At 69.4% G+C, this 57,671-nt stretch carries 48 protein-coding genes; 28 read left to right on the forward strand and 20 right to left on the reverse strand.

The window, feature by feature from the left end; translation table 11 throughout:
• The 3 genes from APZ21_RS35035 to APZ21_RS08070 form a co-directional block, all read right to left on the reverse strand.
• A partial coding sequence (locus tag APZ21_RS35035; protein WP_204249065.1) for a hypothetical protein occupies positions 1-405 on the reverse strand: 405 nt, incomplete at its 3' end.
• Positions 406-553: 148 nt separating this feature from the next.
• On the reverse strand, positions 554-1,027 hold the full coding sequence (locus APZ21_RS08065) for a DUF5994 family protein (protein WP_054812612.1): 474 nt from the start codon (positions 1,025-1,027) through the stop codon (positions 554-556).
• Positions 1,024-1,629, reverse strand: a complete 606-nt coding sequence (locus tag APZ21_RS08070; RefSeq protein WP_275426190.1) for a DUF5994 family protein — start codon at positions 1,627-1,629, stop codon at positions 1,024-1,026. The genes APZ21_RS08065 and APZ21_RS08070 overlap by 4 nt, the downstream gene beginning before the upstream one ends.
• A 450-nt stretch (positions 1,630-2,079) precedes the next feature.
• On the opposite strand from APZ21_RS08070, the gene APZ21_RS08075 reads away from it, so the two are divergent.
• Positions 2,080-2,985 (forward strand): phosphatidylinositol mannoside acyltransferase, encoded by a 906-nt coding sequence (locus tag APZ21_RS08075; protein WP_054812614.1) that lies wholly within the window; start codon positions 2,080-2,082, stop codon positions 2,983-2,985.
• A 498-nt stretch (positions 2,986-3,483) separates the two neighbouring features.
• On the opposite strand, the gene APZ21_RS08080 is transcribed toward APZ21_RS08075, so the two are convergent.
• The 5 genes from APZ21_RS08080 to APZ21_RS08100 form a co-directional block, all read right to left on the reverse strand.
• Positions 3,484-3,789, reverse strand: a complete 306-nt coding sequence (locus tag APZ21_RS08080) for a hypothetical protein (RefSeq protein ID WP_054812744.1) — start codon at positions 3,787-3,789, stop codon at positions 3,484-3,486.
• Positions 3,790-3,973: 184 nt separating this feature from the next.
• Positions 3,974-4,855 (reverse strand): alpha/beta fold hydrolase, encoded by an 882-nt coding sequence (locus APZ21_RS08085; RefSeq protein WP_054812615.1) that lies wholly within the window; start codon positions 4,853-4,855, stop codon positions 3,974-3,976.
• Between the two features lie 3 nt (positions 4,856-4,858).
• Positions 4,859-5,974 (reverse strand): PDR/VanB family oxidoreductase, encoded by a 1,116-nt coding sequence (locus tag APZ21_RS08090; protein WP_054812616.1) that lies wholly within the window; start codon positions 5,972-5,974, stop codon positions 4,859-4,861.
• Positions 5,971-6,879 (reverse strand): metal-dependent hydrolase, encoded by a 909-nt coding sequence (locus APZ21_RS08095; RefSeq protein WP_054812617.1) that lies wholly within the window; start codon positions 6,877-6,879, stop codon positions 5,971-5,973. The genes APZ21_RS08090 and APZ21_RS08095 overlap by 4 nt, the downstream gene beginning before the upstream one ends.
• On the reverse strand, positions 6,876-8,681 hold the full coding sequence (locus APZ21_RS08100; protein WP_054812618.1) for an N-acyl-D-amino-acid deacylase family protein: 1,806 nt from the start codon (positions 8,679-8,681) through the stop codon (positions 6,876-6,878). Before APZ21_RS08100 ends, APZ21_RS08095 begins: the two co-directional genes overlap by 4 nt.
• A 158-nt stretch (positions 8,682-8,839) precedes the next feature.
• Here APZ21_RS08100 and APZ21_RS08105 point away from each other — a divergent pair, with 158 nt between their 5' ends.
• From APZ21_RS08105 to polX, 3 genes are all read left to right on the forward strand, one after another.
• Positions 8,840-9,484: a TetR/AcrR family transcriptional regulator gene (locus APZ21_RS08105; RefSeq protein WP_054812619.1), complete on the forward strand. Its 645-nt coding sequence runs from the start codon at positions 8,840-8,842 to the stop codon at positions 9,482-9,484.
• Between the two features lie 136 nt (positions 9,485-9,620).
• Positions 9,621-10,217 carry a hypothetical protein gene (locus tag APZ21_RS08110; RefSeq protein WP_054812620.1) on the forward strand — a complete coding sequence of 199 codons (597 nt, stop codon included), beginning with the start codon at positions 9,621-9,623 and terminating at the stop codon, positions 10,215-10,217.
• Positions 10,218-10,853: 636 nt separating this feature from the next.
• On the forward strand, positions 10,854-12,623 hold the full coding sequence (gene polX, locus APZ21_RS08120) for a DNA polymerase/3'-5' exonuclease PolX (protein WP_054812622.1): 1,770 nt from the start codon (positions 10,854-10,856) through the stop codon (positions 12,621-12,623).
• Between the two features lie 44 nt (positions 12,624-12,667).
• On the opposite strand, the gene APZ21_RS08125 is transcribed toward polX, so the two are convergent.
• Together APZ21_RS08125 and APZ21_RS08130 are read right to left on the reverse strand one after the other, a co-directional pair.
• The gene (locus APZ21_RS08125) at positions 12,668-14,002 is read right to left on the reverse strand and encodes a phosphoribosyltransferase family protein (RefSeq protein ID WP_054812745.1); all 1,335 of its coding nucleotides are present in this window, start codon (positions 14,000-14,002) and stop codon (positions 12,668-12,670) included.
• A 29-nt stretch (positions 14,003-14,031) separates the two neighbouring features.
• On the reverse strand, positions 14,032-15,444 hold the full coding sequence (locus APZ21_RS08130) for a wax ester/triacylglycerol synthase family O-acyltransferase (RefSeq protein ID WP_082392931.1): 1,413 nt from the start codon (positions 15,442-15,444) through the stop codon (positions 14,032-14,034).
• A 452-nt stretch (positions 15,445-15,896) separates the two neighbouring features.
• Between APZ21_RS08130 and APZ21_RS08135 the strand changes: the two genes are divergently transcribed.
• The 11 genes from APZ21_RS08135 to APZ21_RS08185 all read left to right on the forward strand — a co-directional run bounded on the left by APZ21_RS08135 (position 15,897) and on the right by APZ21_RS08185 (position 32,087).
• A complete protein-coding gene (locus APZ21_RS08135) occupies positions 15,897-16,340 on the forward strand; it encodes a CBS domain-containing protein (RefSeq protein ID WP_054812623.1) in 444 nt (147 codons plus the stop codon).
• A gap of 142 nt (positions 16,341-16,482) precedes the next feature.
• On the forward strand, positions 16,483-17,151 hold the full coding sequence (locus APZ21_RS08140) for a DUF2267 domain-containing protein (protein ID WP_156370854.1): 669 nt from the start codon (positions 16,483-16,485) through the stop codon (positions 17,149-17,151).
• A gap of 85 nt (positions 17,152-17,236) precedes the next feature.
• The gene (locus tag APZ21_RS08145) at positions 17,237-19,273 is read left to right on the forward strand and encodes an erythromycin esterase family protein (protein ID WP_054812625.1); all 2,037 of its coding nucleotides are present in this window, start codon (positions 17,237-17,239) and stop codon (positions 19,271-19,273) included.
• A gap of 46 nt (positions 19,274-19,319) precedes the next feature.
• The gene (locus tag APZ21_RS08150) at positions 19,320-23,513 is read left to right on the forward strand and encodes a cation-translocating P-type ATPase (RefSeq protein WP_054812626.1); all 4,194 of its coding nucleotides are present in this window, start codon (positions 19,320-19,322) and stop codon (positions 23,511-23,513) included.
• A gap of 33 nt (positions 23,514-23,546) precedes the next feature.
• Entirely contained in the window at positions 23,547-25,844 is a 2,298-nt protein-coding gene (gene ppsA / locus APZ21_RS08155) for a phosphoenolpyruvate synthase (RefSeq protein WP_156370856.1), read from the forward strand.
• A gap of 102 nt (positions 25,845-25,946) precedes the next feature.
• Positions 25,947-27,776 (forward strand): AMP-dependent synthetase/ligase, encoded by a 1,830-nt coding sequence (locus tag APZ21_RS08160; RefSeq protein WP_054812627.1) that lies wholly within the window; start codon positions 25,947-25,949, stop codon positions 27,774-27,776.
• 195 nt (positions 27,777-27,971) lie between these two features.
• Positions 27,972-28,496 carry a flavodoxin family protein gene (locus APZ21_RS08165; RefSeq protein WP_054812747.1) on the forward strand — a complete coding sequence of 175 codons (525 nt, stop codon included), beginning with the start codon at positions 27,972-27,974 and terminating at the stop codon, positions 28,494-28,496.
• A 152-nt stretch (positions 28,497-28,648) separates the two neighbouring features.
• Positions 28,649-29,566 (forward strand): universal stress protein, encoded by a 918-nt coding sequence (locus APZ21_RS08170; protein WP_054812628.1) that lies wholly within the window; start codon positions 28,649-28,651, stop codon positions 29,564-29,566.
• 32 nt (positions 29,567-29,598) lie between these two features.
• Complete coding sequence (locus tag APZ21_RS08175; RefSeq protein WP_054812629.1) at positions 29,599-30,471, forward strand: universal stress protein; 873 nt, start codon at positions 29,599-29,601, stop codon at positions 30,469-30,471.
• Positions 30,472-30,680: 209 nt separating this feature from the next.
• On the forward strand, positions 30,681-31,619 hold the full coding sequence (locus APZ21_RS08180) for a 1-phosphofructokinase family hexose kinase (RefSeq protein ID WP_162240320.1): 939 nt from the start codon (positions 30,681-30,683) through the stop codon (positions 31,617-31,619).
• 27 nt (positions 31,620-31,646) lie between these two features.
• Positions 31,647-32,087: a GNAT family N-acetyltransferase gene (locus tag APZ21_RS08185; RefSeq protein WP_054812631.1), complete on the forward strand. Its 441-nt coding sequence runs from the start codon at positions 31,647-31,649 to the stop codon at positions 32,085-32,087.
• A 167-nt stretch (positions 32,088-32,254) separates the two neighbouring features.
• Here the strand turns inward: APZ21_RS08185 and APZ21_RS08190 are convergent, their stop codons facing one another.
• The 3 genes from APZ21_RS08190 to APZ21_RS08200 form a co-directional block, all read right to left on the reverse strand.
• Entirely contained in the window at positions 32,255-33,874 is a 1,620-nt protein-coding gene (locus APZ21_RS08190) for an ABC transporter permease (protein ID WP_054812632.1), read from the reverse strand.
• The gene (locus tag APZ21_RS08195) at positions 33,871-34,809 is read right to left on the reverse strand and encodes an ABC transporter ATP-binding protein (RefSeq protein WP_054812633.1); all 939 of its coding nucleotides are present in this window, start codon (positions 34,807-34,809) and stop codon (positions 33,871-33,873) included. Before APZ21_RS08195 ends, APZ21_RS08190 begins: the two co-directional genes overlap by 4 nt.
• Positions 34,810-34,886: 77 nt before the next feature.
• On the reverse strand, positions 34,887-37,586 hold the full coding sequence (locus tag APZ21_RS08200) for a cation-translocating P-type ATPase (protein ID WP_275426191.1): 2,700 nt from the start codon (positions 37,584-37,586) through the stop codon (positions 34,887-34,889).
• A 180-nt stretch (positions 37,587-37,766) separates the two neighbouring features.
• Here APZ21_RS08200 and APZ21_RS08205 point away from each other — a divergent pair, with 180 nt between their 5' ends.
• Together APZ21_RS08205 and APZ21_RS08210 are read left to right on the forward strand one after the other, a co-directional pair.
• Positions 37,767-38,771, forward strand: a complete 1,005-nt coding sequence (locus tag APZ21_RS08205; protein WP_054812635.1) for an Acg family FMN-binding oxidoreductase — start codon at positions 37,767-37,769, stop codon at positions 38,769-38,771.
• A gap of 83 nt (positions 38,772-38,854) precedes the next feature.
• The gene (locus tag APZ21_RS08210) at positions 38,855-39,412 is read left to right on the forward strand and encodes a flavodoxin domain-containing protein (protein ID WP_054812636.1); all 558 of its coding nucleotides are present in this window, start codon (positions 38,855-38,857) and stop codon (positions 39,410-39,412) included.
• A 115-nt stretch (positions 39,413-39,527) separates the two neighbouring features.
• Here APZ21_RS08210 and APZ21_RS08215 read toward each other — a convergent pair whose 3' ends face one another.
• Positions 39,528-40,499, reverse strand: a complete 972-nt coding sequence (locus tag APZ21_RS08215; RefSeq protein WP_054812637.1) for an Acg family FMN-binding oxidoreductase — start codon at positions 40,497-40,499, stop codon at positions 39,528-39,530.
• A complete protein-coding gene (locus APZ21_RS08220) occupies positions 40,496-41,398 on the reverse strand; it encodes a universal stress protein (protein ID WP_054812748.1) in 903 nt (300 codons plus the stop codon). The genes APZ21_RS08215 and APZ21_RS08220 overlap by 4 nt, the downstream gene beginning before the upstream one ends.
• Before the next feature lie 244 nt (positions 41,399-41,642).
• On the opposite strand from APZ21_RS08220, the gene APZ21_RS08225 reads away from it, so the two are divergent.
• Positions 41,643-42,512, forward strand: a complete 870-nt coding sequence (locus APZ21_RS08225) for a GyrI-like domain-containing protein (protein ID WP_054812638.1) — start codon at positions 41,643-41,645, stop codon at positions 42,510-42,512.
• Here APZ21_RS08225 and APZ21_RS08230 read toward each other — a convergent pair.
• On the reverse strand, positions 42,509-43,507 hold the full coding sequence (locus tag APZ21_RS08230) for an Acg family FMN-binding oxidoreductase (protein ID WP_054812639.1): 999 nt from the start codon (positions 43,505-43,507) through the stop codon (positions 42,509-42,511). The two genes, APZ21_RS08225 and APZ21_RS08230, sit on opposite strands and share 4 nt — an antisense overlap.
• A gap of 123 nt (positions 43,508-43,630) precedes the next feature.
• On the reverse strand, positions 43,631-44,227 hold the full coding sequence (locus tag APZ21_RS08235) for an Rv1733c family protein (protein ID WP_156370858.1): 597 nt from the start codon (positions 44,225-44,227) through the stop codon (positions 43,631-43,633).
• Between the two features lie 32 nt (positions 44,228-44,259).
• On the opposite strand from APZ21_RS08235, the gene APZ21_RS33845 reads away from it, so the two are divergent.
• From APZ21_RS33845 to APZ21_RS08255, 5 genes are all read left to right on the forward strand, one after another.
• Positions 44,260-44,406: a hypothetical protein gene (locus APZ21_RS33845; RefSeq protein ID WP_156370860.1), complete on the forward strand. Its 147-nt coding sequence runs from the start codon at positions 44,260-44,262 to the stop codon at positions 44,404-44,406.
• Positions 44,407-44,470: 64 nt separating this feature from the next.
• On the forward strand, positions 44,471-45,226 hold the full coding sequence (locus tag APZ21_RS08240) for an SDR family NAD(P)-dependent oxidoreductase (protein WP_054812749.1): 756 nt from the start codon (positions 44,471-44,473) through the stop codon (positions 45,224-45,226).
• Positions 45,227-45,287: 61 nt separating this feature from the next.
• Entirely contained in the window at positions 45,288-46,775 is a 1,488-nt protein-coding gene (locus APZ21_RS08245; protein ID WP_239476544.1) for a bifunctional aminoglycoside phosphotransferase/ATP-binding protein, read from the forward strand.
• Positions 46,772-47,419 carry a response regulator gene (locus APZ21_RS08250; RefSeq protein WP_054812642.1) on the forward strand — a complete coding sequence of 216 codons (648 nt, stop codon included), beginning with the start codon at positions 46,772-46,774 and terminating at the stop codon, positions 47,417-47,419. Before APZ21_RS08245 ends, APZ21_RS08250 begins: the two co-directional genes overlap by 4 nt.
• A gap of 46 nt (positions 47,420-47,465) precedes the next feature.
• Positions 47,466-49,220 (forward strand): sensor histidine kinase, encoded by a 1,755-nt coding sequence (locus tag APZ21_RS08255; RefSeq protein WP_054812643.1) that lies wholly within the window; start codon positions 47,466-47,468, stop codon positions 49,218-49,220.
• On the opposite strand, the gene APZ21_RS08260 is transcribed toward APZ21_RS08255, so the two are convergent.
• Positions 49,217-50,224, reverse strand: coding sequence for a CHAD domain-containing protein (locus tag APZ21_RS08260; RefSeq protein WP_054812644.1), 1,008 nt, complete (start codon positions 50,222-50,224; stop codon positions 49,217-49,219). The genes APZ21_RS08255 and APZ21_RS08260 overlap by 4 nt on opposite strands.
• A 148-nt stretch (positions 50,225-50,372) precedes the next feature.
• Here APZ21_RS08260 and APZ21_RS08265 point away from each other — a divergent pair, with 148 nt between their 5' ends.
• The 4 genes from APZ21_RS08265 to APZ21_RS08280 all read left to right on the forward strand — a co-directional run bounded on the left by APZ21_RS08265 (position 50,373) and on the right by APZ21_RS08280 (position 55,610).
• Positions 50,373-52,946: a glycoside hydrolase family 65 protein gene (locus APZ21_RS08265; protein WP_054812645.1), complete on the forward strand. Its 2,574-nt coding sequence runs from the start codon at positions 50,373-50,375 to the stop codon at positions 52,944-52,946.
• A gap of 114 nt (positions 52,947-53,060) precedes the next feature.
• The gene (locus tag APZ21_RS08270) at positions 53,061-53,975 is read left to right on the forward strand and encodes a universal stress protein (protein ID WP_054812646.1); all 915 of its coding nucleotides are present in this window, start codon (positions 53,061-53,063) and stop codon (positions 53,973-53,975) included.
• A 56-nt stretch (positions 53,976-54,031) separates the two neighbouring features.
• Positions 54,032-54,931, forward strand: coding sequence for an oxygenase MpaB family protein (locus tag APZ21_RS08275; RefSeq protein ID WP_156370862.1), 900 nt, complete (start codon positions 54,032-54,034; stop codon positions 54,929-54,931).
• A gap of 40 nt (positions 54,932-54,971) precedes the next feature.
• Positions 54,972-55,610, forward strand: coding sequence for a TetR/AcrR family transcriptional regulator (locus APZ21_RS08280; protein WP_162240321.1), 639 nt, complete (start codon positions 54,972-54,974; stop codon positions 55,608-55,610).
• A 27-nt stretch (positions 55,611-55,637) separates the two neighbouring features.
• Here APZ21_RS08280 and APZ21_RS08285 read toward each other — a convergent pair whose 3' ends face one another.
• Positions 55,638-56,543, reverse strand: coding sequence for an alpha/beta fold hydrolase (locus APZ21_RS08285; protein ID WP_239476545.1), 906 nt, complete (start codon positions 56,541-56,543; stop codon positions 55,638-55,640).
• A gap of 248 nt (positions 56,544-56,791) precedes the next feature.
• Between APZ21_RS08285 and APZ21_RS08290 the strand changes: the two genes are divergently transcribed.
• Complete coding sequence (locus tag APZ21_RS08290; RefSeq protein ID WP_054812649.1) at positions 56,792-56,989, forward strand: three-helix bundle dimerization domain-containing protein; 198 nt, start codon at positions 56,792-56,794, stop codon at positions 56,987-56,989.
• Between the two features lie 18 nt (positions 56,990-57,007).
• On the opposite strand, the gene APZ21_RS08295 is transcribed toward APZ21_RS08290, so the two are convergent.
• Entirely contained in the window at positions 57,008-57,631 is a 624-nt protein-coding gene (locus tag APZ21_RS08295; protein WP_156370864.1) for a hypothetical protein, read from the reverse strand.
• Between the last annotated feature and the right edge of the window lie 40 nt (positions 57,632-57,671).

Below are 57,671 nucleotides of genomic sequence, written 5' to 3' on the forward strand. Positions count from 1 at the left end.
ACCATCGAAACAGATGCAAGCGAAATACGTTGGCGACAGCGCTGATTCAGGTACGTAAGCTCCGCTGTTGTTTATCGCCGGCGGTGAGAGGGGATAGAGAATGCGGGTGGATCCGGTGCAGTTGCGGGCATTGGCCGATGCGGCGAGCGGTATCTGTACGGGAATCGACACGATCCGGGCGCAGGTCGACACTTCCGCGCTCTCCACGGCTTTGCCCGGTTCTGTCCTCGCCCGAGCCGGCTCCGACGCGGGGTCCGTCGCGGGAGATACATGGTCGCGGATGGCCGCGCGTTGCGCGGCTGACCAGCCGTCTCGGGCCCGCCGACCGTCATCGCTGACCAGCAACCACCCGAACTTCGTTGTTTCCTGCGCGATTACTACCGCGACCCCATAGCGCGAGGTCACTCGGATACGCGCGAGTCTCCACGCGCGCACAGAAAGACGACTCCCAGATCAACGCGCTCACCGCCGCGGGATGCGAGAATATCTGGGTCGACAAGGCATCAGTGAGATAACCACTGGTCAAGCGATTGTCGTTGTTTTCGCACGATTACTACCTGGACCCCGTGATGGGGCCCGCGGCTTTGCGCATCTGAGTGTGGGCGCGGTCTGCGGTGGTGGCGGGGTTGATCACCAGCAATCGAAGGTGCCGATCGTGGAGGCCGAAGACGTACATCACCTGGGGTGGCTGGTCCGGAAGCGGTCCGGTGACCTCGATCCCGTCGGGAGCGTCGATGCGGCGTTGGGATCGGCTCAGCGCATTCCAGTCGAAGCTGATCCGGGCGGTCGGGCCCAGTCGCGGGGTGAGGACGGTGGCCAGGTCGTGCAGTTCGCTGGTGAGGTTGTCGGTTCTGGGCCACCAGGCGCCGTCGACGCCGCCGGATTCCTCGTCATCCTCGCGAAGCAGTAGCCGCGGTGTGCGGGTCGGCGTGTCGAATGGTTGCCCACCGTCGGCGCCGGCTTGGAATCGGCCCAGGCCGCGGTCGGCGGCGGCACCGCTTCTGTCCTGCGGCGGGATCGGTGTCATAGCGGGCCTCCCGCACGGGCCGGGGATCCTGCGCAGGATGCGCTGCGGTCTGCCGGGTCTATCGGCGCGTTGTGACCGCCTTCGTCGTCCCAGCGGCGCACCGCGGCCTCGTTCTGGGTGTGATCGAGGCTGCTGCGCCGGGCGTCGGCGGCCACGAGTTCGTCGGCGGTGAATTCATTGCCCGGTCGAGATGCGGCCCACAGCAGCGCCTGGGCGGTGGCGGTCTGGGTGCCTGCGGGGATCACCAGCAGGACCAGACGGGTGCGGTCCAGTCCCAGAACACAGAGTGTATGGCCGGGCAGGTGCCGGTATCCGTCCAGGCGAACCGAACGCCCGCCGATCATCGTGCGCCTCGGGGCAGGCTGCCAGGCGTCCAGATTGAACATGATTCGGTCGATGCTGCCTGCCCGCCGACTCAGCAGCGCCTCCGGATCGGACAGTTCGGCGACCAAGTCGGTCGTGCGGGGCCACCAGGCCCCATCCACCGCACCTGGGCGGGGTGCTCGCGGTGTCGCTAACCGCCGTGACGACGGCGGCGAGCCGCTGCGGAGGGCAAAGCGTGAAGAGCGACCCAGCAGGATCGGCTCGTGTTGTAGCGTCATCACGACGCTCCTGACCGGGGCCGCGTGGCGGGCCCTGTTTCACTTGTCGGGCGGCGACCAGACCATGGGTGGTCTCGTACGAAAAGCCCCCGACACCATCCATCCTACCCGCGCCTGTGCGGCGGACACCGGCCGATAGCGTGCGTACGCACAAGCCGACGTTCGCGGCATCGCAGGAAAACCCTCCGCGGGGGTGTCGACCCGTCGGATCGGGTACGACTCACCTCGGTCTGCCCGATGTGGGCCCCGGACAGATGAACGCACCCCAGGGTGATGTCAGCGCACGGCGGCGGGAGACTGCTGCCGAGCAGCAGAAAGGATCGGTGGTTTCGGGCCTGTACACCGTGCATCAACCGGCGGAAACTGGAGCGGATACGCACTTTCCAGGCTTCTGGAGGCCGTCATGATCATCATTTTCGGGCTCGTGACGTCATCGGCCGGCGGTGACCAATGACCATGAAGGACCGAGCCTGGGATCTCGGGTACGCGGCCGGCTGGCGGCTGGTGCGGGCCCTGCCGCAGCGGTGGGCGATGCGATCGTTCGAGGTCGCGGCCGATCGCGCAGCCCGAGGAGGTGGACCGGTTCAGCTACGCCGAAATCTGGCCCGGGTGCTGTCCACCACCCCGGCGCAGGTGCCCGACGAACTCGTGCGCGCGAGCCTGCGCTCCTACGCACGCTACTGGTGCGAAGCGTTCCGGTTGCCGTCGATGGACCCGGTGCGGCTGGCCGAGCGCATCGAAACCGCGGCCACCGGGCTCGACCACATCCACGCCGCGGTCGGGCACGGGCGCGGGGCCGTGCTGGCGCTACCGCACAGCGGCAACTGGGACCTGGCGGGAGTGTGGCTGGTACAGCGGGTCGGCACACCAACCGTGGTCGCCGAGCGGCTGCAACCGGAATCATTGTTCCGGCGCTTCATCCGGTTCCGTGAGCGCCTGGGATTCGAGATCGTCCCGCTCACCGGCGGCGCCGCACCACCATTCGCGCAGCTGACCGCGCGGCTGCGGCAGGGACGGATCGTCGGGCTGCTCGGTGAACGCGACCTGACCGGTGCGGGTGTGCCGGTCACCTTTTTCGGCGAACCGGCCCGCATGCCGGCAGGCCCGGCCCGGCTGGCGATCGACACCGGTGCACCGCTCCTGCCGGTGCACTGCTGGTTCACCCCCGATGGCTGGGGATTTCAGGTGGGCGCTGCGATCGACACCGCTGGCGGCGCGCAGCCTACGACTCAGACCCTGGCCGACCGGTTCGCCGCCGGTATCGCCGCGCACCCCGCCGACTGGCACATGCTGCAACCGCTGTGGACCGCCGACCGACTCATCCGCGAGCGGGCGCGCAGTAATCCGCACCACTGATCCGACCCAACCCTCCATCAGCGCGCACCCATGGGCACCTCCGTCGGTCAGTGACCCCGCCGCCGACGCGCAGCCGGGTCGCTGTCGGCTTGACAACGCCGCAGCACCTCGTCGGACACCCTCGCAGCCTTACTGGTATCCGTCGGCGCGGACCGCGCGCGCAACCGCACAAGCGGATCGGCGACCAATCACTCCTGCTCCCGCCAATTACCCGCGCGCCGACCCCAGCGCGGTCAACCGGATGTCGAACGTCTTCGCCGACTGCCCATCCTCGCTGCTGTTCTCGAGTTGTCGGGTGTTGCGTCGCTTGCTACCGCCTATCGCAAGGAGTAGATGCATGAATGCGCATATCCAGGTATCAGAATATTAATTCTGAGAATTATTACTCCTTACAAAGATTTGGCGGGCAGAGTCACCCTGTCTCGATATCACCGTAGGCCCGAACCCACTCCCCCGAGTCGGCGTGCCCGTCCGCCGGACGGGCACGCACTCCCCCGCTCAGGTCCAGAGCACCGCCACCAGAACGTTGACGATCGCCAACCCTCCCGCCGCGTGCGTCATCCACGCGACATCCTTGCCCCGCTTGGCATCCGCCCGCCCCATCTCGGCGAACGCCGCGACCAGCACCGCGATCACCAACTTCACGGCGAGCTTGGCATTGTCCGGGTCCTTCCCCAACGAATCGATCGCCGAAGCCATCCCCGCCAGAATCAATCCCGTCAAGATCTGCGCCCGAGCCCCCCACACCATCAACTCCGAAACCTTGGGCTGCCCGGCCACATATCCGCCGACCACCGCCGCCATCCCGAGCAGATGCGTGACCACTACCACGTTGTAGACGAATTCGGACACGCTCACGTTGCATACTCCCTGCGGTTACGGTGACTGTCGGCAGTCTTCTCTGCCTTCGCCGACCGAGTATGCCAAGCCCCGAACCGAGCACCGGCACGGTTGCGGCGGATTTCACAGGAGGCAGCGGCGCCGAGCGTCACCAACTGGTGTGGTCGGCGTCCGTACGTGTTCCGGCGGCGTGCCGGGCGATGAGTTCGGCCAGCGGCCGCGGAGCTTCGTCGGGTATCCAATGGCTGGTTCCGGCGAGGGTCACCAGTTGCCAAGGCGCGGCGACGAACCGTCGGCTGAGCTCGTGTCCTTCACGTCCGACCGCGGTGTCGGCGTCACTCCAGATCTGCAAGGTCGGAACCCGGATGGGCCGACGCAGGTCGCCGATCAGTGACCACGCGTACGGGAACGCGCGGTACCAGTTCAACGCGGCGGTCGCGGACTTGCGCTGATTCAGGCGCACGATGTCGCGCGCCGCTTTTCCGGGCTGTTGTCCGGTGCGCACCAGCAGCCGGTGGAAGAGGCCGCCGTCGTTGCGCATCAACCTTTCCGGCAGCCACGGTAGCTGGAAGAACAGCATGTACCAGCTCCGTATCAGTTGCCTGCTGGTCAGCATCGAGGTCAGGAACGCGATCGGATGCGGCACCGAGACCGCCGTCAGCGAACGCACCAGGTCGGGGCGTATGGCCGCGACGGTCCACGCGACGGCCGCACCCCAATCGTGTCCGGCCAGATGGACCGGTCCGAGGCCGGCGCGTTCGATGAGCGTGACGATGTCGTCGGCGAGTTCGGCGAGACGGTAGTCGGATCTGCGTGGCGGCACGGCGCCCGGGGAGTATCCGCGCTGATCGGGTGCCAGTGTCCGGTGGCCCGACTCGTTCAGCGAGCGCGACACCTCCGCCCACGATTCGGCGGTCTGGGGAAATCCGTGCAGCAGCACGACCGGAATACCGTCCTCGGGCCCGGTGTCGCGCACCGAGAAGGTCAGTGTGTGCTTGCGAAAACTGGTGATCCTGGTCATCGGCGCCATTTCTCAGAGATCGAGCGTTATTCGGTCACCGGCGGCGCGGGACACACAGACGAGCATTCGCCCCTGTTGGTGTTCGACATCGGAGAGCAGTTTCTCCCGGTGGTCGACCTCACCGTCGAGTACGCGCTGTTCACAGGTTCCGCAGAAGCCTTGCCTGCACGAGTACGCGATATCGGGCAGGTGCCGTCGAATCGCCTCGAGGGCGCTTTCGCCTGCGGCGACGGTGATCGATCGGTTGCCGCGGGCGAGCACGAGTTCGAATGCGCGGCCATCCACGACGGGCGGCGGGGAGAACTGCTCGTAGTGGAGTTCGGTCGTCGAGCCCGCGGGCAGGCCGGTCCGCACGGCATCGATCATCGCTCGCGGGCCGCAGGCGTAGACGGCGGTGTGCTCGTCCACTCCCGCCAGCAGGTCCGCGGTTGTGGGCAGGCCGTGCCGGTCGTCGGTGCGCACGGTGACCCGGTCGCGGTGCACGGCGAGCTCGTCGAGGTATGGCAGGCAGCGGCGATGGCGGCCCAGATACAGCATGCTCCAGTCGAGTCCGTACTCGTCGGCCTGCCGGATCATCGGCAGGATCGGCGTGATGCCGATGCCGCCGACGAGGAACCGCAACCGACGGCGATCCGTCGCAGGCAGCGCGAGGGCGAAGGCGTTGCGGGGATTGCTGATTTCGATGCCGGTTCCGACGGTCAGCTCGTGCGCCTCGATCGATCCCCCGCCGCCCGCGGGGGATCGACGCACGGCGATGCGGTACCGCGTCGGGTCCCGCGGATCACCGCACAACGAGTACTGGCGTTTGCGCCCCGACGGCAGGTAGACATCGACATGCGCGCCCGGGTGCCAGCCGGGCAGCGAATCGCCCTCCGCCACGGCCAATGTCAGCTCCACGACGTCGTTGTCCTCGGCCACGATCCGCCGTTCTCGCACGACGACGGCGATCCGGTTCGGGATCAGCGGTAGTTGCCGTGGCCTGCGGTTGACGAACCGCTGCAACGAGTCGGTGTTGTCGAGTAGTGCCTCGCACATACTCGCGAGACCGCCGAACGCGCGAAGAAAAGGGTCCTGCCGGAAGCGGCCGCCGATGCTCGGTGGCGGCAGCCCGATGTCGGTTGTGCTCATGCGCTGTGCAGCCGGGCCGCGGGCGACTGCGCGAGGTAGGCGACGGCCTGCGCGGTGTCTCCGACGTGAGCCGGGGTGTATCGGCTGCTGAGCAGCACAGGGATCTGCTTGAAGACTCGGCCGAACTCGGGGAGCAGGCCCCGACGCGCCGCGGCCCGCCATTCGCGGATCGTACGGAAATATCCGATCCTCGGCAGCGAGGGGTCCTGGTTCACCAGCGTTCTGATCGCGTACGCGAGCAGCGGTTCGTAGGCGAGGCCGACGATGAGCGCGGCGATATTCTTGTGGCGCTTCTTGATTCGGAAGTACTCCGCGACGTGGAAGGCCACGAATCGGTGCTCGATCTCCTCGGCGGAGTGCCAGCAGAACAGGTCGAGAATGACCGGATCGGTGCCGGGACGGCGTAACTGGTCGGCGTTGAGCATCCAGTCCCCGAGGTACGCGGTGAGATGCTCGACGATCGCGATCATGCAGATCTGCGGTTTGAGCGCCATGAGCAGGAGATTGCCCGAGAGTCTGTCGAGCAGCGGGTAGAACCTGCGCTCGGCCCATTCGGTCAGTGCGATGAACCGGCGCGCGTAATCGATGTCGTGTTGGGCGAAATAGTCGTGCAGCACATGGTCGTGGCTCTTGGCGTGCATGGCCTCCTGCCCGATGAAGCCACGCATCTCCTCGCGGAGTCGCTCGTCGCGCACGAAGGGAAGCGCCCGCTCGTACACTGCGCAGAACCAGCGCTCACCGACCGGAAGCACGAAGTTGAACACGGAGATCCCGTGTGAGGCGATGGGTTCGCCCGGAATCCAGTGCAGCGGCGACTGCGAGATGTCGAACTCGACATTTCGCGGCCGGACCATGATGTCGTTCGGGGCGCTGGGAGGCGTCGGTGTCGGGGCCGTCGGCTTCATTTCGATTCCTCCAACAGGTGCGAGGCGGCGGCTGTCGAGGGTTCGGCCCCGTCGCCCGCCCGCAGGTAACGGCCGGTTTGCACGGTGCGGCCGTAGCCCTCGATGAACTCGCCCAGCCGAAATACCACCCGGCCGCCGATACCGGTCGCGACGACGGCCTGGTCGTTTCGGTTCACCATGCGCGAGAGCCCGCCGAAGAACGGCGCGGGCTCCTCGCGGTAGGCGTCGACGGATTCATCGAGGCCGCGCGGGTCGATGACGACGAAATCGGCTCGGTCGCCCTTGCGGAGGCGGCCCGCGGGCAGACCGAACCACTCGCCCAGTTCGCCGGTCAGCCGATGCACGGCATTGCCGAGTGACAGCACGGGTCTCCCATCGGCCTCGGCCGCCCGCATTCGCCGGAGGAAGCGCAGCGGGAAATTGTAGAAAGCCATGTTGCGCAGGTGCGCACCCGCGTCGGAGAAGCCCATGTGCACATTCGGGTCCCGTGCCATCTCGTCGAGTACGGCGGGCCGGTGGTTGCCGACCACTGTGGTCCAGCGCACGTTCTTCTCGCCGTTGTCGACCAGCACGTCGAGAAAGGCGTCGAGCGGGTGGATTCCGCGTTCGTCGGCGAGTTGCCCGAAACTCTTGCCGATGACCGTCTCATCGGGGCATTCGACAATGGTGGCGTCGTGAAAGTCCTTGTGCCACAGGCCCGGCAGATGCCGCTTGACGGCGAATTCCCGACGGAATCGGCGGCGGTACTCGCGATCGGCCAGCAGTGTGTTGCGTTCGATCTGATCTCGCAGATGCAGCGCGGCGGTTCCGGCGCCGAACTCCTCGAACACCGGCAGGTCGATACCGTCGGAGTACAGCGTGAACGGCACCGGCAGATGCTGGAACTTGACCTCGGATCCGAAAACGGCGTTGCCGACGGCCGCGGCGCCGCGCAGCAGCAAGTGGGCCGCGCGCATGGACTTGGAATCGGCGGCCACCAAGAGGCTGACGGGAACCGGATCGCGATGCAGGAAGCGGGTTCCCGAAGCCAGGAAGAACAGCACGGCCGTGAGGGGGTTGGCGACATTGGGCGCGCTCTGTAGGACTCGGCCCCGCGCGCGCAATACGTTGATCAGCCGCCACCGCTCGTGCCACCACGCGTAGGTCGAGGGCAGGGCGCGTGAGCGATACCGGTCTCCGTCGAGTTTGTCGATGGCCGCGTCCATGCCCGACATGCCGAGCATTCCCGCCGCCAGCGCCCGATCGAGCAGCTCGGCCATCGTATCGAGTTCCCGGCGGGTCGGAAGCACCCGGTGATCGGTCGCACGAGCCAGCCCGAGGACGGCCGTGCGCAGATCCGAATGCCCGAGAAACGACGCCACATTGGGACCGAGCGGAAGTGCGTCGAGAGCCTTGATGTAGCCCTCGGGATCCTCCCACGTCCCGAATTGCTCGAGGGCTTCGAGCACGTACCGGCGCGGGACGGCTTCCACCCTGCTGAACAGATCGGCCGCATCCTCGGGCCGGGCGTACACGGTCGACATCGAGCAGCAGCCGAGCACGATCGTGGTCACGCCGTGCCGGACCGATTCGCCGAGGCCCGGATTGAGCAGCACCTCCGCGTCGTAGTGGGTGTGGATGTCGATGAATCCCGGAAGCACCCACTTGCCGCTCGCGTCGATCACCTCGGGACAGTCGGTCTCGTCGAGCGCGCCGAACGCGACCTCGGCGACCCGGCCGTCCTTGATTCCCAGTGTCGCTCTGCGCGACTCGGAACCGGTGCCGTCGAACCAGAGACCATTGCGAATGATGAGGTCGAACATTGTACTGCCCTCGCTGATTGAGGCCCGACATCCCGCTCGGGAGATCCGGGCTCCGCCGAGTCGCCATATCCGGAATCCGATGATTCCCGATATGGACTGTAGACATCGCCGAGTCGCGCCGTCAAGCGATCTCGGCCGGGCGGTGCTCGGATGCGAAGATGGGCGACGTGTCCGACGGTCCGAAACGGGTTTATCGAGGTGCCACCGCGCAGGCGCGGCAGGGACGGCGCAGGGAGCTGCTGCTGGCCGCCGCGTTCGACCTCATCGGAACGCGGGGAGTCGCGGGCCTGACCGTGCGATCGGTGACCAAGCAGGCGGGGGTCGGCAGCCGGTACTTCTACGAATCCTTTACCGACGGTGAGGATCTGGTCCTCGCCGTCTACGACTGGCAGCTGTCGCACCTGCTGTCGCGATTCGCCGAGGTCGCCGCGGCCACACCCACCGACATCGGCGGCCGCATCCGAGCCAATGTCGAGGTCACCGCCGATTTCTTCACCGAGGATCATCGTCGCCGGGCCATGCTGCTCGAACTCGAGAGCACACCCGCCCTGCGCGAGCGCCGCAGGCAGATGATCCGCACGGTCGCCGAGACGATGGTGGCTCAGGCCGAGACACTGCTGGTCGGGAATTCGGTCCCCCGCGAACGCATGCTCCTGCGCGCCCACATCCTCGCCGCGGGCTGCACGGATCTCGCCATCGAATGGTTGCGCGGATCGATCGACCTGACCAGGCGGCAGTTCATCGATACCGTCTCGGCGATGATGCTCAGTTCGGTGCACGATCCGGTCCCCGAACCGCCGTAGCGCCCCAGGCGCGTGTCTGCCCCGGACTCCGACCGCTGTACTCGACACGGGCTGCCGCGCCGAAGGCACCATCGCCGCGGCCATAGGACCCTTTCACCGCCCTCGGCGGCAGGCACACCATGGACGGATGGACCGAATGTCGACCGCCGGAACCGGCGACGCCCCGCCCGGGCCATTGCCACCAGGCGCCGCGCTCGCCGCCCTCGCGTACTGTGCGATGCGCACGTTCGCGCTCTTGGCGCGGGGTCGCATCCACCTCCCCCGCACCAACCTCGGCACGAATCTGGAATTCGCCGACGGCACGAGAACCCGCGTCTTCCGCGAGACCCGCGTCGAGCGCGCCACGCCGCCCCGCGACCCCTGCGTGCTGGTGGTCCGCTTTCGGCTTCGCGGGGTCCGAGGCCGCGGGCACGCGCTGTTCCGGCGCGAAAGCCTCGTGAACACTGTGTTGTTCGCGGGGTTTCCGGGGTTGATATCCAAACTGTGGCTCGCACACGATCGGGACGGCTACTACCGCGGTCTCTACGAATGGGACGATCCGCGACTGGCCCGTGCCTACGTGCGGGCGCTGTGGTGGGCTCTGGCCCTCGTCAGCGTGCCCGGGTCGATCGACTACCACGTCATCCCCGGTGTACGCCGCGACGAACTACTCGCCTCCGGTGGCGCGGCGCCCGCGCGATGTGCGGGCCAGTGGTGGCAACCGGCGCGGGTCCAGCCGAGCCGCGTGAGGTGAGGGGAACGTAGTACGGCCCGCCGCCCGCCGCGGTCTACGGAGACTGCGCACGCGCGGACTCGATGGTCCGCTCCCCCTCCGCGATCGCCCGGCGCATCTGTGCCCGCGACAATGTCAACGGGCCGCATTCACAGCTCGCGGGGACCGAATCGTCATGCAGTTCACCTATCGCCAGCAGGTCGACATACGCCGATCCGTTCTGGTTCGGACCATGTCCGGTATCGACGAAGTCGCGGTGACCGTGGGCACGGCGCCCGACCACCGATCGGAACACCGGTCCCGAGGGTGTCTCCAGTACCACCGCGACATGGTGGTTCCGGGGACATCGCACCTCGAGCAGGGTCTTCGCGTTCGGGCCCGCCGAAGACAATGCCTGTTCGGCCGACCGCCGCCGTTGCGGAGCTGAGAGTCGTGTTGTTTCGGACATATCAGCACGATTCCTCGCCACGCCGGGTCGGGGGAACGGCCGAAAGGACCCGATCGCCCCGACGATCGCCCCTTGTCCCACCCGGCCGACCGGGCGACAACGTTCCCGGCCGCGGGGCCGAAGGTCATGTGTGTCGGTGACACCTTGCACTCTCGCCACGACGCGGGAAGGCGAATCGTGGGGGTGACCCGACAGCCGGAGCGTGCAATATGCGATCGAACGACGTCGCCGCCGAGGCGATGCAGGAGATGGCCGATCTCATCGCCATCTCCGGTGGCGACTCACACCGAGTGCGCGCCTACGAGAAGTCCGCCCGCGCGATCGCCGGCCATCACCTCGATATCGATGACCTCGACCGGACCGGGCTGATGGCGATTCCCGCGGTCGGCGGTCACACCGCGGACCGGCTGTTGGAATTGCGCACCACCGGTCATATCGCCGCGCTCGACGAGCTGCGCGCCCGGGTGCCGCCCGGATTGCGAGCGCTGCTCACCGTCGCCGGACTCGGGCCGCGCCGCGCGCGTCAACTCCACGAGGCACTCGGCATCTCGTCGGTGCCCGAACTGATGGCCGCGGTGGGTGACGAACGGCTGCGGCGATTGCGGGGGTGGGGCGAGATCAGCGAACACAATCTCATCCGCGCGCTGCGATCGCTGCGCGCGGACGGCGGGCGGATCCCGCTCGGAGTCGCGGTGTCGGTCGCCGACGACCTCGTCGGCGAGGTGAGCGGATTCCCCGGTGTCACTCGGGCGTGCTACGCCGGATCGCTGCGCCGGATGCGCGACACCGTCGGTGACATCGACATTCTCGCGGTCGCCGACGACGAGCACGCCACCGCCGTCGCCGACCGGTTCTGCGCCCTTCCGGTCGTCGACCGGGTGCTCGCGCGCGGATCCACCAAGTCGTCGATCGTCACCACCGCCGGCATCCAGATCGACTTGCGGGTCGTGCCCGCCGAATCGTGGGCCGCGGCGCTGCTGTACTTCACCGGCTCCAAGGCGCACAACATCGCCGTACGCAACCGGGCACTGCGCCGTGGCTTCAAATTGAGCGAATACGGGCTCTTCGCCACCGACGACGACCGGCCGATACCGGCGACCGACGAAGCCGACATCTATGGCGCGCTCGGCATGTCCTGGGTGCCGCCCACCATGCGGGAGGACCGCGGCGAGGTGGAGGCGGCCGCCGATGGGCGCCTGCCCCGAGTCGTCGAGATATCCGACCTGGCGGGCGACCTGCACCTGCACACCGAACTCACCGACGGAATCGCCGAGGCCGCGCGGATGGTCGACGAGGCGGCCCGCCGCGGCTACCGATACTGCGCGATCACCGACCACGCGCCCGGGTTGGCCATGCAGCGCATGACCCGCGAGAAGGCATTGAAACAACGCGACGAGCTGCGCGCGTTGGCGGCGGGCGCCGACATCACGGTGCTGCACGGGTCGGAGCTGAACATCGCCGCCGACGGCGGCTTGGATTGGGACGACGAATTCCTCGCGGGCTTCGATCTGCTCATCGCCTCGGTGCACTCGCATTTCGACCAGCCCGCCGAGGTCATGACCGCTCGGTTGATCAAGGCGATCGAGCACCCTTACGTCAATATCATCGGCCATCCCACCGGCCGGCTGCTCGGCAGCCGGGCGCCCGTGGACTTCGACGCCGACGCCGTCTTCGCGGCCGCCGCGCGCACCGGAACGGCGTTGGAGATCAACTCCTTCCCGGATCGGCTGGACCTGCGCGACGATCTCGTCCGGCGCGCAAGGGAATTCGGTGTCCTGTTCGCCATCGACACCGACGCCCACGCCGTCCCGCACTTCGACCACATCCGGTTCGGCGTCGCCACCGCGCAACGCGGATGGGTGGAACCCGCCGAGGTCGTCAATACCTGGCCGCTGGCGCGTCTGCGCCGATTTCTCGCCAAGGGCCGGGTTCCGCGGCCCGCGACCGGTAAGAAGTCGGTCTCTACCTCGGCGCGCTGAATTTCACGGCACGCTGGACCGCACGCCGGGAAGGTCGGTCCGCTTCAGGTGGCACGAGCGGTGCTCGCCGGGGCGCGCAGCCGAGTGGTGAACCAGTCGCGGGCGAGTTCGGCGGCCTCGCGCAAGGTGCCGGGCTCCTCGAACAGATGCGTCGCGCCGGGCACCTCGACCAGACCGACCTCACACGACATCGCCCGCGCCGCGGAGCGATTGAGTTCGAGCACGACATGGTCGCGTCCGCCGACGATCAGCAGGGTCGGCGCGCGCACGGCGGCCAACGCGGAACCGGCCAGATCGGGTCGGCCGCCCCGCGAGACCACCGCACCGACCCGCACACGCGGGTCGGCCGCGGCGCGCAGCGCGGCGCCCGCCCCGGTGCTGGCGCCGAAGTATCCGATCGGCAGCCCTGCGACATGCTCCTGTCCGGTCAGCCATTCGGTGACCTCGACGAGCCGCCGCGACAACAGGGCGATGTCGAAGACGTTGGCGCGGTCGAGTTCCTCCGCGGGGGTGAGCAGGTCGAACAGCAGGGTGCCGAGTCCGGCATCCTCGAGTATCTCGGCGACGAAGCGGTTGCGGGGGCTGTGGCGGCTGCTGCCGCTGCCGTGCGCGAAGATCACGACACCCGCGGGATGTTCGGGAATTGTGAGATGTCCGGCGAGTTCGACCTCGCCGGCGCGCACGCTCACCTCCTCGTCGCACAGCGGCGGATCGTCCACCGGGGTCGGTCGCGGCTGCGGCGTGCGCGCCGCCGCTCGGTTCAGCAGGTCGACGACCTCCTCGTCGGTGGTCTGGCCGAAGTGCCGATACCAGCGACCGACCGCGGTGAAGAACATCGGCGTTTGCAGGCAGATCACCTCGTCGGCCTGCCTGCGCAGCGGACGCAGCGCCTGCCGGGAAGCGACCGGCGCCGCGACGACGACGCGGGCCGCACCGTGTTCGCGGGCGAATCGACACGCCGCGCGCATGGTGGCCCCGGTGGCGATACCGTCATCGACGAGCACCGCGGTTCGCCCCGCCAGCGGCACGCGCCGACGTCCGGCGCGGAAACGGACCGCCCGCCGCTGCAACTCGGCACGTTCCCGGCGCTCGACCCGGGCGGTCTCGTCTTCGGCGAGTCCGGCGCGGGCGACGACCTCGTCATTGAGCACCTCGACGCCGTCCTCGGCGATCGCGCCGAACGCGAGCTCCGGTTGATACGGCACACCGAGCTTGCGGACCGGCACCACATCCAGCGGCGCGTCCAGCGACCGGGCGACCTCGAAGGCCACCGGAACCCCGCCGCGCGGTAATCCGAGTACGACGATATCGGCGTCTCGCAGGGACACGAGGCGTTCGGCCAGCAGGCGGCCCGCCTCGGCACGATCCTCGAACAACATGGGCACCTCCTCCATTGCGTCTGTCACTCTCACCGCCGGCCCGAGGGCGCGGGCAGATCGTGTTCTCGCCGAGCGGCGGCGCCTCGGTCGCGCGGGATCGGCGAGGGCTGCTCCCCGGTCTCGCGCACCCGCCGCAGCAGCCGCCCCACCGCGTCCTCGATCCCCCGCGCGAGCACGTCGACCTCGGGCGTGCCGTCGAAGTCCCCGGTGATGCCGAACCGCAGCTGATCGTCGTAGCTGAGAATGCCGATTCCGGTGCGCAGCCGCATCGCGATGGGAACGTAGGCCGACAGCTCCAGCACCTCGCGTTCCTGGAAGAACAACCGCTGCTTCGGGCCGCGCACATTGGTCGCCAGACCGGCGATGCTGTGCTGCGGGAAGCGGCAGGCGAGTTTGACGATGCGCGCGAGGGGCGCGAACGGCAGCAGACCGGCCAGGGTGAGGACGGTATTCGTCGCCTGGACCTCACCGCTGCTCTTGTGCTGGGAGGTCTCGGTGTGCACGGCGGCCAACTGTTCGACGGGATCGCCGAGGTGCACCGGCAACACCGGCAGCATGATCGAGACCTGATTGCCGAGCGTCGCGCGCGCGCCGCTCGGGCGGGTCGAGACGGGCGCGAGAATACGCACCTCCTCGGCCGCGGGGTCTTCCCCACGGCTCAGCAGCACCGTGCGGAACGCCTCGGTGAGCGCGGCCAACGCGACATCGTTGACCGTGGCGCCGAACGCCGCGCCGATCTCGCGCACATCGGACAACGAGGTGCGGGCCACCGCGTAACGCCGCTGGCGCCCGATGGGCCCGTTCAACGACGTGTCGGGTGCGGGACGAAGGATGTTCGTGACCAGCGGCACCGCCGAACGCAGCGTCCCGAATACGATGCGGGGCGCCGCGACGGGCAATCGCAGACCGGTGAGCACCGAGTCGCGCAGGCTCGCCATACGGCCTGCACGCCCGCGCGGCGGCGGTTCGACGTCGGAGCTGTCACAGAGGCGTTCGAACAGCGCGATGCCCGACATCCCGTCGACCATGCTGTGATGCGCCTTGACCAGCATCGCCCAACGATCGCCCGCGAGTCGCTCCACGACAACGCACTGCCACAGCGGATGATCCCGATCCAATCGCTGTTCCATCATCGTGGCGACCAGTTCGAACAGGGCCTTGTCGTCGTGGGGTCGGGGCACCGCCATCCATCGAATGTGACGGGCGATGTCGAAATCGGGGTCGTCGTCCCAGTGCGGGGCGGCCAGATCCCACCTGGCGGTGCGCACGCGTTGGCGCATCCGCTGATCCACCGTCAGTCGCCGCCCGAACTCGGCGATGAATTCCGCGCGGTCCGGCGGCGGCCCCGCCACGATCGCCACGACGCCGATACCCGCGCTGACGTGCCGATCGGTGTCCTCGAGTTCGAGGAATCCCGAGTCGAGCGTGCCCAGTTCAGCCATCGGAATCCACCGGCTCCCGCGCGCCACGGTCGAATCGTGCGACCGGCCATGTCATCGGCCACGACGGGCGCGGCAGCGCTGCGTCCGACTCGCCTTCCAGCCGGGCCGGACAGGACATATCGGCTCTATCGTTCACGGTCGCTGCTCCTCGTCGTGGCGCTATACCGACACTGGCACCGAGACGGCGGTCACAGCAGGGGGCCTAAGTCCCCGAATCGAAGGGCGGCGGTCCCGAGGACCACCGCCTCGCCTCGGCCGCGGTCGATCGGCCGCCCCGCCGGCGACCCGGCGGACTCGTTCGCCTGGCTCGAACGGCGTCACCTGCTGTTATCCGTGCGGGCGAGACCGGAGGAAGGTCGTCCGCGGCGGTGACCTTCTGCCCTGTCGAGCCGATCCGGGACCGTCGAATGATCGAAGCAGGTAGCTCATTCTCCCGGAAAGGACTGTCGACAATGACGACGGTGCGCAACATCATGCGAGCGGACGTGCAACGGATCAGCGTGCGGGACACCATGGAAACGGCGGCGCAGCATATGCGCCGATTCGATATCGGAGCGCTGCCGATCTGCGACGGCGAAGGCCACCCGGTCGGGATCGTCACCGACCGCGACATCGTCGTCCACGTCATCGGACGCGGGGCCGATCCCAGAACCACCACCGCGGGCGAACTGGCGCAGGGGGCGGACGGTCTGCACACCGTCGATGTCGGCACCGATGTCGACGACGCGCTGGTCCTCATGGAACAACGCCGGATCCGCCGCCTGCCGGTCACCGAGAACGGTGTGCTGGTCGGAATCGTCACCGAGGCCGATCTGGCTCGGAACCTGTCCGAGGACACGGTCGGCGAATTCGTCGAGGCCGTCTGCGCCGCCGACCTGCCCGCTCCCAGCAAGTAGCGGACGGACGGGCTACCCGAGGTCGGGACCATCGCCACGTCAGCGCGCCCCTTTCGTCCCTTGGACGACGCCGGTGAGAGGCGCAGGCTGATCGCAACGACCTCGCCCGTACCCGCAACCGGTGGACACCGAGGAGGACACCATGTCACATTCCACCGACCCCTTCGCACCCGCCATGCAGGTCGCGCACCGATGGGTGCGCGCCGTGGCCGACGGGCTCGACACCGACGATCTCGTCTTCGCCAACCGCGCGTTGCGTGCGTGGATGCACACCGTGCGGGATCGGATCGGCGTTGCGGCCTCGGCGCATCTGACCGCGCAACTGCCGGAAATCCTGCGCGGGGAGTACTACGAGGGGTGGGTGCCGTCCCACGTGCCGGTCCGCCACGGGCCCGCCTCGTTCGTCGACCAGTTCGCCAGGACCGCGGGCATCGACCGCGACGAGGTCGGCCCGGTCGCGGGCGCCATCACCGCGGTGCTGTCGGAACTGTTCTCTCCTGGCCAGATGAACCGCATCTTCACGGTGCTGCCGATGCGCGTGTACGGCGTCCTGTGCGGTGCGCGCCCCGACGTGGAGGCGAGTTCGGGCGCCGCCCTCACTGCGGACGAAACCGGTGGCGACGAGATGTCCGAACTCCGGGAGCACGTCCGCGCCCTCGGCGAGGCGGTCGCCGCGCTCGCGCACGGCCTCGAACAGTTGCCGACCGAAACGTTCGACCTCGACCGCACGTCCTCGGCGGCCCAGCGGGCACATCGCATTCTGCTGGGTGAGGGCCTGATCCCGGATCTCGGCGCCACGACCCGGGCCTGACGGGGTCCGCATCCATGGGTCGGCGACGCGCCGCACCGGGTAACCGGAGACCGCCGAGCCGACCAACTCATACCGGAGGTTCCCGATGACCAATGTGGAAAGCAGTGCGCCGCACCATGTTTTCCGAGACCGACACGAGGCGGGCCGCGTCCTGGCCGAACTGCTCGAGCACTACCGGGGCACACCGGACCTGCTCGTGCTCGGTCTGCCTCGCGGGGGAATCCCGGTCGCGTGGGAGGTCGCCGCCGCCCTCGACGCTCCGATGGACGCCCTGGTCGTGCGCAAGCTCGGCGCTCCCGGCAACAAGGAATTCGCCATCGGCGCGCTGTCGTCGGGCGGGCGGATCGTCCTCAACGACGACCTCGTCCGAGCGCTGCGTTTGAGCGCCGAACACGTGCGCGCCATCGCGGCCGCCGAGGCCGAGGAACTGCGCAGGCGCGAGGCGGCCTATCGCGCCGACCGCGGTCCGATCGAGGTGGCGGGCCGCACGGTGATACTCGTCGACGACGGATTGGCGACCGGTGCGAGTATGCGCGCGGCGGTGGACGCCATTCGCGCCGGGGAACCGCGGCGGATCGTGGTCGCGGTTCCGGCGGCGCCGGAGTCGACCTGCCGGGAGTTGGGCGCGGCCGTGGACGAGATGGTCTGCGCGACGGTGCCGTCACCGTTCCGGGCGGTCGGCGAGTCGTTCTGGGATTTCACCCAGGTCACCGACGCGCAGGTGCGTGCGCTGATGACGACTTCGACGACACGCGGTGCGGTGCCGCCCATCGACGCGGTCGGCACCGTTCGCGCCGCCGCCCTGCCCGCGCCCGGCGGCGTCCCGCCCGAGGATGTACTGGCCGATCTCGTCGGCGACGCCCGCGTCGTGCTCATAGGCGAGAGTTCGCACGGCACGAAGGAGTTCTACGCCGCCCGCGCCGCCATCACCCGGTGGCTGATCGAGGCGAAAGGGTTCACCGCGGTCGCCGCCGAGGCCGATTGGCCCGACGCCTACCGGGTGAATCGGTACCTGCACGAGCACGGCGACGACCGCACCGCGGAACAGGCGCTGCGCGGCTTCGAACGCTTCCCCGCCTGGATGTGGCGCAATACCGAGGTGCGCGACTTCGTGACCTGGCTGCACGAGCACAATCTGCGACAGGCCGAGCAGGGCCGACCGCGCTGCGGATTCTACGGACTCGACCTCTACAGCCTGCACCGGTCGATGGCGGAGGTGATCCGCTACCTCGACACCGTCGACCCCGAGGCGGCGCGGCGGGCCAGAACCCGCTACGGCTGCTTCGATCACGCGGCGGGCGACGACGGCCAGGCGTACGGTTTCGCGGCGGCCTTCGGGGCGGGCAGATCCTGTGAGGCGCAAGCGGTCCGGCAGTTGGTCGACCTCCAGCGCACCACGCTGGCGCTCACCGACCTCGACCCAGGGGCCGCCGACCGTCACTTCGACGCCGTGCGCAACGCCTGCTCGGTCCGCGACGCCGAGGCGTACTACCGCGCGATGTTCGGCGATCGGGTCGATTCCTGGAATCTGCGGGATCAGCACATGGCCGATACCGTCGATTCGCTGCTCGAGCACCTGTCCCGCGACGGCCGGGGCGGCAACGGCCACGGCCCCGGAGCCCGAATCGTCGTCTGGGCGCACAACTCCCACGTCGGTGACGCCCGCGCGACCGAGATGGGAGCGGAGGGCCAACTCACCTTGGGACAGCTCGTCCGGCAACGGCACGAGGGGCAATGCGTGTCGATCGGATTCAGCACCTGCGCGGGCACGGTCACCGCGGCCGAGGACTGGGGCGGTCCCGCGCTGCGGCGTTCCGTGCGCGAGGCGCTGCCGTCCAGTGTCGAGGAACTGCTGCACGACACGCAGATCGGGGAGTTCGCGCTGCGAATGGACCGTCCCGGCGCGGCGGTTGAACTGCTCGACCATCCTCGACTACAGCGCGCCATCGGCGTGATCTACCGGCCGGGGACCGAACGACAGAGTCACTATTTCCACACGCGGGTGGCCGAACAGTTCGACGCGCTCATCCATATAGACCGCACCACCGCACTCGAACCGCTGGAGCCGAGCGGTGAATGGGTCGCGGGAACGATCCCCGAGACCTATCCCACGGGCATCTGAACCCCGACCGCTCAGGCGCCGGTACCGACCCGAAAGAGGTTGTGGCATGTTCGCTGTCGGCGCCCTGCTGCGCCCGCTGCACCCGCTGTCGACGCTCGCGGTGGACACCGTCCGCGCCGTGCGCAACGAGTTCGACGGCCGTCAGGTGTGGGCGCGTTCCGGACGAGCGCACATCGAAGCCAGGGGCGCGCACCGTGCCGACGTCCCGCCGGACTACCCGGACGCGTTGCGCGAGGCGGTCGAAGCGCTCGAGGGCGTGAACTGGGCGGCGGTCAACGGCGCGCTCGGTGACGTCGTGGTCGACTTCGATTCCGAACGGGTGGGCATCGCCGCGTTGCGCGCGGCGATCGACGGGATCGAGACGGCGTACGGACTGTCCAGCGCCGCACGCGATCGCCCGGTCCACCCGGGCGGATTCGAGCCGGTATTCGACGAAGTGGTTTCCCTGACCGCCGACCTGGTGGGCGCGGCGGTCGGAACGATCGGACGTTTCGTGCCCGCGCTGAGCGTGCCGCCGGAGACGATCGCGATCACGCACAGCATCGAGCTGCTGCCCGCGCTGCGGGCTCGGCTCGACGCCCGCTTCGGCGGCCTGCGCGTGGAAACCTCGCTGGCACTGGCGGGTTCGGTGATCGCCGCCGCCGCGCGTACTCCGCTGGTCTCGCTGGCCGACGGTGCCCTGCGGGCGATCCGACTGCCCGCCGCGATCGCGCGACGCGAAGCGTGGGAGGCGATCGCCCCCGAACTGACCCGTAGCCGCCGGGACGCGACCGCGACAGCCCAGCCCCCACCGTCCGAACGCCCGGTCCCGCTGCCGCCCGGCCCCATCGAGCGATATGTGACCCGCGCCCGCGTCGCCACCGTGGCGACGGCGACGGTGTTGGCACCGACCGCGGGGCCGCGCAAGGCGGCAAGGGCCATCGCGTTGGGCGCGCCTCGCGCCGCGCACATCGGCGCGCAAGCCTATCGGGCGCAGCTCGGCCTCCTGCTGGCCCACCGTCGCGTACTGGTCCGCGATCCGGCGAGTCTGCGTCGTCTGGATCGCATCGACAGGGTCGTCATCGACGCCCGCATACTCGTCGATCACGAGACCGGCGCGCTCGATCCGCTCGCGGTGGCGGTGGTCGCGGCCGCTCACGACCTCGGCGCGGTACTGATCGCCACGGACGCGGCAGGCTTCGACGAACGGCTCGAGGTGGACGAGCAGGTCGAAGGCGGGAAACGACTGCCGACATCGATCCATGATCTGCAATCCGAGGGTCACGCGGTGTTGGTGGTCGCCGTCGACAACGGTCCGGCCCTGGCGGCCGCCGACTGCGCGGTCGGACTCGTCTCACCCGATCGGTCACCGCCGTGGGCGGCGGATCTGCTGTGCACCAACGGTCTCACCGACGTCTGGCTGATCTTGCGGGCATGTCTGGTGTCGCGACACAGCAGTATGCGCAGCGCGCAGTTGGCCATGCTCGGATCGATGGCGGGCGGAGTGCTCGGTCTGTTCGGGCCCGATCGCGGCGCGTACGGGCGCGGCGCGTTGCCGGTCGGGCTGTCGGCCCTGATCGCGGTGGGCGCGGCCGCGGTCAGCGCGCGGAGCCTCGCCCGGCTCGAGCCCACGGTCGGAGACAACACGGCCTGGCATTCCATGCCGATCGAGGAAGCGCTGCGAACACTGCGAACCGACGCGGAGGGTCTGTCCGACGCCCAGGCCGAGGCCAGGCGCACCCACGACACCGAGCGACCTCCCGAGCAGACCCTGTGGCAGGCGACGGTAGGGGAACTGAACACGCCGCTGACCGTGCCGCTGACCGCCGGAGCGGGTGTCTCCGCCGCGAACGGCTCGATACTCGACGCGGGCCTGGTCACGGTGGTGATGCTGGGCAACGCCCTGCTCGGAGCCGTTCAGCGCCTCACGGCGAACCGAGCGGTTCGTCAATTGGCCGAGTTCGGCGCCTTGCGGGCACGAGTACGCCGTCGCGGCGGTGAAGCCGACACGCCGTCGGATCGTCTCGTGCCGGGTGACATCGTGCTGCTGCGAGCGGGCGACGCCGTGCCCGCGGATTGCAGACTGCTCGAGGCCGCCCACCTCGAGGTCGACGAGTCGAGCCTGACCGGCGAATCCATGCCCGTACCCAAGGATCCCGCACCGGTCGACGCGGACGTGGTCGCGGAGCGATCGAGCATGCTCTACGCGGGCACCACTGTGGTCGCGGGCAGCGCGACGGCGGTGGCCGTCGCCGTCGCGGGTGCGACCGAGGTGGGTCGCGGCAGCCTGCTCGGCGGCTCCGACACCGGCTCGGCCGGCGTCGAACGTCAACTCCGCGAATTGACCGAACTGTCGGTGCGGATCGCGGTCGGCGCGGCGGCGGCCGTACTCGGTTTGGGCGTGCTGCGGGGGCGACCGGGCGCCGCCGTGAGCTCGGCGGTGGCACTCGCGGTGGCGGCCGTACCGGAAGGGCTGCCCTTCGTCGCGACCGTCGCGCAACTCGCCGCCGCGCGGCGGCTGTCGGAGCGCAAGGTGCTGGTACGGACCCCACGTACGCTCGAGGCGCTCGGCCGGGTGAGCACCGTATGTTTCGACAAGACCGGCACCCTCACCGAGGGACGTATCGAACTGCGCCGGGTCAGCGACGGCGTCAACGACCAACAGCTCGACGCGCTCGACGCGGCGGGGCGGACGATCCTCGCCGCGGCGCTGCGCGCGACCCCGCCGGACACGCCCGATAGACCGCTGACCCACCCCACCGACCGCGCGGTCGCGGCCGGTGGGTCCGTCTGCGATCTCGGCCGTGAGGACGGCGAACCCGGCTGGCGCATGCTCGAGGAGCTGCCTTTCGAGCCCGAACGCGGCTTCCACGCGGTACTCGGCTGTACACCCGACCGCCACCTCATCAGCGTCAAGGGCGCCCCCGAGATCGTCATCCCACGCTGTGACCGGGTGCGCCGCGACGGCGAGCCGATACCGCTCGCCGACGAGGGCGTCGCCGAACTGGAGCAGGCCGTTCGCGATCTCGCCGACCAGGGATACCGGGTGCTCGCGGTGGCCGAGCGCGCCGCCTCCGATCGCACCGAACTCGGCAGCGACCGCGTCGACCGTCTCGACTTCGTCGGCCTGCTCTGCCTGGCCGATCCGGTCCGGCCCACGGCCGCCGCCGCCGTGCGCGATCTGCGCGAGGCGGGTGTGGACGCCGTCATGCTGACCGGAGACCACCCGCGCACGGCCGAGGCGATCGCCACCGAACTCGGACTGCGCACATCGGGTCGGGTTGTCACCGGAACCGAGGTCGAAACCTGCACCGAGGAGCAATTGGCCGCGCTCGTCGCCGAGACCGCCGTCTTCGCGCGCGTCAGCCCGGTGCACAAGGCGATGATCGTTCGGGCCTTGCGCCACAGCGGGCGCACGGTGGCGGTGACCGGCGACGGCGCCAACGACGCGCCCGCGATACAGCTGGCCGATGTCGGCATCGCGCTCGGCCCCAAGAGCACGCCCGCCGCCAAACACGCCGCCGACATCATCGTCACCGACGAGCGCATCGAGACGATCGTCGACGCCGTCATCGAGAGCCGCGCGCTGTGGCGTTCGGTTCGCGACAGTGTCGGCCTGCTGGTAGGCGGGAACTTCGGTGAGATCGCCTTCACGCTGATCTCCTCGGCGCTGGGATCCGAGCCAGCGCTCAACGCTCGCCAACTTCTCGCCGTGAACCTGCTGACCGATCTGCTGCCCGCCCTTGTGGTCGCCGCCCGCCCGCCGCGCGACGTCACCCCGCAGACGCTGCTGCACGAGGGACCCGACACCGCCGTCGGGGCGGCGCTGCGGCACGACGTGGTCAACAAGGCGATCGCGACCACCCTCTCCGCCACCAGCGGCTGGCTCACCGCCCGCGTGCTCTGCCGTCCCCGTCAAGTGAGCACCGTGGGATTCGCCGCCCTCGTCGGCAGTCAACTCGTCCAGACCGTGACGACCGCCCACGGCGACCCGCTGATCCTGGCGGCCGCGATCGGTTCGACAGCGGCGCTCGTGACCATCGTGCAGCTCCCGCCGATCAACTACTTCTTCGGATGCCGCCCGCTCGGCCCCGTCGGCTGGACGGTGGCCGCGCTCGCGAGCGGTGCGGCCGTATTGGTCACGGCCGCGGAGAAGTCGGGATCGCACGAACCGGGCGGGGGGCCGCCGCGCCGGGACCAACGACGGCCCGCACCGGGTCCTTCGGCCGTAGTGCCGTCGGAAGCCCCGGCGGGACCCTGACAGGACGACATGGCGCTGACGATGGGAGTCGAAATGGGCGACTATGTGGCCGACTTCGAGCACTTGCGGCTCACCGATGCGGACCGGGCGGGCGGCAAGGGAGCGAACCTGGGCGAACTGGTGGCCGCGGAGCTGCCGGTGCCGCCGGGGTTCGTGATCCTGCGGGCCTGTTACGAGCGGGTGATGTCGCGGGGACCGAACGGGGCGGAACTGGATCGCCTGCACACCGAGGCGCTCGACGCCGTCGCCGACACCGCGCGCGTGGCCGAATTGTGCACGCGGATGCGCGATCTCGTCCACGCCACCGCCGTCGACGACACGGTCCGCGCGGCAGTGCTCACCGCTTATCACGCCCTTGGTGCGGCGATACCGGTCGCGGTGCGCTCCTCGGCGATCGGCGAGGACAGCGCGACCTCCTCCTTCGCGGGCATGAACATCTCGCGCACCAACGTCCGCGGTGACGGCCCGCTGTTGGCGGCGATCGTGGAATGCTGGGCCTCGCTGTTCAGCCCGCGGGTGGTCACCTATCGCGCGCGCCGGGGCCTGCGCGGGCGACCCGTGATGGCCGTGGTGGTGCAGCGCATGGTCGCGCCGCGCGCGGCCGGTGTCGCGTTCACCGCCGACCCCGCGACCGGACGCCGGGACCGCGTGGTGATCGATGCCGCGCGCGGGCAGGGCGAAGTGGTCGTATCCGGGTCGGCCGAACCCGATACCTACTTGTTCGACGCGACCGGCCCGACCCTGTTGGACACCCGCCTCGGACGCCAGCGTTTCGCGATCACCAGCGGACCCGACGGCGATCGCAAGGTGGAGTTGAGCGCCGAGGAGACCGCGGCCGCGGTGCTCGACGAGAAGGAGGCCACCGCGGTGGCCTGCCTGGCGCTCGACGTCCAACGGCACCACCGCGGCATACCGCAGGACGTCGAATGGGCCATCGACGACAAGGGTGTGTGGCTGGTGCAGGCGCGGCCGATCACCACGCTGCACGACCCCGCCGCCCAAGCGGCGCCGACAACGGCCGCCGCGGCGCCGGTGCTGGCGCGCGGGCTGGCTGCCGCACCGGGTGTCGCGTCGGGGGCGGTGCGCGTCCTGACCTCCCCCGACGAAGGCATGTCACTGCGCGACGGGGAGATACTCGTGGCCCCGATGACGAACCCGGACTGGCTGCCCACGCTCAATCGCGCCGCCGCGGTGGTCACCGACAGCGGCGGCATGACCTGCCACGCCGCCATCGTCGCCCGCGAACTCGGCGTGCCGTGCGTGGTGGGCGCGCGCACCGCCACCACCACGCTCGCCGACGGCGCCGTGGTCACCGTCGACGGCGGCAAGGGCGAGGTGCGCGCGGGCGCGCGGCCGACGGCGCGCACCGAGATCACGCCATCCGCGAGCCCCGTTGCCGTATCCGAATCGACCGCGACCCGCGTCTACGTCAACCTCGCCGTCCCCGAGGCGGCCGAACGGGTCGCGGGCGGCGATGTCGACGGTGTCGGTCTGCTGCGCGCGGAAACCCTCCTGGTGCAGGCACTCGAGGGCCGCCACCCACGCGACCTGATCGCGCGCGGCGAGCAGGAGCGCTTCATCGAGAAGATGGCCGATGGCCTGTCGCGGATCACCACCGCCTTCGCCCCGCGTCCGGTGATCTACCGGACCACCGATCTGCGCAGCAACGAGTTCCGCGCACTCACCGGCGGAGCCGAATACGAACCGGTGGAACACAATCCGATGATCGGCTACCGGGGCTGCTATCGCTACGTCCGCGATCCCGAGGTCTTCGATCTCGAGTTGGCGGCACTGGCGCGCGTGCGGGAGCGAACCCCGAACGTGCACGTGATGATCCCGTTCGTACGCACCCGCTGGGAGCTGGAAGCCTGCCTGGAACTCATCGACGCGAGTCCGCTGGGACGGCAACGCGGTATGCACCGGTGGGTCATGGCCGAGGTCCCCTCGGTGGTGCACTGGCTTCCCGAATATGTCGGCCTCGGCATCGACGGCGTATCCATCGGCAGCAACGACCTCACCCAGCTCGTGCTCGGCGTCGATCGCGACTCCGACGAATGCGCCGAACTGTTCGACGAATCCGATCCGGCTGTCCTCGACGCCATCTCGCGCATCATCGGGACCGCCCGCAGGCTGGGGATCACCTCCTCGCTGTGCGGCCAGGCGCCGTCCAACCGCCCGGAATTCGCCGAACACCTCGTGCGACTCGGCATCACCTCCGTATCGGTGACCCCCGACGCCGTCCCGGCCGCCCGCCGGGCCGTCGCCGCCGCCGAACGCCGCCTGCTGCTCGACCACGCCCTCGACGCCCACCGGCGACCGCGACATCCATGACCGCTCGACCGCGCACCCGACCCCGGCCATTTCCCGCTCTACCAGGAGAATCAGCACCGCGAATACGTCGTCGGCGAATGCGGAGCTAACTAGAATGAAGTGATGACGTCGCCCAGAGAAAATGCCGATCTCACCGGGATCGAGAACCGGGCACCTTCGGTTGCCCAATTACTGATCGACCGGATCGCCGCGACTCCGAACGCGGAGGCATTCCGGTTCCGCGCGGGCGAGGGCTGGGCCAGTGACTCGTGGCAACAGTTCGGTGACCGCGTCGAGACGCTCGCCGCCGGACTCGTCGCGCTCGGGATCGAGGCCGAGGAACGGGTCGCGCTGTTGTCGGCGACGAGGTACGAATGGGTGCTCGCCGATTTCGCCGTGCTCTGCGCGGGCGCGGCCACCACCACCGTCTACCCGAGCACCAACGCCGCCGGTGTCGCGTTCATCGTCGCCGACTCGGGCAGTCGTGTGGTCATCGCCGAGGACCGGAGTCAAGTCGACAAGCTCATCGAGCACCGCGCCGAGTTACCCGAGGTGCGGCAGGTGGTGATCATCGAAGGCGAGGGCGACGGAAGTTGGGTGATCACCCTCGCCGACCTCGAGCGACTCGGTCGCGAACTGCTCGCCGAATCCGCCGACGTGGTCAGCGCCCGCGTCCGCGGCATTCGGCCCGAGCATCTGGGCAGCATCATGTACACCTCGGGAACGACCGGGACCCCGAAGGGCGTCCGACTGCCGCATTCCGCGTGGACCTACAGCGCCGCGGCGATCGACGCCCTCGACGTACTCGGCCCCGACGACCTGAACTTCCTGTGGCTGCCGTTGTCCCACGCATTCGGCAAGGTGATGTTGGCACTGGCGCCGCTGATCGGCTTCACCACCGCCATCGACGGCCGGGTGGACAAGATCGCCGACAACCTCATGGTGCTGCGCCCCACCATCGTGGCGGCCGCCCCGCGCATCTTCGAGAAGGCGCACGCCCGTGTCGAGACCATGATGGCCGAAGAAGGCGGGATCAAGAAGAGGCTCTTCGACTGGGCCGTCGGCGTCGGCCTCGAGGTCTCACGCACCAGACAGGCCGGACAGGACCCCTCGCCGCTGCTCTCGATGCGGCACCGGGTCGCCGACAGGCTGGTGCTCTCCCGAATCCGCGAACGCTTCGGCGGGCGGCTGCGGTACTTCGTGTCGGCGGCGGCCCCCCTCGACCGCGATATCGCGCAGTGGTTCGACGCGATCGGCGTCATCGTGCTCGAGGGCTACGGCCTGACCGAGACCGCCGCCGCGTCGTTCATCAACCGCCCGAACGACTACCGGTTCGGCACCGTCGGCCGCCCGTTCCCCGGCACCGAGATCCGTATCGCCGAGGACGGCGAGATCCTGCTCAGAAGTCCCGGGGTGATGACCGGCTACCACCACCGCCCCGACGCCACCGCCGAGGCGTTCGACGAGAACGGCTGGTTCCGCACCGGCGACATCGGCGAGATCGACGCCGATGGCTTCCTGCACATCACCGACCGTAAGAAGGACCTGTACAAGACCTCGCAGGGCAAATACGTAGCGCCCTCCGCGATCGCGGCCGCGTTCAAAGGAATATGCCCGTACGCGGCGGAATTCATCGTCTACGGCGAGACCCGCCCCTACAGCGTCGCATTGGTCGGCCTCGACGCGCAGAGCATCACCGAATGGGCGGAAAAGCAGGGCCTTTCGGGCAGCTCACTGGCCGACATCGCCCGGCACGAGAAGACCCATGACGTGATCGCGGGCTATGTCGACCGCCTGAACAACCAACTCGACCGCTGGGAACAGATCAAGAGGTTCGACATCCTCGACCGCGAGCTGTCGGTGGAGTCCGGTGATCTCACGCCGAGCATGAAATTGCGCCGCAAGATCGTCCTCGAAAGCCTCGCCGACAATTTCGACGCCCTCTACCACTGAGCCGAATTCGGCGGGCGGGCGCGAGTCGGCCCGCACCATGGACCGGCGCTGTTCGAGTTGCCGCCGCGCCGCACTGATCGCGAGGAGGCCGGAAGTCCCTGGACGCGAGCCGCTTCGGCACTACGCCGCGCCGTGCGCCCGAATCTAGTGTCGTGTTCGGCACAGTTCCGTGTCCGCGACGATCAGGAGGTTGCCATGCGCGCGCGAATCGTCTATGAGTCGGTGTTCGGGAACACCCGAGCCGTCGCCGAGGCCATCGCCGAAGGACTGCGCGAGCAGGCCGAGGTCGAACTGCTCGAGGTCGGCACCGCCACGGAATCGGCCGACCGGCCGATCGATCTGCTCGTGGTCGGCGGCCCCACCCACGCGTTCGGGCTGAGCCGACCCCGGACCCGCGCCGACGCCGCCGCCCGCAGCGACACTCCCGTCGCCGTCGAAACGGGGGTACGCGAGTGGCTGGCGTCCGCGACCCCCGCGCCGAAGGGCGCCCGCGCCGCGGCGTTCGGCACCAAGTCCGCGACTCCCGCCTGGCTGCCCGGCTCCGCCGCCCGCGGCGTGGCACGGCGCCTGCGCCGCCTGCGTTACGAACTGGCCGGTGCGCCGGTCGATTTCCTCGTCGACGGCGTCGAGGGGCCGTTGGTTCCCGGCGAGCTCGAGCGCGCACGCGCGTGGGGATCGCAACTGGCCGAGCGGGAATCGGCCCGTTCGACGCGGCGCTGACCGCCGGTATGGCCCGGACTCCCCGGAGGCCGTGGATCGCCGGACCCGCGGCCTTTGGACCCCCTGGTACATGACGAAGGACCGGCGCGGGAACGAGCGCCCGATTCCTAGGCTCTGATCAAGCGATCGGACGGATTCGAAGGGTGGAGCCGATGACCACGACAGACGTCGACGATCCGCACGCCGCGGCATCCGCGCCGATCATCGTCGGAGTGGACGGCAGCGGCGCCTCGGATCCGGCCGTGTGCTGGGCCGCCGAGACCGCCGCCCGCCGCGGTCGACGGCTTCGTATCGTCCACGGCCTCGACCTGATCGCCGCCCGCGCGGCGCTCGGCAACTACGACGCCGTCGGCAAGGGCCCGACCGAACGCCTTCGCGAGCGCGGGGCCGAGGCATTGACCGCCGCGCGCGGGCTCGCCCATGCGGTGGCGCCGGATCTGCCCGTCGAGATCGAACTCTCCGAGGCGAATCCGACCGGTCTGCTCATCGAGGCTTCCGCCTCCGCGCACATGGTCGTGGTCGGCGCGACCGAGGGCGTCGGCACGCTCGGGCACCTCGGATCGGTGCTGCTCGCCGTGGTGAGCCACGGTCACGGATCCATCGTCGTGGTGCACGACACCGCGACCGACCGGCAGGAGCGGGAGAACGGACCGGTCGTGGTCGGCATCGACGGCAGCGAGGTGAGCGCGGACGCGGTCGAGGCCGCCTTCGCCGAGGCGGATATGCGCGGCGCCCAGCTCATCGCCGTGCACAGCTGGAGCGACCTTCGTTTCGACCGGCCCGCCGTACTGCCCGACACCTTCGGCAGCGAGGACATCTCCGCCATCGCCGATCGGATACTCGCCGAGAGCCTGGCCGGATGGCAGGAGAAGTATCCCGATGTCCACGTGATCCGCCGGGTCTACATCTCCAATCCACGCCATCATCTGCGGCAGTGGTCGAAGGCCGCGCAACTGGTCGTCGTGGGAAGTCGCGGTCGCGGCGGCTTCCGCGGGCTGCTGCTCGGTTCGACCGGCCTGTCTCTCGTCCAGCGGTCCGAATGCCCCGTCATGGTCGTCCATCCCCGATAGTTCCTGTTTCCTCGTTCGAAAGCGGTAAACCCATGTCCGACACTGCGATCAATCCCCCGGTGCTGGTCGGCACCGACGGCTCGGAAGCGGCGAGCGAGGCGGTTCGCTGGGCGGCCGTCGACGCCGCAGGCCACGGATCGCCCCTGCACATCGTGTGCGCGATCGACATACCCGTCCAGTACGCCCCGGGGGTCGCGCTGAGCCAGATCGACTACGAGGCATACCGCGCCACCGCCGCCGCGACCGTGTCCGCGGCGCGTGAGATCGCCACGGCCGCGGCCACGCCCATCCGGTCGATCGACATCGAGACCCACGTCGTGCAGGAACGCCCGATTCCGCTGTTGCGCGACATGTCGAAGAACGCGCGGTTGCTGGTCGTCGGCACGCACGGCTACGGCGCGGTGCGGCGCTGGATACTCGGATCGGTGAGCACCTCCCTCGCTCGGCACGCGCACTGCCCGGTGGCCGTCGTCCCGCCGGCGGCGGTGCAGGGCACGGACCGCGCGGACGGGCCGGTCGTGGTCGGCGTCGACGGTTCCGAGGGCAGCGCCCTCGCTCTCGACATCGCCTTCGACGAAGCGTCACGACGCGAGGCCGAACTCGTCGCGGTGCTCGCCTGGTCGGAATTCGCCCGCTACATCTCGCGCGCGGACATGCAGAGCGAGGCCGAGGAACTGCTCGCCCGGACCATCGCGGGATATGCCGAGAAGTATCCCGACGTCGAAGTTCGGCGCGTGGTCGACGAGGACCGGCCCGCCGCGCGCATACTCGCCACCGCCGAGCACGCGCGGATGATCGTCGTGGGCAGCCACGGCCGCGGCGGTTTCGCCGGAATGACATTGGGTTCGGTGGGCAATGCCGTCCTGCACGCCGCCGAATGCCCGGTCGTCATCGCCCGCGACTGACAGCACGCACACGGCCCGCGCCACCGCGATTCGGCGGCGCGGGCCGTGTCGTACGCGAGGCCGACGTCCGACCCATGGGCCTGCGCCCCGGGGTCTTTCGGCACTGTGCCAGGCACGGCCGACACGCGAGGGTGGACAGAAATATCCAGTCGATGAAGGGGCCGGCGGTGTCCGCGAACAATTCAGGCCGAAACTCGACCGTACTCACTGTGACCATCAATCCCACCGTCGACATGAGCATGGTGACGACACGATTGACCAGCGGCGGCAAGAACCGCGCCCAGCCGCCGACCGTCCAGGCCGGCGGCGGCGGCCTCAATGTCGCCCGCGGCATCCGCGCACTCGGCGGCTCGGCGCTCGCGGTGCACACCCGGGGCGGCGAGACCGGCCGATACCTCGACCGACTCCTCGACGAGGAGGGCATCGCCCACCGCGGTGTCGATATCGACGGCGACACCAGAATCGCCTTCGTCGTCGGCGAGGAATGGACGGGCCACAGCTACCACGTCGTGCCGCCCGGCCCCGAACTCACCGCGACCGATGAACGCCGCCTGCTCGAGGTCATCGTCGAGGAGGCCGCGCGCTGTCGGTATCTCGTACTCACCGGCAGCGCCACCCCGCGGTTGCGCGAGAACTTCTGCGCCGACATCGTCGGTTCGCTCGCCACGACAGGCGTCCGGGTCGTACTCGACATCACCGCACCGCAATTGCGCAAGGTGCTGACGGAGGAGGTCTTCCTCATCCGCCTCGACCGCGAGACCGCCGCGACTCTGACAGGCACGCCGATCGAGTCGTTCGACGACGCCCGCGCCGCCAACGACTATCTGCTCGAGATCGGCGCCACCGAACACGCCATCACCACCGTCGGACCGCTGGGCGCGGTGTACTCCTCGCCCGAGGCGCACTACGAACTCACCGCACCCGCCCTCGTCCACGGCCCGCGCAGTGACGCCTGCGCCGGGGACAGCCTGGTGGCGGCGGTCACCTACCGACTCTGCGCGGGCGACAGTTGCGAGCAGGCGTGCGCGTTCGGGGTCGCCGCCGCGGCCGCGACCGTCGCGCTGCCCGGTACGGAGATGTTCGCACCGAGCGATGTCGAGACCCTGTTGACCGATGTCCACCGCACCCGGCGCCCACGGCGCGCCTGACCCGCGACGATCCCGAGGAGCACGCGCATGACCGCCACAACGCCCGCCGCGATCACCTTCGCCCGGCTCGGCCCTGATGCCGAGGCGATCCGGAATCTGCACGGCGCTACGGACTGCCGCGATCGCCGCCAGCGATTCCTCGGCGCATCGGACGGTCCCGTTCCCGCGCAAGGCACGGTCGGCGCGTACGCGGGCGGTCGGCTCATCGGCGTCGCGACCTACACCGCGTCGGCGGGCGTCGACGCGGCCGAAGTGGTTGTGCTCGTCGCGGCCGATCACGAGCGCGGCGGCGTCGGTGTCGGGCTGCTGCGACAGTTGGCCCGGCTCGCGCGGGCCCGCGGCATCCGGCGCTTCGTCGCCGATATCACCCCCGGTGACTCACGGATGATGCGTCTGCTCATCGACGCGGATTTCGCCATCGGCGCGTACCGCCACAATGGCCGCGCCCGCGTCAGCGCCGAATTCTGATCGCCGCCGAATACTGATCGCCGCAGCAGCCTTCCGGCCTCCTCGCGATCGGTGCGGCGGCAACTCGAACAGCGCCTCGGCTACGGGCGAAATGCACGGGGTCACGGTCGCGTCCGAGCCTTGGTGTGGCACACCCTTTTCTGTGGGATTGCGGGCGGCCCGCTCGCTCAGGATTCGATATCCCGATGGCGGAACGCGGCGATGCCGATGGCGGCGAGGATCGCCGCGACCGCGGACAGTCCCGTCGCCGCCGTGGCGGTGGCGTCCTCGAGCGGCACGCGCGGCGTGTGTTCGAACGGGGAGGCGTCGGGGAACCAGCCTGGCAGGTCGAAGGATTCGGTGAACAACAGTGCGACGGCGCAGTAGGCGAATCCGGTCCAGGCGACCGCCGCCGACAGCCGCGGTCGCAGGCCGAAGGCCAGCAGCGCGACCGCGGTCGTCACCCAGATCGCCGGCCAGTAGGCCACGGCGGCGAGCGTCATGCGGATCATCTGATGCGGCTCATCCACGGTCAGGGCATAGGCCAGTCCGATGCCGAAGCCGCCCGCGACGGCGACCGCCGCGGCGCCGAGCGCCGCCACCATCGAATAGGCGAGCAGCCACCGCGGCCGGCTCAGCCGGGCGGCCAGCACGAATTCGGCATGCCCCAGGGCTTCCTCACCGCGCGCCCGCAGCACGGCGGTGATGCCGAACGCCGTCGCCAGCAGGCTGGTCATCGACACCGTCAGCGCCAGATAGGAATCGACCGCGTCGGCGGCGCCGCCCGGCAGGAACGCGGCCACGTCCGGGTTGTCGGCCAGAAAGTCGGCGATGCTGTCGGCGAAGGACCCGTAGGCCGCGCCGAGGCCGAAGACGCCCACGCACCAGGCGAGCCAGGACCCGCGCTGCAATCGCCACGCCAGCCCCGTCGGCGAGGACAGCGCCCACGACGCCGTCGCGCGACCGGACCCGTACGACAGCAATCCCGCTCCGAAGTCCCGGCGCTCGAGTACGGCGAAGGCGACCGCGATCAGCGCGACGCTCACCGCGACGAACAGCAGCACCGGCCACCACCGATCCGCGACGTAGGGATAGGTGCGCTGGCCCCATCCGAGCGGCGAAAGCCACGATGCCGCGCCGCCACCGACATCGCCGATCGCGCGCAGCACGTAGGCAAGTGCGAGCGCCGAGCTGACCGCGGCGTACACGCTGCGGGGATTCTCGAACACCTGCGCGGCCACCGTCGTCAGGGCCGCGAAACTCGAGCCGATCCCCGCGAGCGCGACACCGGTCAGCACCGACCCCGCGGCGGGCAGACCGGTCGCGATCCCGACGCCCGCCAGCACCACGGCGACACAGGCATCGGCGATCAGCGCGACACCGAGCGCCGCCACCACGGACGCGCGCCGTCCGACCTTCGCCGAACGGATCAGCTCATCGCGTCCCGCCTCCTCGTCGGAGCGGGTGTGGCGGCCGATCAGGAACATGTTCATCAGCGCGACGACGATCCCCACGTAGGCGAAGACCTCGAACAGCACCTCGCCGCCGATGGTGTCCAGCAAACGGGTCGGGCCGCCCAGCGCGACCGCCGCCGCGTTGGCGCTCATCATCTCCCGCAGCCGAGCCAGCGCGTCGGGACTGCCGTAGAAGCGTTGGCTGCTGATCGATTGCATGGCGAACAACGCGCCCGCGCCCGCCAGCCAGCACGGCAACGCGAACCTCTCCCGGCGCAGGGCGAACGACAGCAGCGTGCCCGCACCGGTCGCCCCCGCGGCCGCGCGGCGGACTGTGGGCGCCCACGTGCTCACCGCAGCGCCTCGGCCGGATCGGCGCCGTAGTGGCGCAGGAATATGTCCTCCAGCGTCGGGGGCGTGCTGGTGAGGCCGCGCACACCCGTGTCGGCCAGGACCCGCAACACCGCGTCCAATTGCCCGTTCTCCACCGCGAACCGGACCCGGTCACCTTCGTATATCGGATCATGCACTCCGGCAATGCTTTCCAGTCCGACGACGGGCCGCGCGGTCTCGACCGTGACCACGGTGCGGGTGAGGTGGCGCAGTTGCTCCAGTGTCCCGCTCTCGACGGTGCGGCCGTGCCGGATGATGCTCACCCGATCGCACAGTGCCTCGACCTCGGCGAGGATATGGCTCGACAGCAGCACCGTCGCGCCGCGCGCGGTGGCCTCCCGGACGCATTTCTGAAACTCGGACTCCATCAGCGGATCCAGACCGACCGTCGGCTCGTCGAGCAGCAACAGTTCCGCGTCCGAGGCCAGCGCGGCCACGAGCGCCACCTTCTGCCGGTTGCCCTTGGAGTACGCGCGCGCCTTCTTGCGCGGGTCCAGATCGAAGCGTTCCAGCAGTTCGGCGCGCCTGCGCCCGTCGATGCCGCCGTGCAGTCTGCCCATCAGGTCGATCACCTCGCCCCCGGTGATACCCGGCCACAGCGTGACCTCCCCCGGGACATAGGCCAATCGCCCGTGCAGCGCGACCGCGTCGCGCCACGGATCTCCGCCCAGCAGGCGCACCGTGCCGGAGTCGGCGCGCAACAGGCCGAGCAGGATGCGGATCGTGGTGGTCTTGCCGGAGCCGTTGGGTCCGAGGAATCCGTGCACTTCGCCGGTGCGAACCGACAAGTCCATGCCGTCGAGTGCGCGCACGCGACCGAAGGACTTCGTCAATCCGATGATCGAGACGGCCGGATCGGCGGCCGTCGCATCGGAACCGACGGATGAGGCGTCCATGTCGGATTCCCTTCTGCATCCGGCCGGGCAGGAAGTCCCGACCGAGTCCAAGTGTCGGGCGCGCGGGTGCGCGCGGGTCAGGGCCGATCGTCCTCTGATGCCGGGGCGAGCGACCCCGGGCCGGTCGGCTGCTCGCTCCCCCGTCGGTCACGCCTGCGCCGCAGATAGCGCAGCCATTCATCGATTCCCCACACGATCACCGGGAACGGGAGCACCAGCGCCAGCATCCACGGCGGCAGGGCGGCGGTGCCGAACAGTGTCTGCAACGGCGGCAGGTAGACCAGCGCCAACGCGAAGACGATCTCGAACACGCAGCCGCCGAGCAGCAGGCGGTTGGACCAGAATCCGATCGAGGACAGCGAGACGTATTCGGTGCGCGCGGCGAAGGCCGTGCCGAGCTGGCAGGCGACGATGCCGACGAAGGTGATCGTGGTCGCTTGGAGATAGGTGTGATGCAGTGCCGAACCGGTGTCGACGTCCGCGTCCGGACGCCAGCCCGCGGACAGCAGCACGGTGAAGTAGCCTGCCATGACCAGAACGGCCGAGACAACACCGAGAATCCCCCACGCGCGCAGCAACAGTCTGCCGGTGATGACGCCTTCGGACTGCGGACGAGGCGGCTTGCTCATCACACCGGGTTCGGCGGTCTCGCGGCCGAGCGCCAACGCGGGCAGCGTCTCGGTGCCGAGGTCGATCGCGAGGATCTGTAGCACGGTCAGCGGTAGCGGAATCGCGCCGCCGGACAGGGCGAACAACAGGAACGGCACGACTTCCGGCACGGCGTGGGCGAAGATGTAGAGCACGAATTTGCGGACATTGTCGAAGACTCGGCGGCCTTCCTCGATTCCCGCGGCGATGGTCGCGAAATTGTCGTCGGTCAGCACAAGGGTGGCGGCTTCCCGCGCCACGTCGGTGCCGCCGCGTCCCATCGCGACGCCGATATCGGCGCGGCGCAGGGCGGGCGCGTCGTTCACGCCGTCGCCGGTCATCGCCACGACCTCGCCGTTGACCCGCAGCGCGTCGGCGATGCGCAACTTGACCTCCGGTGTCGCGCGGGCGAATACGATCTCGCCCGGTTGCGCGAGCAATGCGTCGAGCCGGTCGTCGGACATCGCGTCGACCTCGACGCCGTCGATCACGCGATCGGCGCCGATCCCGACCTGCCGGGCGATCTCGGCGGCGGTGCGTCCGTTGTCGCCGCTGATGACGTGCACCCGAATGCCCGCGCGGTGCACCGACGCCACCGCGTCGGCGACCTCGGGACGCGGCGGATCGAGCAGGGCCACCAGACCGATGAAGGTCAGATCGGTCTCGACCGCGCCCCGATCGGCGGGGACGGGCCCATCCCAGTCACGCCGCGCCACCGCCAGCACCCGCAGCCCGCGGTCGGCGAGGGCGCCGACCTGCCCGCGCGCCCGCTCCAGCGTCGAGGCGTCGCCGTCCGATGCCGCGACGCACAACGGCAGCACGGCTTCCGGTGCGCCCTTGACGTGCACGGCAAGCCCGCCGTCGTCTCGGTCCATCGTCGACATCATCCGCACCTGCGGATCGAACGGGTACAGTGCCGCACGCCGCGCCTGCCGCCGTTCGGAGGTGATCACGACGCCCTCCGACTCGGCGTAGCGCAGCAGGGCGATCTCCATCGGGTCGCCGGTCTCCTGTTCCCCCAGGTCCGCGCTCGTGCACAGCGCGAGGGCGCGCGCCATCGCCGGATCGGTGGACGTCGCGGTCACCACCCGCATGTCGTTGGCCGTCAGCGTGCCGGTCTTGTCGGTGCAGATGGTGGTGGTCGAGCCGAGGGTCTCCACGGCGGACAGCCGCCGGACCACCGCGCCCCGGCGCGCCATGGACCGCACCCCGACGGCGAGGGCGAGGGTGATCGTCGGCAACAGGCCCTCGGGCACATTGGCCACCAGCAGGCCGATCGCGAAGAGGAAGGCAGCCGACAGCGACAGTCCCGCGACCAGCCCCAGCGGCAGGAACGCCGCGCCCGCCCCGACCGCCACCGCCGCGATCAGCCACGCAACCCGCCGAACCTGCCGTTCCAGCGGACTCGGCTCCTGACGGACCCGTTGCGACAGTGCGGCGATGCGGCCGAGTTCGGTGTGCACGCCGGTGCCGTGCACCACGGCGCGCCCGGCTCCGGCGGTGCACAGCGTGCCGCTGAACACCAATACCGGTGAGTCGGCGGACCGGTCGGCGCGGTCGGTCGCCGCCGCGCTGCGGGTCACGGGATTCGACTCCCCCGTCAGCGCGGACATGTCGACCTGCACCGTCCCGTCGAACAGCCGCGCGTCCGCCGGGATCCGTTCCCCCTCCTCGATGACCAGGACATCCCCCCGCACGATCTCGGGCACCGCTATCTGCGTCCGCCGACCGCCGCGAACCACCGTCACCCGCTGCGGCAGGAATCGGCCGAGCGCCGCCACGGCGTGCTCGGCCTGGCTTTCCTGCCAGAAGGCCAGCACGGCGTTGAGGATCACGACCGCGATCACCGCGATGCCCAACGGCACCGCACCCGAAATGAACGCCAGCCCCGCGGCCACCCACAACAGCAGTGCGAGCGGGTGGACGAACTGCCTGCCCAACGCGATCCACCAGTGGTGTTCGGAGCGCCGCGGGAGTTCGTTGGGGCCGTAGAGTTGCAGACGCCGCGCCGCCTCACGTCCGGACAGTCCGTCCGGGGACGTGCGCAGGTCCCGCATGAGTGCCGAGACCGGCTCGCGCGGATCGACCCCGGTCTGCTCGGGCTCGTGGACAGCGTACTCGCGGCTCACCACTCAAGGATCGCGCACGGGCGCGGACATCGCTGACAACGGAAGTCCCCGACACGGTGTGCGGACGTCCCCGATCACGCCCGTGCCCGGTGGCGTCGACGTGGCCGGCGTGACAAAAGTCCCCGCCGGTCGGGCGTAATTGCCGTGGTCACAGTGGTGTCGCCCGCGAACACTCGATCTATGACCGACAGCGACCTCTCCCTCTTACCCGATCGATCCACGATGCTGGCGGCGATGCGGGCGGCAGGCCGCGCGCCGTCGGTGCACAACACCCAGCCCTGGCGCTGGGTCCTCGATGGAGCGGACTTGCGGCTGTATCGCGACGACCGGCGACTGCTCGACGTGGCCGACCCCGCGGGACGGCAACTCGTGATCAGCTGTGGCGCGATGCTGCACCACGCGCGCACCGCGTTCGCCGCCGCGGGCTGGCACACCGATACCGTCCGCGTCCCCGATCCCGCGCGCCCGGAATGGCTGGCCACCATCACATTCCGCCGGTGGACCACTCCGCCCGCGGAGGTCGTTGCCCGTGCCGAGGCCATCACGCGACGCCGCACCGAACGGCTGCCGATGCGCGAACCCCAACGATGGAACGAACTCGAGCACACGCTGCGCTCGCTGGTGCGGTATCCCGATGTCGTCTTCGACGTCCTCGACGACTCCGCCCGTCCGCGCCTGGCCGTCGCCTCCGAGCACTCGGCGGCCATCCAACGCTACGACATGCAGTATCAGGCCGAATTGAGCTGGTGGACAGGGCACTCCAAGCCAGCCGACGGCATTCCCCGCGAAGCGCTCGCCTCTCCCCGCGAGGCAGGCAACACGCCGCTCGGACGCACCTTCCCCACGGTGCGGCACCCGCCGACGCGCGAGGACTACACCGATCGCGCCGAACTGGTGGTGCTCAGCACCCACGGCGACTCGGACGCGCAGTGGCTGAGCGTCGGTGAGGCTCTGTCGGCCGTTCTCCTCGAGTGCACGGTCGAAGGCGCGGCCACGTGCGCGCTGACCCACCTGACCGAACTGCCCGCGTCCCGCAGGCTCATCGCCGAGCTGATCGACCACCAGATCACCCCGCAGGTCGTCGTTCGCGTAGGAGCCGACGACAGCGCCGCGGGCCCGCAGACGCCCCGACGCCCTGTCGAAGAATACCTCAGCCTCGACGACGGGCCGGACGCGACCCGATGACGCCGTGCCCGGGGCCGTTCGTCCCCGCGGTCCGGGCACGATGGCTCTGATCTGCTCCGGTGTCAGGCGCGAAGCTGAATTGCATGGAATCCGACAACACTCGTATCGCGGTCCTGTACGCGACCGCCCAGGGTTCGTCCCGGGATATCGCCGAATACATCGCCTCCGGCCTGACCGCGCGCGGCGCCCGGGTCGAGTTGGCCGAAGTCGAACACGCACCCGAACTCGAACGCTTCGACGCCGTGGTCCTCGGTAGCGCCGTCCACGACCGGGCGCTGCTGCCGGAAGCCGACGAGTTCGCGCACGCGCACCGCGACACCCTCACGACCCGGCCGGTGTGGCTGTTCAGCGTCGGACTCGGACCCGCGCTGCGCGGCCCGGTGGGCCGACTGCTCGGCCGGACCGTACCGCCCGCGGTCGCGAAGGTCCGCGACTCGATCTCGCCCCGCGACTACCGCGCCTTCGCGGGCTGCTTCTCCAGCGCGGACGTACCGCTGAAGACCCGTGTGCTCTACCGGTTGATGGGCGGGGGCCACTACGGCGACCTACGCGACTGGGAGGCGATCGCCGGCTGGACCGAAGACATCGCCGACGAACTCGGCCTGCCGCGCGCCGACTCGGTGAGCGTCCCCCCGTCGTGACAGGAGCCGCGCCCGCTCACCATCGCGGGCGCGAGGCCGTTCCGAGCACAGCGCACCGAAAACGTGTCCCCGGGGGAAAACCCCCGGGGACACGGTCGCGATCGGATGCGCGCGTTCACCCCAGCGGCCGCACGACATCCGCCAGTGCGCGACGCGGCGTGGCCGCGATCTCCGTTGCGGTCGTCGCCGCCCAACCCACCCGCACGATGAGTTGCGGGAAACCGCTGTCGGACAGCACATCCGACCGCACCAGCTCCCGTGTGCCCGGCAATTCGAGCGGTTCGGTCAGCGGACAGGTCGCCAGTCCGAAGACGGTGGCCGACAGCAATACCGCGCTGGTCGCCTCGCCCGCCCGCAGCCGGGACAGCTCGTCGTCGGAACCGGTGTGCACCAGCAGCAGCGTGCCGTCGTCGTCGAGATCACGCAGGACCGCCTCGGTCAGCGTGGAGGCGTGGAACTCCCGGGTCAGCGGATCGGCGGCCAGGACGGCGTTACGGGCGGGCACGCCTTCGGAGTCGGCGTGGCGTCCGCTCCACCGGGCCAGTTCGTCCTGATACCCCGGATCGGCCCGGTGCGTCGCGGCCGCCGTGCGGAACGCCTCCACCAGCCGTACCCGGGCGCCGCCGCCGGGGATCTCGGTGACCATCGCGCCCTCGTCCGCGCCCGCCGCGGACATGGCGGAGATGAATCCTTCCGGCACCTCCCACGAGGTCGGCTTGCGCCGGTCGGTGCGCCGGTTCTCGATCGCGCGGGCCAGCCCGACCACATCCGCGGTCGGGGTGACCCGGACGAATTCGATGGCCGCCAGATGCCCGCGGTCGTCGCGGTTGGGAAAGCGGTGCACCACGGTGTGCCATCCGAACGAGCGGGCGGCGACCCGGAAATGGTGCAGCGCCGCGCCGCAGCTGATGAGCAGATCCCGCCGGTCGGGATCGGTGTGGCCGAGTGCGCGCTCCTCGTCGGCGTACAGGTGCACCGTCGTGTCACCCACGCGCCACTGCCACGGTTGGGTGTTGTGCACCGAGGGCGCGCGCACGGCCAGAGCCAGCGCCGCCCGCACGGTGTCGGCATCGGGATGTACGGTCACGAGGTCACCTCACTGCGAACGATGATCATGGGGCACTCGACCGAGTGCAGAAGGGTGTTGCTCGTCGACCCGAGTGTCATGGTCGCGAATCCGCCGCGTCCGCGGCTGCCGACCACGACCAGTTGCGCGTCGGCCGATTCGTCGAGCAGGGCGCGCGCCGGCCGGTCGCAGACGACGATCCGCTTCACCGCGACATCGGGATACCGCTCCTGGAACCCCGCGAGCTGTTCGGCCAACAGCGCCTGTTCGGATTCGCGGATGTAGTCCCAGCCGGGGACCGGGACGGCGAGTCCGGTCGCGTCGCTCCAGGCGTGCAGGGCGATCAACCCGACCTTGCGCAGAGATGCCTCCGCGAAAGCGAATTCGATCGCCGGTCTGCTGTTCTCGCTGCCGTCGACGCCGACAAGCACCGGTCGCACCCGCCACTCCTCGGTGAGACCCGCGATATCGTGGATGACAGCGACCGGGCAGTGCGCGTGCCGGGTGACCGCGGTGCTGACCGACCCGAGCAGACCGCGCTGGAACGCGCCGAGACCGCGGCTGCCGACGACCAGCATCGCCGCGGATTTCGACCGTTCGACGAGCATCGGGCGCACCTCCTCGAAGGCCACCTCGGTGGTGATCCGCAATTCCTCACCGGGCACGGCCTCACGGGCTATGCGGGCGGCCTCGGTCACTATCCGTTCGCCGGAGCGGGTCACGAACTCGACGTCGGACTCCGACAGCGTCAGTCCCGGACCGTATCCATTGGGCAGTCCCATCGAGGTGATGATGTGCAACGGCCATCCATGCGTCGCGGCCGTCACGGCCGCCCACGCCGCCGCCTGGTAGGCATTCGCCGATTGGTCGACGGCGACCATCACTGGCGAACCGGGGGCCGGTGCAGAGTAGTCGGCCATCATCCCGCCTTTCGTTGTCGTCCCTGTGTCAAAGGTCGTCTCCTGTCGAAGCCGAGCATCCCTCGGTCGGGCGCGGCCGGGGCAGAGACGAAAGTCCCGGCTCCACGGGAAAGTGGCATCAGCTGCGCGCGCCGGGACGAAATGGGCCGAATGACCCTGCCGACGGGTCGGTCGGCACTGTCGCGACGGTGGCCACGGTCGTTAACGTCGAGCGCACCGCGCGATACCCGAACTCTGGAGCCGCATGTCCTATCCGATCGACGTCATCGAATCCGTCGCGGAGACGGTGCTCGAACTGCACCGCGCGGTTCGTGCCGAGCACGCGGGCGAGGACATCGGCGAGGGGATGCGCGAGCTCTACGCCGTCGCCGACCGCATGGGTTTGACGCCGACGGGTCCGCCCTCGGCCACCTACCACGGTGATTCCGCGGGCGCCCACACCATCCGGGTGGTGCTCGCGCTGCCGGTCGCCATCGAGCACGCGAGCGAGGCGATCGAACGTATGACGTTGCGGGAAGCCGAATCGGCGACCTACGCGCGCACGATCCACCGCGGCGACTACCGGCGCATCGGCGCGGCCTATCGTGCACTGGAGGACTGGCTGCGGACCTCGGGCCTGCGGTCGGCCGGACCGCTCACCGAGACCTATCTCGTCGGTCCCGACGCGGCGATCCGCCCCCGGGATCTGACGACGGAGATCCGCGTTCCCGTCGCACCGCGGTCACGGCCGTCCGTGCGATTCGACGCGCCGGTCCCGGTCGTGGTCGCCGAGGTGCGAGAGGCGCTGCGCGCGAACGGGTTCCGAGTCCTGTCGGAGGTCGACATCGATGCGACGATCGGCGCGCCGGACGCCCCGCGGCCCCATGTGCTGCTCACCGCGTGCCTGCCCGCGCTCGCACGGCGCATACGCGACAGCGATCCCACACGGGATCGGCTGTTGTTCCTCGAATTCGTCATTCGCTGCACCGATGGCGCGACGATGGTCGACACCCCCGATTGCGCCGAGCTGCCCGGGGAATCGAGCGAACTCGAGGCTTCGCTGCGCGAACTGCGCGCCGAACTCGCCGCCGTCACGCGGTGTCTCGAACGACGCGCGCGCGCCGAATTCGCCTAGCGTGACGACGTGCCGCACACCGGGGGCGCGGCGCCGTCGAGAACCTCCGAGATCGCGCGCCGCGGCACGACCGGCAGCGTCGCGGTGTCGTCCGGCCAGCCGATGCGGATGACGGCCTGCGGATGCAGCGTGTCCCCCAGCACCGCGGTCCTGACCCGCTGCCGCAGGTCGGGAAGTTCGAGCGGCTCGGTGAGCAGACAGGTCGACAGTCCGATGTTCGTTGCGGTCAACAACACCGCGCTGATCGCCTCGCCCGCGCGCAGTCGGGTCAGCCGATCGTCGCCCGCGGTGCCGATCAGCAGCAATTCGGCGTAGTCGGGTTCGGGAGAGGTGTCCACCATGCGGGGCGCGACGAAGGTGCGGCTCGGAATGCCCTGCCCGGCCCGGACGGGCGGGGCGCTCATGGACGGCACCCCGTCGAGGCTCTCGTGCCGCCCGCTCCACTCGGCGAGTTCCAGTTGATACCCCTGATCCCCGGAATGCCTGCGCGCCGCCTCGTACAGCGTCTCGACCAGCGCCCGCCGCGGCTCGTGCACGACCTGGCGCACCACCGCGCCGTTGGCCGCGGCGCGTTCGGTGACCAGACCGAGGTAGCCGGGCGGTATGGGCTGGGAGGTGTAGTGGCGGCGATCGGTGCGGCGGCGGGTGATGGCCGCGCACAGCGCGAGATCGGTCATCGTGGGCCGATGCCGGACCAGTTCGAGAGTGGCCAGGTGGTCGGGGTCGTCGGGATCGGGCAGCCGGTCCACGATCGCCGACCAGCCCTGCGCCGCCAGTGCGACGCGCAGGTGGTGCAGCACGGCTCCGCAGCTCAGGAGCAGATCGCGCTGGTCGGGATCGGCGGCGGGCAGCGCGCGCGCCGGGTCGAGGTACAGACGCAGACCGCGATCGACGACGCGAAATCGCCATGGCTGGGTGTTGTACACCGACGGTGCCCGAACCGCGAGCGTGAGCGCGGCTTCGATGAGGTTTTCATCGAACATCCCGTATCGCATCTGCTCTGATCCTTTCTTGGTCGTCACCGAAATTCCACGCTGTCATCGACCGCCGCGCACCGGTAAGAGCACGATGTCCCCGGCCGGTGGGACCTCCGCCGAGTCATTCGCGGCCCTTGTGGTTCACCGCGCCGGTGCGGCGCCGTCGAGCCGACGCCACTCGCGCTCCCAGCGCAGCGCGTTGCGCCGCCGCGTCCACCACCGTGTCCCCCGCACGGCGAGGATTGCGCCACCGGTCGTCACGGCGATCACGAGGACACCGACCGTCACGCCGGATATCGCCGCGGCGTCGGGACTGCGCGGCGCATCCGTCACGGCACCGTCCGCGCGGATCCAGAGCGGGACATGATCCCCTTTCGCGACGATACGACCGACCGGCACCGTGGCGGTCCGCGTGCGGTCGCGGTCCTGCCAACGCGCGGTCGCCTCCCGCTCGTCACCGATGATCTTGCGCGGCTCGTCGACGATCACCGCGTCGACGGTCGTCCTGCTCGCCCGTTCGACACGGATCGACGCCGCTTCGGCGGAATAGACCGCGGTCCCGACGGCCGCGGCGACCGGTATCGACAACAGCACCGCGAGCGCCGCGAGGATCACCATCGCGCCCTCGACGCGTTCGCAGACGCGCATCAGCGGATTCGGATTCCACGGCCGAAGCCACCAGTGCCGCGGTGAGTGCGACCACCACCGCTGGAACGAGATCGTTGTAGCGCCGGACATGGTCGCTCTCCTACCTGCACGCGGGTTATCCGATGGTTTCGAGCATCGCCGCCGCGCGCCCGCGTCGGCAGGGAAAAAAGTCATTCGGCGACCGGCCGCATGGCATCGGTACGACCGTCGGCGCGACGCGCGGCAAGACGAACCGGACGACCCTCGAGATCGAGGACTTTCGGCCGTGACCACCGCGACACCGGGTGAGCGATCGTTGGGACATCCACGATGGAGGAAAAGGGGTTGGTCATGATGTCGGATCTCCACGGCCGCAGCGCCGTTGTGACGGGCGGGGCGCGCGGAATCGGCGCGGCCGTCGCACGGGCACTCGTCGAGGCAGGCATGGGCGTGGTCGTCGCGGATCTGCTCGACCGGGAAGGCAAGACCACCGCGGGGGAATTGGGTCCGAGGGCCATGTTCTGTCACCTCGACGTGTCCGACGAAGACCAGTGGCGCCATGTCCTCGACGACGCCGAGGCGACCTACGGACCGTTGGCGGTCCTGGTCAACAACGCCGGCATCGTCGATTTCGGCGGCATCGAGTCGGAGGCCCCGGCCATGTTCCGGCACGTGCTGGACGTGAACCTGGTCGGGCCGTGGCTCGGAATGCACCACGCCGCACCGCGTTTGCGAGCCGCGGGCGACGGCGTCATCGTCAACATCTCCTCGACCGCGGGTCTGACCGGATATTCCGGCATCGCGGGCTATGTCGCGAGCAAATGGGGTCTGCGCGGACTGACGAAGGCCGCCGCGCTCGAACTCGGCGACGCCGGTGTCCGCGTCTGCTCGGTACACCCCGGCCCGATTCGCACGCCCATGACCGCCGGACTCGACCCGAATATGACCGGCGGGCAACCGCTGGCCCGGTTCGGCGAACCGGAGGAGGTCGCCGCGATGGTGCGCTTCATCGTCGAGGAGGCGACCTACTCCACCGGGTCGGAATTCGTGCTCGACGGCGGCTCCACCGCGGGGCTCACCCTCGCCGGACCCACCGCCGAAGGCGCGTGACGTGTCGGTCCCCGCTTCCGCGCCCGCCCGGATTCACGAAACGCACACCGGGATCGTAACCTTGTGCGGTGATCGCGCCTTCAAGGTGAAGAAGCCGATCGCCACCGACTTCCTCGACTTCAGCACTCAGGAACTGCGCGAACGCGCCTGTGCGCGAGAACTCGAACTCAACCGCCGCATGGCCCCGGACGTCTACCTAGGCATCGCCCACCTGGTCGATCCGACCTCGCGATCGTCGGAACCGGTTCTGGTCATGCGCCGGATGCCCGATGATCGGCGGCTGTCCGCACTCGTCGCGGACCCGTCATGGGACGACACCCGGTTGTCCTCGCTGGTAGGAATGCTCGCGCGATTCCACGACCGGGCCCGGCGCGGACCCGATATCGATGCGGAAGGCGAACCCGAGGCACTGCGCGGACGCTGGCTGTCGCTGATCCGCCCGTTGCGCGGTCGACGTTCGGTCGACGCGGACCGGTTGGCGCGAATCGAGCGCCTCGCGCTGGATTTCATCGACGGCCGGGCGCCGCTGTTCACCCGGCGCGTCGCCGACGGCATGATCGTCGACGGCCACGGTGACCTGCTCGCCCAGGACATCTTCGACCTGCCCGACGGATTCCGGGTGCTGGACTGTCTCGACTTCGACGACAAGCTGCGATGTGTCGACCGCCTCGACGACATCGCCTTCCTCGCCATGGACCTCGAATTCCGCGGCCACGGCGAACTCGGCGCGGCACTGCTGGCCGACTATCGCCGACGCACGGCCGACCCGGCCCCGGACGCGCTGGTCCACCACTACCTCGCCTACCGCGCCCTGGTGCGGGCCAAGGTCGATCTCATCCGCTACGACCAGGGCGAGCAGGCCGCGGACGAGCGAGCTCAGCGCCACCTCGCCATCACCGAACAGCATCTCGCCGACGCGGCGGTTCGACTGGTGCTCGTCGGCGGCCTGCCCGGCACCGGCAAATCGACCGTGGCGGGCGAACTCGCCGCGGCCACCGGAGCCACGGTGCTGTCAAGTGACCGGGTACGCCGGGAACTGTTCGCCGCCGACGAAATCGACGGTGCGCCGGGAGCTTACGGCGCGGGACTGTACTCTCCGGCGCACAAGGCGCGGGTGTATCGCGAACTGCTCGCCCGCGCCCGCGCGCTGCTCGCGTCCGGCGTGTCGGTAATCCTCGACGCCAGCTGGATCGAGGACCGCGAGCGCCGCGCGGCGCGTGCGCTCGCCACGCAGCTCACCGCGGAGTCGATCGAGCTGGAATGCGTCTGTCCGGCCGCGGTCGCCGCAGCGCGGATCGGCGCCCGCCACGGCGGCGACTCGGACGCGACGGCGGCGATCGCGGCGGATATGGCGGTCACCGGGGACGCGTGGCCCGAGGCCGTTCGGCTCGATACCGATCGCGCACCGGAACGGACGCTCGCCGATGCCGTCCGAATCTTCCGAACCCGTGCAGAATATGAGATGACCGTACTGCCGGACCGGCTCGCCGCCGTCGGTGCCGTCATGTCAAGTGCCATCAGCGGAACCCGGAAGGAAGTGGGGCGATGATCAAGGTCTTCCTGGTCGACGACCACGAAATAGTCCGTCGCGGAGTCGGCGACCTCATCGCCGCCGAACCCGATCTCGAAGTCATCGGCGAGGCCGACGGCTACTCCCACGCCCTCGCCCGAATTCCCGCGCTGCGACCCGATGTGGTGGTCCTCGACGTCCGCCTGCCCGACGGCAACGGCATCGAATTGTGCCGCGAGCTGAAGTCGGCCGACCCCGACCTCCAGTGTCTGATGCTCACCTCGTTCACCGACGAACAGGCCATGCTGAACGCGATCCTCGCCGGCGCCAGCGGCTACGTGGTCAAGGACATCACCAGTCTCGACCTCATCGGCGCCATCCGCGAGGTCGGTGCGGGCAAATCCCTGCTCGACAATCGCGCCGCGGCCGCGCTCATGGCGAAGCTGCGTTCGGAGGCCGAAACCGAGAAGGGGCCGCTCGCCTCCCTGACCCAGCAGGAACGGACCTTGCTGTCCCTGTTGGGTGAAGGTCTGACCAACCGGCAGATCGCGGCGCGGATGTTCCTGGCGGAGAAAACGGTCAAGAACTACGTCTCGCGGCTGCTGACCAAGCTCGGCGTCGAACGCCGTACGCAGGCGGCGGTACTCGCCTCGAAACTGGACCGGCCCGACCGGCAACCGTGATCACGCCGATGCCGCCCGAACCGTTCCGTTCTCGTATAGTGATCGTATGCCGGACATTGAGGCCCAGCGGTCTGGTCTTGGTGGCAACGGCCGGATCCCTGTCAGCGAGACCCTGTCACAACTGCGGCTGCACGAGCTGCTGATCGAGGTCCAGGACCGTATTGCGCAGATAGTCGACGTCCGCGACAGGATGGATCGGCTGATCGAGGCCATGCTCGTCGTCACCGCGGGCCTGGATCTGGACAACACCCTGCGCACCATCGTGCACGCCGCCATCGAACTGGTCGACGCCGGATACGGTGCGCTGGGAGTCCGCGACACCGAGGCAGGCGGCAAACAACTCGCCGAATTCGTCTACGAGGGCATCGATGACCGCACGCGGGTCATGATCGGCGACCTGCCGCGCGGGCACGGCGTACTCGGCCTGCTCATCGAGCACCCCGAACCCATTCGTCTGGCGAATCTGTCCGATCATCCCTCCTCGGTCGGCTTTCCCGCCAACCATCCGCCCATGCACACCTTCCTCGGCGTGCCGGTCCAGGTACGCGACGAGGTGTTCGGCAACCTCTACCTCACCGAGAAGGCCGGCGGCAAGGAATTCACCGACGACGACGAAGTCGTCGTGCAGGCATTGGCGGCCGCCGCGGGTATCGCCATCGAGAACGGGCGTCTCTACCAGCAGAGCCGCGTGCGGCAGCGCTGGCTGGAAGCCACCCGGGACGTGGCCACCGAACTGCTCGGCAACAGTGAATCCAGCGAGGTGCTCGATGTCGTCATCGAGCGCACCCTGACACTGACCGAATCAGCGGTCACCTTCGTCGCCCGCCCCGAGGACCTCGAGATCCCCATCGAGGACATCACCGAACTCGTCGTGGTCGCGGTGGCGGGCAGCCGATCCGGCACTCAGGTCGGCGCGCGCATCCCGGTGGACACAACGCACACCGGCGAGGTGTTCCGATCAGGGCATCCCGTATCGGTCGAGAAATTGGCATACGACCCCTTCGGCGACTCGACCGACGAATTCGGACCCGCGCTCATCCTGCCGCTGCGAGCGGGAGGTTCGGTGATCGGCGTGCTGACGGCGCTGCGCCCCGCGGACATGCCGCCGCTGGACAGCTCCGCACAGCAGATGATGGGCGTCATCGCCGACCAAGCGGCACTGGCCCTGCGGCTGGCCGACACCCAGGCGCGGATGCGCGAGCTCGACGTCCTGTCCGACCGTGACCGCATCGCCCGCGATCTGCACGACCACGTCATCCAGCGACTGTTCACGGTCGGATTGTCCTTGCAGAGCACCGCGCAACGGGCCAAGTCGCCGGAGGTCAAGACGCGGCTCGCGACGACCATCGAAGACGTGCAGACCATCGTGCAGGACATTCGGCATTCCATCTTCGACCTGCACAGCAACAATGCCGCCGACTCGTCGAACTACCGCAAGTACCTGCACAGCATCATCGTCGACACCACCGCCGAATCAGGACTGCACACCACCGTGCGACTGGCCGGGCCGGTCACCGCGCTCTCGCCGCCGCTGTCCGACGACGTCGAAGCCGTACTGCGCGAGTCGGTGAGCAATGTCGTCCGGCACGCCCACGCCACCACCCTCTCGGTGGAACTGCGCATCCGCGACGACGTCACCATCGAGGTCGTCGACAACGGTCGCGGGATCGACGGCGCCGACACCCGCCGAAGCGGGTTGGCCAATCTCGCGACCCGCGCCGAGAACGCGGGCGGGAGCTTCGAGATCGCGCCGAAGCCGGGCGGCGGCACCATCCTGCGCTGGTCGGCGCCGCTGCCCTAACGTTTCGATTCGACCGGCGCGTGGTCGTGGTCGTGGTCGAGGGCGGCGTCGTGGTCGGAGGCAGCGTCGTGGTCGAGGGCGCGCACCGCGCGCATGGCCCCGTGGCAGAGGTGCGGCAGCGACTCGGTGCAGCGGTCGGTGATACCGAGTTCGCGCTGGTAGAGCAGCCCGTAGGTGAAGCTCGGCTCCCCTGCCTTCTCGGCCTCACCGGCGAGTTGCAGCAGGTGCCGTTTCGCGACCACCGCGTCGTGATGCTCGCCGAGCATGTTCTGCAACGATTCCAGGGCCACCAGCGCGGCGCCGCGTTCGGGTTCGTCGTCGCCGATGGATTCGATGAAGTACCGCGTGCGCCGCACGGCCTTGCGCACCGAATGCACGGCGGCGTCGCGTGCGTCCTCGCCTCGGGCCACCGCCACCGCGCGCATCCGGTCCTCCACCCGTTCGACCAGGTCATCGAGCAGCAGACCGCGGCGGTCCACGGCCGCCCAGTCCGCTTCGCCCTTGCGAAGCGCGACGACCTCGGTGTCCAGGTCGGTGACCACCGCGAGATAGCGGCGCGAACCCAGCAGGGCGCGTCCCTCGATCCGCGCCTGATCGATGCGGTAGTCGAAGTAGCGGTCCACGCGTTCGGCGACGGGACCGCGCAGGTATCGGGCGCGCAGCGCGCCCGTGGAGGCGCGCAGGCGGCTCGCCTGCACGTCCAGGTCATGGGCTGCGCCGAGCGCGAGCCCGAACCAGCGCAGTTCCTCGATCAGCCTGCGCAGGTCCCGATGGCGATTCCTGGCGACGCGATGGGCGGCCAGGGCGCTGCGGGCCCGCCGCGCCGCGACGATGATGGCCGGGATCGCGCTCGCGTCACCGCCACGCGCGCCGATCTCCGCCTCGATGATGACATCGCGCTGCGCGGCGAGATAGTTTGCCAACGCCTCGGCGGGCGAGATCCGTGCCACGGCGGCCTCGGCGCCGTCCGCGGTCGGCCAGGAGATATCGGTGGATGCGGGCATCGGATCGCCTAACGGTAGAAAGGTAGTCGATACCACCTTCGCGCGCTCGCGTCACGCCCCGGCAGGGCCATTGGTCGCGGCCGAACGAGACCTCCGACCGGGCACAACGGCCCTTGTCTCATCGGCCGTCGCCGCTGATGATCGGAGGGTGTCGACCTCCCTGTCCGGGTCGGAAACGCCCCGCTCCCCGATACGCGCGGACCGCTCCGGGCTCGCCGACGCGCCGACGCCCGCCGCGAGCTCCGCCGACTCCGAGGCGGTGAGCGGCGCCCCCGGCGCACTCGCACTCGAGGCGGGCCACGAAGCCGCGGACCGATGGTGCGGCGGCGCGACCGCCGAACCCGGCGGCTGGAACCTCGTCTACGACGACTGGGACCCGGCGCAAGAAGGCACCCGAGAAGCGCTGTGCACGACGGGAAACGGATACTGGGCCACCCGCGGGTCGGTTCCCGGCGTCACCGCCGACTCGGTCCACTATCCCGGCACCTATATCGCGGGCATCTACAACCGCTGCATCCTCGACATAGAGGGCCGCCCCAGCGAATCCGAACACCTCGTCAACGTGCCGGACTGGACCTTCCTGCGCGTATGCCTCGACGACGGCACGGAACTGCGTCCCGGCATCGCCGAGATGCTCGACCACCAGAAGAATCTCGACCTGCGCACCGGGACGCTGACCCGCGTCGACCGCTACCGGGACCGGTCGGGCCGAACGACCCGGGTCACCACGCGCCGATTCCATTCGATGGCCGAGCCCTATCTCGCGGCGCTGGAACTCGATATCGTCGCCGAGGACTGGAACGGCACCCTCACCGTCGTCTCGGCGACCAATGCCGACATCGCCAATCGCAACGCCGTGGCCGACCGCGACATCGCCTACCGCCACCTGCTGCCCGGACGTCACGAATTCATCGACTCGGCGACCGTGCTGCACGTCTGCACCACCGACCAGTCCCGCCTCGACGTCGCCACAGCCACCCGCACGACGACGAGGGAACCCGGCGTTCGACGCCGCAGAATCAGCAGAATCGACTGTCCGGGAATCGAATTCACGTTCTCCGTGCGCGCGGGCGACACCATCGGACTCGAGAAGGTCGCGGCGGTGGCGACCAGCCGCGACCGCGGCATCTCGACCGCCGCGATCGCGGCCACCGCCCGCATCGCCGACGCCGCGGACATCGCGACGTTGCGCGCCGCCCACCTGCGCAGCTGGGCCGGGCTGTGGCGGCGCTTCGGCATCGAGCTCGGTGAGGGGCATTACCATCGCATGGCGATGAATTTGCAGGTGTTCCACGTGCTCCAGAGCGTCGCCGCGGCGGGGCCGGATTCCGATATCGGACTGCCCGCGCGCGGATTGCATGGAGAGTCCTACCGCGGCCACATCTTCTGGGACGAACTGTTCGTCTACCCCATGCTGACCCTGCGCAGACCCGATCTGACCCGCGCCTTCCTCAACTACCGGTACCGGCGACTGCCGGGCGCGAAATCCTCGGCGCGACATCTCGGATTGCCCGGCGCGCTGTTCCCGTGGCGCAGCGGCAGCGACGGGCGCGAGGAGACGCCCACCGAGATGCTCAACACCCGCAACGGTCGGTGGATGCCGGACAATTCCCACCTGCAACGCCACGTCGGGCTCGCGATCGCCTACAGCGTCTGGCAGTACTACCAGGCCACCGCCGACATCGGTTTCCTGCTCGAATCCGGCGCCGAGATGTTCATCGAGATCGCCCGCCTGTTCGCGGGTTCGGCGATCCACGACGCGGCCGAGGATCGCTACGACATCAGCGGTGTGATGGGTCCGGACGAATACCACGACGGCTACCCCGACTCCCCCGGGTCGGGACTGCGCAACAACGCCTACACCAACGTCCTCACCGCCTGGGTTCTCGCCCGTGCGTGCGACGTGGTCGAGATTCTCGCCGGCCGTGACTGCGATCCGCTGCGCGAGCACCTCGCGATTCGGCACGACGAACCCGAGCACTGGGACCGCATCAGCAGAAGGCTGCGCGTCCCGTTCCACGCCGACGGGGTCATCAGCCAGTTCGACGGCTACGAGGCGCTCGAGGAATTCAACTGGGACGCCTACCGCGCGAAATACGGAAATATCGGCCGACTCGATCTCATCCTCAATGCCGAGGGTGACAGCACCAATCGCTACAAAGTGTCCAAACAGGCCGACGTGCTGATGCTGTTCTATCTCTTCTCGGCCGAGGAACTGCGCCACGTCCTCGACCGTCTCGGCTATTCGCTCGCGCCCGAGGTCATTCCGCGTACGGTCGGCTACTATCTGGCCCGCACCAGCCACGGCTCCACCCTGAGCCGTTTCGCCCACGCCTGGGTGCTCGCCCGCAGCGACCGCGCCATGTCATGGGGCCTGTTCGCCCAGGCGCTCGAAGCCGATCTCGGTGACACCCAGGGCGGCACCACCCGCGAGGGCGTCCACATCGGGGCCATGGCGGGCACCGCGGATATGGTGCTGCGCTGTTACGGCGGCGTCGAGACCCGCCACGACACGCTGCGACTGCACCCGGTGCTGCCCGACGATCTGCCCGAAGCCGAATTCACGCTCAGCTATCGCGGGCAGCCGCTGACGGTCGAGGTGAGCCATACGCGGGTGCTCGTCCGCCTGCATCCCAGCGCGGCCGCCCCCATCCGCGTCCACGTCGAGGATGCGGAGCGGACCCTCACCTCCGGGCAGAGCTGGGAAGTCCCGTTGTCTTGAGTGCGGAGCCGAGCCCAACGGCCCTCGTCACGGGGACCAATGCAGGCATCGCCGCGGACACGACCGGCCTACGGTCGAATCGACACAGCTCACCGCATCCGAAGGGCCTCGGGCATGACCATCGATCACGACACCGATCCGCACCGACTCGCGACGGCACCGCTCGTCGTCGGCGTCGACGGCGACCACACCTGCGAGCAGGCGATCCGCTGGGCCGCCCGCACCGCCGCCCGTCGCGGACGCAGGTTGCACATCGTGCACGCCCTCGACTTCTCCTCGACCCGAGCGATTCTCGGAAGCTACGACGTCATGGCCCCCTCGGCCACCGAGGGCATGCACGACCACGGTGACCATGTCCTGGCCGCGGCCGTCCGCGTCGCCCGCGACGCCGCGCCCGATGTGACCATCGCCACCGAACTGTCCGAGGCGAATCCGGCCGAACTGCTCATCGCCCTGTCCGAGAGCGCGCACATGGTCGTCCTCGGGGCCCGATCGGATGCCGGGGCGGCGCACTATCTCGGCTCCACGCTGCTGAAGGTCACCGCGCACGGCCACGGCGCCATCGTCGTCGTCCACGACACCGACATCCGCGAGGCCGGTCCCGTCGTCGTCGCCATCGACGGCAGCCCGGTCGGGGAACCCGCGATCGCCACCGCCTTCGCCGAGGCATCCGAACTCGGGACCGACGTCGTCGCCATGCACGCCTGGAGCGATATCGACGCCGGGACCTTCGCGGGCGCGACCTATCTCGAGCTCCCCGTCGCCGACCTCGAGGTCGCCGAGCACACCCTGCTCGCCGAACGCCTCGCGGGCTGGCAGGAGAAGTATCCCGACGTCCGGGTGACCCGCGAGGTCTTCGCCGACGGACCGCGTCACCATCTCGCCGACGCCTCGACCACCGCACAGCTGATCGTGGTCGGCAGTCGGGGGCGCGGCGGATTCCGCGGTCTGCTGCTCGGCTCGACGAGCACCTGGATCATGCGGCACGCGCACTGCCCGGTCATGGTCGTGCATCCCGAACGCCGCTGAATCGAGGCGCGCGAGGATCTTTACACGGGTGTAGACAGATAGCTATCGTTGCACGCATGTGGACAGATCGTGTGGCGAGACTCTCGCATCCGTACCGGGTCCGTGACGAACTCGCGACCCTCGACCCCGTCATCGACAACGAGCGGATGACACACCTGGTGCTCGAGGTCCGCTACGGCCACCCGTGGTTCGTCACGATCGCCTACACGCTGGCGTTCCTGCGGCAGATGTCGATCCCGGCGATCGCGCGCACCGTGTACCGCGCCGGGACCGGCGACATCATGCGGGCGACGCGGCGACGCAACGACGACACCCTGGTGTTCTTCGGCGAGATCATGCGCTGCGGCTACACCTCCGCGCGCGGCGGCGAGGTCATCGACCGGCTCAACGAGATCCACGCCCGCTACCGGATCTCCAACGACCTGAACGTCTACACCCTCGCCTCGCTCATACTCGAAGCGCAACGCATCGGCCTTTCCCTCGACCGACCGCTGATGTCGGAACGCGAAATGGATGCCGTATACCATTTCTGGCACGGCGTCGGCACGCGCATGGGCATCACCGACATTCCGGGCTCCAGCTCCGAATTCCTCACCTGGACACTGCAATACGAGCGGGACAACGCGGCCTACACCCCCGGCGGCCACGCCGTCGCGCAGGTCATCATCGACGACTTCGCCGCCCGATTCCCCCGCCCGCTGCGCCGCGCAGGCACCGCGGTGCTGTTGTCGCTGTGCGACGACGGACTGCTCGACGCGCACCGGCTGACCGGCCCATCGCGCGCACAGCGCTCGCTCGCGCTCGCGGCGATGCGCGGCTATCTGCTCGGCACCGGCCTGCTCCCCGACCCCGGCGAACGGTCCTGGGTGGATTGGTTCGGCCGGGACACGGCATACCCGGACTTCACCCGCATCGGGCAACAGCGCGAGCGCCGCGCCGCCGCCGATCCCCGGTGAGACGACCGCCGCACCGCCGCCGTTTGGCAGGATGAACGGTGTGGGCGCACTCCGAGAGGACACCGCGGGACGGCGCTACGGCGGCAGTTCCGCCGAGGAACGTCGGCAACTCCGCTACGAACAGTTGCTGAGCGCCGCGCTGGACTGCTTCGGGGAACAGGGCCTGTCCGGCGTCGGCGTGCGGCCGGTCAGCACCCGCGCCGGCATCGCGCCCCGCTACTTCCGCGAGAGTTTCGCCGACCGCGACGCACTGCTGGTCGCCCTCTACGACCGTGCCGCCGACCGGGTGCTGCAAGCCGCGCTCGCGGTCATGAACGCGGGCGTCGGCGACCACACCACACGAGTTCGCGCGTCGCTCGACGCCGTCCTGAGCGCACTCGACGCCGACCCGCGCCTGGCTCCGCTGCTGTTCGGCACCGCGAACGAGCCGGTACTGCGCGAACGCCGCGAACGCATGATGCTCGACTACGCCGATGCCATCGCCGCCCAAGCGGTCTCGCTGTTCCCCGAGCGCGTCGACGCCGCGAGCTTCCGCATCACCGCCATCATCCTCACCGGCGGCTTTCTCGAACTGATCACCTGGTGGCTGGCCGATCCCGCCCGCGCCGACCGCGACGAGATACTCGACCGCGCCACCGGGCTGTTCTTCGCCTCGCTCACCCTCGGACAACACTCGTGAATCCCGTGAACCTGTCCGTACCGGGGCTCACATGGCGCGCGAGCCCACCGACTCGGGAAACTCGCCCACCGCGGTCCGGGCGGACGGGGACACGGTCGGCCGCTGGATCACATTGGTGATGAGCTCGCCGAACGCGCGCGGATCATCCATCAGCCAGGCATGCCCGCCGGACACCGTGGCCGCGTCCGGGCCTCCCGCCGCGACGTGCAACGACAGCGAGGTGGCTTCCGGGATGACCGTGTCACGGTTGCTCCACACGACGAACATGGGAACGCGGCGCTCGGCGAGGTCGGCGAGTTCGGCGGTCAGATTCGTCGTCCGTGCGATATGGGCGGCGTCCCACACCGCGCCCGGATTGCGCGCCAGACTCGGCACCGCGTCACGCAGCACCACCGGGAGCACCCGCGTCAGTTGCCGACCGGGCAGCAGGTCGGCGGGCAGGTGCAGCCCCCAATCCCACAGTGGCCGTTCGCGAAGCGCGCGCATCGCCCCTTTCCCGTCGGTCCAGGCCGAGCCGCCTATCGAGTTGACCAGAACCAGGCGCTCCGCGACGTCGGGATACCGATGCGCGGTGGCGATCGCGACGCCGCCACCGAAAGAATGCCCGACGACCGAAATCGGTAGCGCGACCCCGACCGTCTCGATGAACCGGCGCACCCAGTCGGCGTAGTCGGACAGCGTGCGGTGCGCGGGCGGGAGGGCGGCGGTGCCCCCGAATCCGGGGAGCGACGGCGCGTAGACACGCAAGCCCATCCGCACCAATTGCTCCAACGGACGAGAGTAGGCAAGACCGCCCAATCCCCACCCGTGCAGGAACAGCACCCGAGGCCCGCGGCCGCCGACACGGTAGTTAGCGATGCGGCCGTCTATCAGCACAGATCGCCGACGCATACCGGGAACAGCGGACTTCGAGCGTTCGGTGATGTTCATCATCCCATCTCATCGCGATCGCGCGGCGCCGGGCAGAGCCGTACGGACGCGGGACCGACAGTCCGAGGTCACCATTGCCGGTGACTTGGGCGGTGAAGTCGGCCGTTCCCGCCGCCCGAACAGCACGGTCACGGCCGATATCCCCGGCCGTGTGGGCGAAACGGCCGGCCTTCCCGTACATGTCCGTAAGTCCGCGGACAAGGGTCGCAATGCCCCTCCCGGGCCATCGGCGCCTCCTCGAGAATCGAGGAATGCGATTCGACGAGGAAACACAGATAAGGCAGGTCATCGAGCGACTCGCGAACAGATATCCCGATGTGGGTCCCGGGACCATCGAGCGAACCGTCGCCGACGCGCGAGCGAAATTCGCCGATGCGAAGGTCCGCGACTTCGTTCCGCTGCTCGTGAACAAGAGAGCGAAACAGACTTTGGCGCGACAAGCCCACTGAGCGTGCGCGCCTTCGCCTTCAGCGATGTGTCCCGTCGGTATTCTCGGCTTCCGGCGGTCGGGCACTTCGCTCCGCCGCGCCCGGCAGGTACTTCGTCCAATCTATGCGGGCGAACAAGACGACGGCGGCGAGAAGCGCGAGCTGCACCGCGATGCCGAGCGGTGAGGTGATCGAATCCAGGAACGCATCGCTGAGTTTTCGCTCGGCGACGGTGGTGGCCGCCACATAGAACGAATAGCTGACGAGTCTGCCCAGGATATGCGCGACGGTTATCGGCAGCAGGCGCACTCCCATCAAACCGGCCGCCTCGAACAATTGCGCAGCGGGTATCGGCGAGACCAGGAAAAGCGCGAGCCCGGCGACGGAACGTCCCTTATTGCCGGTCACATATTGATTGGCGGCCTCGAGACCGGCTTTGCGGCGAGGGCTGAGGTGATCGCGGAGACGGTTGGTGGCGAACGCGAGCAGATAACGACCGGCCCCGGAGGCGAAGGCGCCGAGAACGACCACCGCGACCGGCTCGAGATGCCAATTCAGCTCGAGGAGTACCACCACCAATACCGAGGGCGGACCGAACGCGGGCATCAGGTTCACCGCGAACACCACCGCGAAGAACGCCAAGTAATACCACACGGGGCTCACGGCACTCCCGCTTCCGAATCGTTCGTCATCGCACTCATGC

Origin of the sequence: Nocardia arizonensis (assembly GCF_001310275.1) — a bacterium.
In the GTDB taxonomy this organism is placed as follows: Bacteria; Actinomycetota; Actinomycetes; order Mycobacteriales; family Mycobacteriaceae; genus Nocardia; species Nocardia arizonensis.

Coding starts and splice junctions, on each gene's coding strand:
- APZ21_RS08175 (WP_054812629.1), top strand. CDS start 29,599: ATGTCCGACACTGCGATCAATCCCCCGGTGCTGGTCGGCACCGACGGC.
- APZ21_RS08275 (WP_156370862.1), top strand. CDS start 54,032: ATGTGGACAGATCGTGTGGCGAGACTCTCGCATCCGTACCGGGTCCGT.
- APZ21_RS08285 (WP_239476545.1), bottom strand. CDS start 56,543: ATGATGAACATCACCGAACGCTCGAAGTCCGCTGTTCCCGGTATGCGT.
- APZ21_RS08135 (WP_054812623.1), top strand. CDS start 15,897: ATGACGACGGTGCGCAACATCATGCGAGCGGACGTGCAACGGATCAGC.
- APZ21_RS33845 (WP_156370860.1), top strand. CDS start 44,260: ATGGTTTCGAGCATCGCCGCCGCGCGCCCGCGTCGGCAGGGAAAAAAG.
- APZ21_RS08110 (WP_054812620.1), top strand. CDS start 9,621: ATGTCGACCGCCGGAACCGGCGACGCCCCGCCCGGGCCATTGCCACCA.
- APZ21_RS08140 (WP_156370854.1), top strand. CDS start 16,483: ATGTCACATTCCACCGACCCCTTCGCACCCGCCATGCAGGTCGCGCAC.
- APZ21_RS08290 (WP_054812649.1), top strand. CDS start 56,792: ATGCGATTCGACGAGGAAACACAGATAAGGCAGGTCATCGAGCGACTC.
- APZ21_RS08090 (WP_054812616.1), bottom strand. CDS start 5,974: ATGAGCACAACCGACATCGGGCTGCCGCCACCGAGCATCGGCGGCCGC.
- APZ21_RS08100 (WP_054812618.1), bottom strand. CDS start 8,681: ATGTTCGACCTCATCATTCGCAATGGTCTCTGGTTCGACGGCACCGGT.
- APZ21_RS08170 (WP_054812628.1), top strand. CDS start 28,649: ATGACCACGACAGACGTCGACGATCCGCACGCCGCGGCATCCGCGCCG.
- APZ21_RS08250 (WP_054812642.1), top strand. CDS start 46,772: ATGATCAAGGTCTTCCTGGTCGACGACCACGAAATAGTCCGTCGCGGA.
- APZ21_RS08185 (WP_054812631.1), top strand. CDS start 31,647: ATGACCGCCACAACGCCCGCCGCGATCACCTTCGCCCGGCTCGGCCCT.
- APZ21_RS08130 (WP_082392931.1), bottom strand. CDS start 15,444: ATGGCTGAACTGGGCACGCTCGACTCGGGATTCCTCGAACTCGAGGAC.
- APZ21_RS08205 (WP_054812635.1), top strand. CDS start 37,767: ATGACCGACAGCGACCTCTCCCTCTTACCCGATCGATCCACGATGCTG.
- APZ21_RS08210 (WP_054812636.1), top strand. CDS start 38,855: ATGGAATCCGACAACACTCGTATCGCGGTCCTGTACGCGACCGCCCAG.
- APZ21_RS08225 (WP_054812638.1), top strand. CDS start 41,643: ATGTCCTATCCGATCGACGTCATCGAATCCGTCGCGGAGACGGTGCTC.
- APZ21_RS08145 (WP_054812625.1), top strand. CDS start 17,237: ATGACCAATGTGGAAAGCAGTGCGCCGCACCATGTTTTCCGAGACCGA.
- ppsA (WP_156370856.1), top strand. CDS start 23,547: ATGGGCGACTATGTGGCCGACTTCGAGCACTTGCGGCTCACCGATGCG.
- APZ21_RS08065 (WP_054812612.1), bottom strand. CDS start 1,027: ATGACACCGATCCCGCCGCAGGACAGAAGCGGTGCCGCCGCCGACCGC.
- polX (WP_054812622.1), top strand. CDS start 10,854: ATGCGATCGAACGACGTCGCCGCCGAGGCGATGCAGGAGATGGCCGAT.
- APZ21_RS08070 (WP_275426190.1), bottom strand. CDS start 1,629: ATGACGCTACAACACGAGCCGATCCTGCTGGGTCGCTCTTCACGCTTT.
- APZ21_RS08095 (WP_054812617.1), bottom strand. CDS start 6,879: ATGAAGCCGACGGCCCCGACACCGACGCCTCCCAGCGCCCCGAACGAC.
- APZ21_RS08195 (WP_054812633.1), bottom strand. CDS start 34,809: ATGGACGCCTCATCCGTCGGTTCCGATGCGACGGCCGCCGATCCGGCC.
- APZ21_RS08160 (WP_054812627.1), top strand. CDS start 25,947: ATGACGTCGCCCAGAGAAAATGCCGATCTCACCGGGATCGAGAACCGG.
- APZ21_RS08105 (WP_054812619.1), top strand. CDS start 8,840: ATGGGCGACGTGTCCGACGGTCCGAAACGGGTTTATCGAGGTGCCACC.
- APZ21_RS08165 (WP_054812747.1), top strand. CDS start 27,972: ATGCGCGCGCGAATCGTCTATGAGTCGGTGTTCGGGAACACCCGAGCC.
- APZ21_RS08080 (WP_054812744.1), bottom strand. CDS start 3,789: ATGGCGGCGGTGGTCGGCGGATATGTGGCCGGGCAGCCCAAGGTTTCG.
- APZ21_RS08260 (WP_054812644.1), bottom strand. CDS start 50,224: ATGCCCGCATCCACCGATATCTCCTGGCCGACCGCGGACGGCGCCGAG.
- APZ21_RS08270 (WP_054812646.1), top strand. CDS start 53,061: ATGACCATCGATCACGACACCGATCCGCACCGACTCGCGACGGCACCG.
- APZ21_RS08230 (WP_054812639.1), bottom strand. CDS start 43,507: ATGCGATACGGGATGTTCGATGAAAACCTCATCGAAGCCGCGCTCACG.
- APZ21_RS08235 (WP_156370858.1), bottom strand. CDS start 44,227: ATGTCCGGCGCTACAACGATCTCGTTCCAGCGGTGGTGGTCGCACTCA.
- APZ21_RS08075 (WP_054812614.1), top strand. CDS start 2,080: ATGACCATGAAGGACCGAGCCTGGGATCTCGGGTACGCGGCCGGCTGG.
- APZ21_RS08125 (WP_054812745.1), bottom strand. CDS start 14,002: ATGTTGTTCGAGGATCGTGCCGAGGCGGGCCGCCTGCTGGCCGAACGC.
- APZ21_RS08150 (WP_054812626.1), top strand. CDS start 19,320: ATGTTCGCTGTCGGCGCCCTGCTGCGCCCGCTGCACCCGCTGTCGACG.
- APZ21_RS08255 (WP_054812643.1), top strand. CDS start 47,466: ATGCCGGACATTGAGGCCCAGCGGTCTGGTCTTGGTGGCAACGGCCGG.
- APZ21_RS08085 (WP_054812615.1), bottom strand. CDS start 4,855: ATGGCGCCGATGACCAGGATCACCAGTTTTCGCAAGCACACACTGACC.
- APZ21_RS08240 (WP_054812749.1), top strand. CDS start 44,471: ATGTCGGATCTCCACGGCCGCAGCGCCGTTGTGACGGGCGGGGCGCGC.
- APZ21_RS08220 (WP_054812748.1), bottom strand. CDS start 41,398: ATGGCCGACTACTCTGCACCGGCCCCCGGTTCGCCAGTGATGGTCGCC.